General features: G+C 67.9%; 56 protein-coding genes and 1 tRNA gene (1 of these 57 only partly in view). 30 read left to right on the top strand and 27 right to left on the bottom strand.

All coding sequences use genetic code 11. The features are described 5' to 3' along the window. The 3 genes from boxC to boxA all read left to right on the top strand — a co-directional run. Window positions 1–972: the 3' portion of a 2,3-epoxybenzoyl-CoA dihydrolase gene (gene boxC, locus ACTIGJ_RS13080; RefSeq protein WP_439640767.1), read on the top strand. Its footprint begins 702 nt before the window's first position; only the last 972 of its 1,674 coding nucleotides appear in the window; its start codon lies off the left edge, out of view; the stop codon is at window positions 970–972. Window positions 973–1,016: 44 nt separating this feature from the next. Further along, window positions 1,017–2,444, top strand: a complete 1,428-nt coding sequence (gene boxB, locus ACTIGJ_RS13075) for a benzoyl-CoA 2,3-epoxidase subunit BoxB (protein ID WP_439640766.1) — start codon at window positions 1,017–1,019, stop codon at window positions 2,442–2,444. 294 nt (window positions 2,445–2,738) lie between these two features. Then, a complete protein-coding gene (gene boxA, locus ACTIGJ_RS13070) occupies window positions 2,739–3,950 on the top strand; it encodes a benzoyl-CoA 2,3-epoxidase subunit BoxA (RefSeq protein ID WP_439640765.1) in 1,212 nt (403 codons plus the stop codon). Window positions 3,951–3,986: 36 nt separating this feature from the next. On the opposite strand, the gene ACTIGJ_RS13065 is transcribed toward boxA, so the two are convergent. Beyond that, window positions 3,987–4,928 (bottom strand): helix-turn-helix domain-containing protein, encoded by a 942-nt coding sequence (locus ACTIGJ_RS13065; protein WP_439640764.1) that lies wholly within the window; start codon window positions 4,926–4,928, stop codon window positions 3,987–3,989. 125 nt (window positions 4,929–5,053) lie between these two features. Between ACTIGJ_RS13065 and ACTIGJ_RS13060 the strand changes: the two genes are divergently transcribed. Together ACTIGJ_RS13060 and ACTIGJ_RS13055 are read left to right on the top strand one after the other, a co-directional pair. After that, a complete protein-coding gene (locus ACTIGJ_RS13060; protein WP_439640763.1) occupies window positions 5,054–6,106 on the top strand; it encodes a carbon-nitrogen hydrolase family protein in 1,053 nt (350 codons plus the stop codon). 2 nt (window positions 6,107–6,108) lie between these two features. After that, window positions 6,109–6,642: a group I truncated hemoglobin gene (locus ACTIGJ_RS13055; RefSeq protein ID WP_439640762.1), complete on the top strand. Its 534-nt coding sequence runs from the start codon at window positions 6,109–6,111 to the stop codon at window positions 6,640–6,642. A 1-nt stretch (window position 6,643) separates the two neighbouring features. Here the strand turns inward: ACTIGJ_RS13055 and ACTIGJ_RS13050 are convergent, their stop codons facing one another. Further along, window positions 6,644–7,048 (bottom strand): nuclear transport factor 2 family protein, encoded by a 405-nt coding sequence (locus ACTIGJ_RS13050; protein ID WP_439640761.1) that lies wholly within the window; start codon window positions 7,046–7,048, stop codon window positions 6,644–6,646. A 107-nt stretch (window positions 7,049–7,155) separates the two neighbouring features. On the opposite strand from ACTIGJ_RS13050, the gene ACTIGJ_RS13045 reads away from it, so the two are divergent. Both ACTIGJ_RS13045 and ACTIGJ_RS13040 read left to right on the top strand, forming a co-directional pair. Then, window positions 7,156–8,217: an AraC family transcriptional regulator ligand-binding domain-containing protein gene (locus ACTIGJ_RS13045; RefSeq protein ID WP_439640760.1), complete on the top strand. Its 1,062-nt coding sequence runs from the start codon at window positions 7,156–7,158 to the stop codon at window positions 8,215–8,217. Window positions 8,218–8,329: 112 nt separating this feature from the next. Beyond that, complete coding sequence (locus tag ACTIGJ_RS13040; RefSeq protein WP_439640759.1) at window positions 8,330–9,214, top strand: metal-dependent hydrolase; 885 nt, start codon at window positions 8,330–8,332, stop codon at window positions 9,212–9,214. Between the two features lie 24 nt (window positions 9,215–9,238). On the opposite strand, the gene ACTIGJ_RS13035 is transcribed toward ACTIGJ_RS13040, so the two are convergent. Further along, window positions 9,239–9,622: a hypothetical protein gene (locus ACTIGJ_RS13035; protein WP_439640758.1), complete on the bottom strand. Its 384-nt coding sequence runs from the start codon at window positions 9,620–9,622 to the stop codon at window positions 9,239–9,241. Beyond that, complete coding sequence (locus tag ACTIGJ_RS13030) at window positions 9,615–10,007, bottom strand: hypothetical protein (RefSeq protein ID WP_439640757.1); 393 nt, start codon at window positions 10,005–10,007, stop codon at window positions 9,615–9,617. The genes ACTIGJ_RS13035 and ACTIGJ_RS13030 overlap by 8 nt, the downstream gene beginning before the upstream one ends. Here ACTIGJ_RS13030 and ACTIGJ_RS13025 point away from each other — a divergent pair. Both ACTIGJ_RS13025 and ACTIGJ_RS13020 read left to right on the top strand, forming a co-directional pair. Continuing rightward, window positions 9,997–10,338 (top strand): thioredoxin family protein, encoded by a 342-nt coding sequence (locus ACTIGJ_RS13025; RefSeq protein ID WP_439640756.1) that lies wholly within the window; start codon window positions 9,997–9,999, stop codon window positions 10,336–10,338. The two genes, ACTIGJ_RS13030 and ACTIGJ_RS13025, sit on opposite strands and share 11 nt — an antisense overlap. 26 nt (window positions 10,339–10,364) lie before the next feature. Further along, window positions 10,365–10,559: a hypothetical protein gene (locus ACTIGJ_RS13020; protein ID WP_439640755.1), complete on the top strand. Its 195-nt coding sequence runs from the start codon at window positions 10,365–10,367 to the stop codon at window positions 10,557–10,559. A gap of 43 nt (window positions 10,560–10,602) precedes the next feature. Here ACTIGJ_RS13020 and ACTIGJ_RS13015 read toward each other — a convergent pair whose 3' ends face one another. The 5 genes from ACTIGJ_RS13015 to ACTIGJ_RS12995 all read right to left on the bottom strand — a co-directional run bounded on the left by ACTIGJ_RS13015 (window position 10,603) and on the right by ACTIGJ_RS12995 (window position 14,810). After that, window positions 10,603–11,784, bottom strand: a complete 1,182-nt coding sequence (locus ACTIGJ_RS13015) for a hypothetical protein (protein WP_439640754.1) — start codon at window positions 11,782–11,784, stop codon at window positions 10,603–10,605. A 127-nt stretch (window positions 11,785–11,911) separates the two neighbouring features. After that, window positions 11,912–12,265 (bottom strand): hypothetical protein, encoded by a 354-nt coding sequence (locus ACTIGJ_RS13010; RefSeq protein ID WP_439640753.1) that lies wholly within the window; start codon window positions 12,263–12,265, stop codon window positions 11,912–11,914. Window positions 12,266–12,561: 296 nt separating this feature from the next. Next, window positions 12,562–13,701, bottom strand: coding sequence for a zinc-dependent alcohol dehydrogenase family protein (locus ACTIGJ_RS13005; protein WP_439640752.1), 1,140 nt, complete (start codon window positions 13,699–13,701; stop codon window positions 12,562–12,564). Continuing rightward, the gene (locus ACTIGJ_RS13000; protein WP_439640751.1) at window positions 13,698–14,132 is read right to left on the bottom strand and encodes an acyl-CoA thioesterase; all 435 of its coding nucleotides are present in this window, start codon (window positions 14,130–14,132) and stop codon (window positions 13,698–13,700) included. Before ACTIGJ_RS13000 ends, ACTIGJ_RS13005 begins: the two co-directional genes overlap by 4 nt. Before the next feature lie 324 nt (window positions 14,133–14,456). Then, the gene (locus tag ACTIGJ_RS12995) at window positions 14,457–14,810 is read right to left on the bottom strand and encodes a histidine triad nucleotide-binding protein (RefSeq protein ID WP_439640750.1); all 354 of its coding nucleotides are present in this window, start codon (window positions 14,808–14,810) and stop codon (window positions 14,457–14,459) included. Between the two features lie 88 nt (window positions 14,811–14,898). Between ACTIGJ_RS12995 and msbA the strand changes: the two genes are divergently transcribed. From msbA to ACTIGJ_RS12970, 5 genes are all read left to right on the top strand, one after another. Next, window positions 14,899–16,659, top strand: coding sequence for a lipid A export permease/ATP-binding protein MsbA (gene msbA / locus ACTIGJ_RS12990; protein ID WP_439640749.1), 1,761 nt, complete (start codon window positions 14,899–14,901; stop codon window positions 16,657–16,659). Between the two features lie 154 nt (window positions 16,660–16,813). Next, window positions 16,814–17,815, top strand: a complete 1,002-nt coding sequence (lpxK, locus tag ACTIGJ_RS12985) for a tetraacyldisaccharide 4'-kinase (RefSeq protein WP_439640748.1) — start codon at window positions 16,814–16,816, stop codon at window positions 17,813–17,815. 4 nt (window positions 17,816–17,819) lie between these two features. Continuing rightward, window positions 17,820–17,999, top strand: coding sequence for a Trm112 family protein (locus ACTIGJ_RS12980; RefSeq protein ID WP_439640747.1), 180 nt, complete (start codon window positions 17,820–17,822; stop codon window positions 17,997–17,999). Then, entirely contained in the window at window positions 17,996–18,766 is a 771-nt protein-coding gene (gene kdsB, locus ACTIGJ_RS12975) for a 3-deoxy-manno-octulosonate cytidylyltransferase (protein ID WP_439640746.1), read from the top strand. The genes ACTIGJ_RS12980 and kdsB overlap by 4 nt, the downstream gene beginning before the upstream one ends. Continuing rightward, entirely contained in the window at window positions 18,763–19,455 is a 693-nt protein-coding gene (locus ACTIGJ_RS12970) for a phosphatase domain-containing putative toxin (protein ID WP_439640745.1), read from the top strand. The genes kdsB and ACTIGJ_RS12970 overlap by 4 nt, the downstream gene beginning before the upstream one ends. A gap of 113 nt (window positions 19,456–19,568) precedes the next feature. Here ACTIGJ_RS12970 and ACTIGJ_RS12965 read toward each other — a convergent pair whose 3' ends face one another. Continuing rightward, window positions 19,569–22,841 carry an Rne/Rng family ribonuclease gene (locus ACTIGJ_RS12965; protein WP_439640744.1) on the bottom strand — a complete coding sequence of 1,091 codons (3,273 nt, stop codon included), beginning with the start codon at window positions 22,839–22,841 and terminating at the stop codon, window positions 19,569–19,571. Window positions 22,842–23,332: 491 nt separating this feature from the next. Between ACTIGJ_RS12965 and ACTIGJ_RS12960 the strand changes: the two genes are divergently transcribed. From ACTIGJ_RS12960 to ACTIGJ_RS12945, 4 genes are all read left to right on the top strand, one after another. Further along, window positions 23,333–24,766 carry an RluA family pseudouridine synthase gene (locus ACTIGJ_RS12960; protein ID WP_439640743.1) on the top strand — a complete coding sequence of 478 codons (1,434 nt, stop codon included), beginning with the start codon at window positions 23,333–23,335 and terminating at the stop codon, window positions 24,764–24,766. Window positions 24,767–24,770: 4 nt separating this feature from the next. Beyond that, the gene (locus ACTIGJ_RS12955; RefSeq protein ID WP_439640742.1) at window positions 24,771–25,424 is read left to right on the top strand and encodes an HAD-IA family hydrolase; all 654 of its coding nucleotides are present in this window, start codon (window positions 24,771–24,773) and stop codon (window positions 25,422–25,424) included. A gap of 20 nt (window positions 25,425–25,444) precedes the next feature. Then, the gene (locus ACTIGJ_RS12950) at window positions 25,445–25,870 is read left to right on the top strand and encodes a hypothetical protein (RefSeq protein WP_439640741.1); all 426 of its coding nucleotides are present in this window, start codon (window positions 25,445–25,447) and stop codon (window positions 25,868–25,870) included. A gap of 84 nt (window positions 25,871–25,954) precedes the next feature. Then, a complete protein-coding gene (locus ACTIGJ_RS12945) occupies window positions 25,955–26,218 on the top strand; it encodes a hypothetical protein (protein WP_439640740.1) in 264 nt (87 codons plus the stop codon). A gap of 252 nt (window positions 26,219–26,470) precedes the next feature. Here ACTIGJ_RS12945 and ACTIGJ_RS12940 read toward each other — a convergent pair whose 3' ends face one another. Then, window positions 26,471–27,067 carry a Maf family protein gene (locus ACTIGJ_RS12940; RefSeq protein WP_439640739.1) on the bottom strand — a complete coding sequence of 199 codons (597 nt, stop codon included), beginning with the start codon at window positions 27,065–27,067 and terminating at the stop codon, window positions 26,471–26,473. A gap of 135 nt (window positions 27,068–27,202) precedes the next feature. On the opposite strand from ACTIGJ_RS12940, the gene ACTIGJ_RS12935 reads away from it, so the two are divergent. Further along, on the top strand, window positions 27,203–28,594 hold the full coding sequence (locus ACTIGJ_RS12935) for a thrombospondin type 3 repeat-containing protein (protein ID WP_439640738.1): 1,392 nt from the start codon (window positions 27,203–27,205) through the stop codon (window positions 28,592–28,594). Here the strand turns inward: ACTIGJ_RS12935 and hemH are convergent. Further along, window positions 28,579–29,706 (bottom strand): ferrochelatase, encoded by a 1,128-nt coding sequence (gene hemH / locus ACTIGJ_RS12930; RefSeq protein WP_439640737.1) that lies wholly within the window; start codon window positions 29,704–29,706, stop codon window positions 28,579–28,581. The two genes, ACTIGJ_RS12935 and hemH, sit on opposite strands and share 16 nt — an antisense overlap. Before the next feature lie 189 nt (window positions 29,707–29,895). Here hemH and ACTIGJ_RS12925 point away from each other — a divergent pair, with 189 nt between their 5' ends. Further along, on the top strand, window positions 29,896–31,188 hold the full coding sequence (locus tag ACTIGJ_RS12925; protein ID WP_439640736.1) for an O-acetylhomoserine aminocarboxypropyltransferase/cysteine synthase family protein: 1,293 nt from the start codon (window positions 29,896–29,898) through the stop codon (window positions 31,186–31,188). A 35-nt stretch (window positions 31,189–31,223) separates the two neighbouring features. Here the strand turns inward: ACTIGJ_RS12925 and ACTIGJ_RS12920 are convergent, their stop codons facing one another. The 6 genes from ACTIGJ_RS12920 to ACTIGJ_RS12895 form a co-directional block, all read right to left on the bottom strand. Next, a complete protein-coding gene (locus ACTIGJ_RS12920; protein WP_439640735.1) occupies window positions 31,224–32,888 on the bottom strand; it encodes an alanine/glycine:cation symporter family protein in 1,665 nt (554 codons plus the stop codon). 9 nt (window positions 32,889–32,897) lie between these two features. Then, complete coding sequence (locus tag ACTIGJ_RS12915) at window positions 32,898–34,316, bottom strand: APC family permease (RefSeq protein ID WP_439640734.1); 1,419 nt, start codon at window positions 34,314–34,316, stop codon at window positions 32,898–32,900. A gap of 125 nt (window positions 34,317–34,441) precedes the next feature. Next, window positions 34,442–35,722 (bottom strand): acetyl-CoA C-acetyltransferase, encoded by a 1,281-nt coding sequence (locus ACTIGJ_RS12910; RefSeq protein ID WP_439640733.1) that lies wholly within the window; start codon window positions 35,720–35,722, stop codon window positions 34,442–34,444. A 172-nt stretch (window positions 35,723–35,894) separates the two neighbouring features. Continuing rightward, the gene (locus tag ACTIGJ_RS12905; RefSeq protein ID WP_439640732.1) at window positions 35,895–36,149 is read right to left on the bottom strand and encodes a hypothetical protein; all 255 of its coding nucleotides are present in this window, start codon (window positions 36,147–36,149) and stop codon (window positions 35,895–35,897) included. Window positions 36,150–36,252: 103 nt separating this feature from the next. Continuing rightward, entirely contained in the window at window positions 36,253–36,576 is a 324-nt protein-coding gene (locus tag ACTIGJ_RS12900) for a 2Fe-2S iron-sulfur cluster-binding protein (protein ID WP_439640731.1), read from the bottom strand. A 27-nt stretch (window positions 36,577–36,603) separates the two neighbouring features. Continuing rightward, window positions 36,604–37,872, bottom strand: a complete 1,269-nt coding sequence (locus tag ACTIGJ_RS12895) for a cytochrome P450 (protein WP_439640730.1) — start codon at window positions 37,870–37,872, stop codon at window positions 36,604–36,606. 113 nt (window positions 37,873–37,985) lie between these two features. Here ACTIGJ_RS12895 and ACTIGJ_RS12890 point away from each other — a divergent pair, with 113 nt between their 5' ends. From ACTIGJ_RS12890 to groL, 3 genes are all read left to right on the top strand, one after another. Continuing rightward, window positions 37,986–40,772 carry a LuxR C-terminal-related transcriptional regulator gene (locus ACTIGJ_RS12890; protein ID WP_439640729.1) on the top strand — a complete coding sequence of 929 codons (2,787 nt, stop codon included), beginning with the start codon at window positions 37,986–37,988 and terminating at the stop codon, window positions 40,770–40,772. 245 nt (window positions 40,773–41,017) lie between these two features. Continuing rightward, the gene (groES, locus tag ACTIGJ_RS12885) at window positions 41,018–41,308 is read left to right on the top strand and encodes a co-chaperone GroES (RefSeq protein WP_439640728.1); all 291 of its coding nucleotides are present in this window, start codon (window positions 41,018–41,020) and stop codon (window positions 41,306–41,308) included. 39 nt (window positions 41,309–41,347) lie between these two features. Then, entirely contained in the window at window positions 41,348–42,994 is a 1,647-nt protein-coding gene (gene groL, locus ACTIGJ_RS12880) for a chaperonin GroEL (protein ID WP_439640727.1), read from the top strand. Between the two features lie 64 nt (window positions 42,995–43,058). Here the strand turns inward: groL and ACTIGJ_RS12875 are convergent, their stop codons facing one another. The 3 genes from ACTIGJ_RS12875 to ACTIGJ_RS12865 form a co-directional block, all read right to left on the bottom strand. Next, the gene (locus tag ACTIGJ_RS12875) at window positions 43,059–43,454 is read right to left on the bottom strand and encodes a type II toxin-antitoxin system VapC family toxin (RefSeq protein ID WP_439640726.1); all 396 of its coding nucleotides are present in this window, start codon (window positions 43,452–43,454) and stop codon (window positions 43,059–43,061) included. Window positions 43,455–43,464: 10 nt separating this feature from the next. Further along, a complete protein-coding gene (locus tag ACTIGJ_RS12870; RefSeq protein WP_439640725.1) occupies window positions 43,465–43,746 on the bottom strand; it encodes an antitoxin in 282 nt (93 codons plus the stop codon). Window positions 43,747–43,833: 87 nt separating this feature from the next. Then, window positions 43,834–44,094, bottom strand: coding sequence for a TIGR02450 family Trp-rich protein (locus ACTIGJ_RS12865; RefSeq protein WP_439640724.1), 261 nt, complete (start codon window positions 44,092–44,094; stop codon window positions 43,834–43,836). A 142-nt stretch (window positions 44,095–44,236) separates the two neighbouring features. Between ACTIGJ_RS12865 and ACTIGJ_RS12860 the strand changes: the two genes are divergently transcribed. After that, on the top strand, window positions 44,237–45,490 hold the full coding sequence (locus tag ACTIGJ_RS12860) for an Hsp70 family protein (protein ID WP_439640723.1): 1,254 nt from the start codon (window positions 44,237–44,239) through the stop codon (window positions 45,488–45,490). 19 nt (window positions 45,491–45,509) lie between these two features. On the opposite strand, the gene ACTIGJ_RS12855 is transcribed toward ACTIGJ_RS12860, so the two are convergent. Further along, window positions 45,510–46,424, bottom strand: a complete 915-nt coding sequence (locus ACTIGJ_RS12855; RefSeq protein ID WP_439640722.1) for a hypothetical protein — start codon at window positions 46,422–46,424, stop codon at window positions 45,510–45,512. Between the two features lie 152 nt (window positions 46,425–46,576). Between ACTIGJ_RS12855 and ACTIGJ_RS12850 the strand changes: the two genes are divergently transcribed. Genes ACTIGJ_RS12850 through ACTIGJ_RS12840 form a run of 3 tightly spaced genes read left to right on the top strand, consistent with a single transcriptional unit; the run spans window position 46,577 to window position 49,869 of the window. Further along, a complete protein-coding gene (locus ACTIGJ_RS12850) occupies window positions 46,577–47,935 on the top strand; it encodes a spinster family MFS transporter (protein ID WP_439640721.1) in 1,359 nt (452 codons plus the stop codon). Further along, window positions 47,932–48,966: a 2-dehydropantoate 2-reductase gene (locus ACTIGJ_RS12845; RefSeq protein WP_439640720.1), complete on the top strand. Its 1,035-nt coding sequence runs from the start codon at window positions 47,932–47,934 to the stop codon at window positions 48,964–48,966. The genes ACTIGJ_RS12850 and ACTIGJ_RS12845 overlap by 4 nt, the downstream gene beginning before the upstream one ends. Before the next feature lie 48 nt (window positions 48,967–49,014). Further along, window positions 49,015–49,869 carry a hypothetical protein gene (locus ACTIGJ_RS12840; RefSeq protein WP_439640719.1) on the top strand — a complete coding sequence of 285 codons (855 nt, stop codon included), beginning with the start codon at window positions 49,015–49,017 and terminating at the stop codon, window positions 49,867–49,869. Window positions 49,870–49,933: 64 nt separating this feature from the next. Here ACTIGJ_RS12840 and ACTIGJ_RS12835 read toward each other — a convergent pair. Next, window positions 49,934–50,007: transfer RNA gene (locus ACTIGJ_RS12835), tRNA-Gly, on the bottom strand. Between the two features lie 120 nt (window positions 50,008–50,127). Here ACTIGJ_RS12835 and thiS point away from each other — a divergent pair. The 3 genes from thiS (at window position 50,128) to trmB (ending at window position 52,029) form a co-directional block, all read left to right on the top strand. After that, window positions 50,128–50,328 carry a sulfur carrier protein ThiS gene (gene thiS / locus ACTIGJ_RS12830; RefSeq protein ID WP_439640718.1) on the top strand — a complete coding sequence of 67 codons (201 nt, stop codon included), beginning with the start codon at window positions 50,128–50,130 and terminating at the stop codon, window positions 50,326–50,328. Between the two features lie 123 nt (window positions 50,329–50,451). Continuing rightward, window positions 50,452–51,261, top strand: coding sequence for a thiazole synthase (locus tag ACTIGJ_RS12825; RefSeq protein WP_439640717.1), 810 nt, complete (start codon window positions 50,452–50,454; stop codon window positions 51,259–51,261). Window positions 51,262–51,300: 39 nt separating this feature from the next. Further along, window positions 51,301–52,029, top strand: coding sequence for a tRNA (guanosine(46)-N7)-methyltransferase TrmB (gene trmB / locus ACTIGJ_RS12820; RefSeq protein WP_439640716.1), 729 nt, complete (start codon window positions 51,301–51,303; stop codon window positions 52,027–52,029). Window positions 52,030–52,230: 201 nt separating this feature from the next. Here trmB and ACTIGJ_RS12815 read toward each other — a convergent pair whose 3' ends face one another. From ACTIGJ_RS12815 to ACTIGJ_RS12800, 4 genes are all read right to left on the bottom strand, one after another. Further along, window positions 52,231–52,893: a hypothetical protein gene (locus ACTIGJ_RS12815; RefSeq protein ID WP_439640715.1), complete on the bottom strand. Its 663-nt coding sequence runs from the start codon at window positions 52,891–52,893 to the stop codon at window positions 52,231–52,233. Window positions 52,894–52,962: 69 nt separating this feature from the next. Continuing rightward, entirely contained in the window at window positions 52,963–53,523 is a 561-nt protein-coding gene (locus ACTIGJ_RS12810; protein WP_439640714.1) for a PH domain-containing protein, read from the bottom strand. A gap of 232 nt (window positions 53,524–53,755) precedes the next feature. Continuing rightward, a complete protein-coding gene (locus ACTIGJ_RS12805; protein WP_439640713.1) occupies window positions 53,756–54,049 on the bottom strand; it encodes a hypothetical protein in 294 nt (97 codons plus the stop codon). A gap of 102 nt (window positions 54,050–54,151) precedes the next feature. Beyond that, on the bottom strand, window positions 54,152–54,444 hold a 293-nt coding region (locus ACTIGJ_RS12800), incomplete at its 5' end, for a transposase (protein ID WP_439640712.1).

The following is a 54,444-nucleotide window of genomic DNA, read 5'->3' as shown; positions in this document are numbered from 1 at the left end:
GCCGAAGTCGCGGCGTTGTCGGCCAGCAGCACGCGGCCAGCCGAGGCGGCGGGCGTGGCGCTGACGCCGATCGAGCGCCGTTTCAGTGCCGATGCGGTCGACTACGCAAACGTCTCGATCCGCATCGACCGCAGCAAGCGGCTGGCGCATCTCACCGTGCGGGCGCCCACCGGCCCGCAGCCGGCCGATATCGACGGCATCGTCGCTGCCGGTGCCCAGTGGTGGCCGCTGCAGATGGGCCGCGAACTGGACGACGCGATCCTGCACCTGCGCAGCAACGAGCCGGACATCGGCCTGTGGCTGCTGCGCACCGAAGGCGAGGCCGCCGCCGTGCTGGCCTGCGATGTCGCGCTGATCGCCCACGCCGATCACTGGTTCGTGCAGGCCACGCGCGGCCTGCTGCGTCGCTGCCTGGCACGGCTGGACGTGTCGTCGCGCAGCCTGTTCGCACTGATCGAAGCGGGTTCCTGCTTCGCCGGCACCCTGGCCGAACTGGCCTTCGCGGCCGATCGCAGCTATCTGCAGCAACTGCCCGAGCATGGGCCGACCGTGCAGCTGAGCCCGCTCAACTTCGGCGCCTGGCCGATGGCCAGCCGGCAGACCCGGCTGGCGCGCCGCTTCCATGACGAGGCCGAAGCGCTGTCGGCGGCGCAAGCCGCCATCGGCCAGCCGCTCGACGCCGACGCCGCGCTGGCCCTCGGCCTGATCACTGCCGCGCCCGACGATCTCGACTGGGCCGACGAGATCCGCACCGCCTGCGAGGAGCGCGCGGCGCTGTCGCCGGACGCGCTGACCGGGCTGGAAGCGAACCTGCGCTTCGGCCCCGTCGAATCCATGGAAACCCGCGTGTTCGGCCGCCTGAGCGCCTGGCAGAACTGGATCTTCATCCGCCCGAATGCCATCGGCGAACGCGGCGCGCTGAAGGTCTACGGCCGTGGCGAAAAGGCCGCCTTCGATCGCAACCGCGTCTGATCCCGAATTCCTTTCACTTCCCTTGCCCTTGCCGGAGCGCGCCGATGTCCACGATCGACTACAGCCAGAAGATTCCCAACAACGTCAATCTCGGCAGTGACCGCACGCTGCAGCGGGCGCTGGAAAGCTGGCAGCCGAACTTCCTGAACTGGTGGGGCGACATGGGCCCGGCCGGCTCGCATCAGCACGAGGTCTACCTGCGCACGGCGGTGTCGGCCGAGCCGAGCGGCTGGGCGCATTTCGAGCACGTGAAGATGCCGGACTACCGCTGGGGCATCTTCCTGAGCCCGCAGGTGGCCGACCGCAAGATCCACTTCGGCGAGCACAAGGGCGAGGACGTCTGGCAGGAGGTGCCGGGCGAGCATCGCGCGAACCTGCGCCGGATCATCGTCACCCAGGGTGATACGGAACCGGCGTCGGTCGAACAGCAGCGCCATCTCGGCGCCACCGCGCCGAGCCTCTACGACCTGCGCAACCTGTTCCAGATCAATGTCGAGGAAGGCCGCCACCTGTGGGCGATGGTCTACCTGCTGCACCGCTATTTCGGCCGCGATGGTCGCGAGGAAGCCGATGCGCTGCTCGAACGCCGCTCCGGCCAGGACGACAACCCGCGCATCCTCGGCGCCTTCAACGAGCAGACGCCGGACTGGTTGAGCTTCTTCATGTTCACCTACTTCACCGACCGCGACGGCAAGTTCCAGCTGTGCGCGCTGGCCGAATCGAGCTTCGATCCTCTGGCCCGCACCACCAAGTTCATGCTGACCGAGGAAGCGCATCACATGTTCGTCGGCGAAAGCGGCGTGTCGCGCATCATCGCCCGCACCTGCGAGCTGATGAAGCAGCACAACGTCGAAGCGCCGGACCAGGTGCGGGCACTCGGCGCGATTGATCTGCCGACCCTGCAGCGCTACCTGAACTTTCACTACAGCGTGACCTTGGACCTGTTCGGCGCTGATCAATCTTCGAATGCTGCAACCTTCTACTCGTCCGGCATCAAGGGCCGTTTCGAGGAAGGCAAGCGCGCCGACGACCATGTGCTCAAGGATCAGAGCTACACGATTCTCGACGTCGTCGACGGCCGTCTGGTCGAGCGCGAAGTGCCGATGCTGAACGCGCTCAACGAAGTGCTCCGCGACGATTTCATCCGTGATTCCGAAGCCGGCATCGGCCGCTGGAACAAGGTCATCGAAAAGGCCGGTCTGCCGTTCCGGCTGACCGTGCCGCACAAGGCCTTCAACCGGCAGATCGGCACGCTGTCGGGCGCCCGGATCGCGCCGGACGGCACGCCGGTCACGCAGGCGCAGTGGCAGGCCCATGTCGACCAGTGGCTGCCGACGGCGGCCGATCGCGCCTACGTCACCAGCCTGATGGGCCGGGTGGCCACGCCGGGCCAGTACGCGAACTGGATCTCGGCGCCGCTGGTCGGCATCAACAAGCAGCCGATGGACATGGCCTACGTCCGGTTCAATTGACCTCTCCACTCGCCACCGCGAGTGGAGAGGTCACCCCGGCGCAAGCCGGGGTCCATGTCTCCGCTTGTGGCGAGGTCAACCCGGCGAAAGCCGTGGTCGAAGTTCCAGTTCGCGGCGAGGTCAACGCGGAGCAGGCCGGCGCCTCTGCCTCGACCCGCGCCGATAACGTCGCGATGGATCCCGGCTTTCGCCGGGATGACAGCGCTTGTTGGGGTCTCTCGGCTTTCGCCGCGATGACGCCACCCGATGAAAACCCGCACCCCGTATCCCGCATCCCGCTCAAGGAAGTCCCTCATGACCGCCCTGCTCAAGCAGCACCTGATCGATCCGGTCATCTGCATCCGTTGCAACACCTGCGAGGAAACCTGCCCGGTCAAGGCGATCACCCACGACAGCCGCAACTACGTCGTCGATGCCGAGATCTGCAATGGCTGCGGCGCCTGCCTGAGTCCGTGCCCGACCGGCTCGATCGACAACTGGCGCACCGTGCGGAAGGCCGAGGCCTGGTCGTTGGCCGATCAGCTGGGCTGGGATGAACTGCCGCCGGAACGGGAACTGAGCCGCGACGCTGCCGGCGATGACGCCGGCAATGAAGCCCCAGGCTTCACGCCGCCGCCACTCGACAGCGCCCGCGGTTCGACGATCGCACCAGCCTCGGCCGCGACACCGGCCGTCAACCTGTACACGGTCAAGCAGCCGGCGACGGCGACGGTGGCCGGCAACGTGCGGGTCACCGCCACGGCGTCCGACAGCGACACCCACCACATCGTGCTCGACTTCGGTTCGCTGCCGTTTCCGGTGCTCGAAGGTCAGTCGATCGGCATCATTCCGCCCGGCGTCGACGCTCACGGCCGGCCGCACCACGCGCGCCAGTATTCGATCGCGAGCCCCAGAGACGGCGAGCGGCCCGGCTACAACAACCTGTCGATCACCGTGAAGCGGGTGCTGACCGATCACGAGGGGCGGCCGGTGCGCGGCGTCGCCTCGAACTACGTCTGCGACCTGCAGCGCGGCGACAGCGTGCAGGTGATTGGCCCGTTCGGCAGCAGCTTCCTGATGCCGGACGATCCCCGGGCCGACCTGCTGATGATCTGCACCGGTACCGGTTCGGCGCCGATGCGCGGCATGACCGAGCGCCGCCGCCGCCGGCGTCAGCCCGGCGATGGCCGGCTGATGCTGTTCTTCGGTGCCCGCTCGCAGGCGGAGCTGCCGTACTTCGGGCCGCTGTCGAAGCTGCCGGCCGATTTCATCGACATCCACCTCGCGTTCTCGCGCACGCCGGGGCAGCCGCGCACCTATGTGCAGGACCTGCTGCGCGCGCGGGCTGCGGAGATTGCCGAACTGCTGCGCTCGGACCACGCCCACATCTACGTCTGCGGGCTGAAGGGCATGGAAGACGGCGTGATCGACGCGCTGCGCGTGGCCGCCGACCAGCACGGGCTGGACTGGAAGCCGCTGCACGCCCGGCTCAAGGCCGAGGGCCGGCTGCATCTGGAAACCTACTGAGCGCGGCTCGCCGGCGGCGGCCGGCAGCGGCGGGTTTCAGTCCGCCGGACCCTGCCGGTAGTCGCGCGGCGCACGGCCGTAGGCGGCGCGGAACGCCCGGCTGAAATGGGCGCTGTCGCTGTAGCCGCAGGCCAGCGCGATCGCCGTGATGCTGCTGCCGCGCTGTGCCGGATCGCGCAGCCCGCGTGCGGCGCGCGCTAGCCGCCGCTGCCACAGGTAGGCGGCCGGTGATTGGCCCGAGGCCGCGAACAGCTGGCGCAGGTAGCGCTCGGAAATCGACAGCGCCTGCGCCCAGGCCGCCACCGTGAACGCCGGATCGTCGAGCCGCTGTTCGGCCAGCGCCTGGGCTTGCGCCAGCTTCGGCAGGCCGGACAGCGGGCTGGCTGGCGCCAGCGCACCGAGGCCGTCGACGACCAGATCCATCAGCGTCGCGGCGATCGCGGCGCGGCTCGGTGCCGAGGGCCAGGGATCGAGCGCGGCCAGCTGCAGCGTCCAGTCGCGGACCAGCTTTGCCGCCGGCGACGGACCGGACAGCACGACGCCGACCCGGGCTTCCAGCCCCGGCCCGCGCTGCAGCATCGCTGCGCGCGGCAGCCGCAGCACCAGCTGCCGCTGCGCCGCCGCGAAGTGCAGCGCGTACGGCTGCGCGGTGTCGTAGAGCGCCATGTCGCCCGGCCGCAGGTAGGCGCTGCGGCCCTGCTGGTCCAGCCGACCGCAGCCGTCGACCTGCAGGCTCAGCAGGAAGAACTGACCCGGCGATTCGTGGACATGGCGGCCGGTGCGCAGCACGTCGGTGCCGTGGCTCTGGACATCGCAGACCGTCACCGCATCAAGGGTCCGGGCACGGATGCGCGCGGCGAAGCCTTGCCCGCGATCCGGCTGGCAACGGACCGGCACGAACTGCTGCGACACCATTTCTTCCCAGTAGTCGGCCCGTCGCTGCGGGGCCACGCTGGCGGTTGTCAGTATCGAATCCATCGCTGCCTCCTGCCGCGCTACCGCGTCGGTCAAGTCGGGTTCCGCTACAGGCAGGATCGCCGCCGCCCGCGCTTCCACCATAGCAAAGCCCGCGCCGTTCGCCGCGCGCCACAGGAGACGCCCACATGCCCGCAGCAACCCATCCCCGGCTCCGCGTTGCCGCAGTGCAGGCGGCACCGGTGTTCGCCGATATCGACGCCACCATCGACAAGACCATCGCCCTGATGGAGCAGGCGGCCGCCGACGGCGTGCAGCTGATCGCCTTCCCGGAAACCTGGATTCCCGGCTATCCGTGGTGGATCTGGCTGACGCCGCCGGCGCTCGGCATGGCCTGGGTGCAGCGCTATTTCGACAATTCGCTGGTCATCGGCGGTGCCGAGTTCCAGCGCCTGCGTGACGCGGCCCGCCGGCTGAAGCTGTGGCTGGCGCTCGGCTTCAGCGAGCGCGCCGCCGGCAGCCTGTACATCGCCCAGGCGTTGATCGACGACCAGGGCGTGCTGCGCCGCAGCCGCCGCAAGCTCAAGCCGACGCATGTCGAGCGCACCGTGTTCGGCGACGGCGACGGCAGCGACCTGACAGTGACCGCCACCGCGCTCGGCAACATCGGCATGCTGAACTGCTGGGAGCATCTGCAGCCGCTGTCCAAGTACGCGCTGTACGCGCAGGACGAGCAGATCCACATCGGCGCCTGGCCGAGCTTTTCGATCTACCCCGGCGCCGCCCATGCGCTGGGGCCGGAGGTGAACACCGCCGCCAGTCGCGTCTACGCCGCCGAAGGCCAGTGCTTCGTGATCGCGCCCTGCGCGGTGGTGTCGCCGGCGATGCATGCGGCGCTGTGCACCGAACCGCTGCAGCAGCAGCTGTTGCAGCCCGGCGGCGGCCACGCGCGTATCTACGGCCCGGACGGCGCGGAGCTGGCGACGCCGCTGGCGCCGGATGCCGAAGGGCTGCTGATCGCCGATATCGATCTCGGCGTGATCGCGCTGGCCAAGCACGCGGCCGATCCGGTGGGCCATTACGCGCGGCCGGATGTCACGCGGCTGCTGCTGAACCGCAGTCCGGGCCACCGGGTGATGAACGCCGTGGAAACCGGCAGCCCGTTCGAAGTGATCAGCGGGCGCGGCGCCGAATGCCCGCCGTCGCCCGCCGGCGATGACGCCGACCGCCCGGGGGCCTGACGATGAGCGAATCTCCCAATCCGCCGCCGGCAGCGGCTTCGCTGTATGCGCGGCTCGGCGGCTACGACGCCATCTACGTGTTCGCCGCGCGGGCGCTGCAGAAGGCGATGGCGCATCCGGACATCGGCCACATCTGGGCGCACATGTCGGAATCGACGTTCCAGAAGGAGCACATCAACTTCGTCGATTTCCTGTCCCGGCAATGGGGTGGCAACGCCCGCTACCGGGGGCGCGACATGGTCACCGCCCATCGCGGCATGGGCCTGACCGAGGTGCACTGGCGCGCGATGTTCGACTGCCTGCACGCCTGCTACGTCGAGTTCGGCCTGCCCGCCGAGCTGCAGGCTGAGATCAACGCCACCTTCGAGCGCTACAAGCCGGCGGTGGTCGGTAGCCCGTCGTATCGCGACGTGGTGCTGGCCCACCCGGAGATGGACGTCACCCGCGGCATGGGCAGCGTCGGCGTGGTCTGGCCGGCGCGGGGCACGCCGCCGATCGCCGGCGAGCCGCCCGGCAGCGGCCCCGCAGCCGACTGACTCAGGCCGCCGGCGGCTTCATCCGCGCCAGCATCTCGCCCATGCGCTGGTGCACCGCCTGGATGCCCTTCAGCGGCCGCACCATCACCTTGAAATCGATGATCTGGCCGGCGTCGTTCCAGCGGATCAGGTCGACGCCGTTGACCGCGACGCCGTCCATCGTGGTCTCGAACTCCAGCAGTGCGTCATGGCTGCCGATGATCTCGCGCACGTAGCGGAATTCGCCGACGAAGAACACCTCGAAGGCGGCACGCAGGTACAGCCCGGTGATCGCCTTTCCGCGCTGCGGCGTGTGCACCACCGGCGAGTGGAACACCGCGTCATCGGCCAGCAAGGTGTCGAGGCCGCGCGGATCGCGGGCGGTGACCATCTGGTGCCAGCGGTGGATCGGATGGTGGTCGTGCATCGGGCAGGGCTCCGTATCGGGTGGAACGAAGGCGGCGCTGTCGCGGCCGCCGGGATCAGGTGCCGATCATCGCCGAAGCGGCTGGGACGCTGCGGCATACTGCGGCGATGAGCACACCGCTGCATCTGGAACCGATTCCGTTCATCACCCTGCCGAACTGGGTCAAGGCGGCGGCGCAGTGCGGCTTCAACATCGAGCCGGTGTTCCGCGAAGTCGGCATCGAGACCGATCTGATCCACCTGGAAAGCGCCACCGTCAGCGCGCCGCTGCTGCAGAAGGTGATGGAAGCCTGCGTCGAGCGCACGCGCGGTTCCGCGCAGCACTTTCCGTTCGTGCTCGGCGAAACCTTCGCCTTCGACTACCTGCCGGACATCGACACCTTCCTGGCCACCAGCCCGACCTTGCGCGATGGCCTGCGGGTGTTCGACTGGGTGCGCGAGCTGATCAACCCGCTGATCCAGGTGCGGCTCGCCGAAGCCGGCAACGAGGCGCATCTGGTGCTGGCGCTGGCGCCGTCCGGCGAAGCGCCGCCGTACCCGTATTTCAGCGAAACCACGTTCGCGTCGATCGTGAAATTCGGCCGCCGTCTGCTGGGGTCGGACGTGCCGTTCCAGCGGCTGTGCTTCTGTCATCCGCAGCCGCCGCATGCCGCGGCCTACGAGGCGTATTTCCGCGTGCCGGTGCTGTTCGACCAGCCGCAGCAGCTGCTGGCCTTCGATCGCGCGCTGCTCGACCAGCCGCTGGAAGGCGCGTTCCCTGCGCTGCACCGGCAGGCGCGCTACCGGGTCGAGCAGCGGCTGGCGCAGCAGCCGGCGAAGGCGGGTCCGGATGCCACGCCGGCCGCCGCGCTGGTGGCCGCCATCGAGCAGGCCTTCGCCGAGCAGCCGGCGCTGCTCGGGCAGGGCATCGAGCGGATGGCGGCGGTGCTCAAGCTGCATCCGCGCACCGTGCAGCGCCGGCTGCAGGACGCCGACCAGCGCTATGCCGAGCTGCAGGATCGCGCCCGTTTCCGGCTGGCCGTGCGCTGGCTGGAAGACGGCCGGCAAGACATCGAAACGATCAGCGAGCGGCTCGGCTTTTCCGATCGCCGCAGCTTCACGCGGGCGTTCACGCGCTGGTCCGGCACCTCGCCGAGCGCTTTCCGCGGACGAGAGCGCAGCGACGGCTGAAGCGGGCTGGCGGCTGTCGCGAAATGTTCCCTGGTGGTCGCGGCCGGTCATAGCCGACCCCTCGGGCGCGGCCTAGAGTCAGGCTCACGCTGTGACTTCCGAGACGCCCGCCATGAAGCAGACCACCATCACCTCCGGCTACCCGATCGTGCCGCGCACCGAGGTCGATTTCGACCTCGATGGCGACATCCCGCGCCACTGGTTCGGCGGCGATCCGTTCAAGACGCGCTTCTTCGACGCCATGTCGACGCTGTTCCCGGAAGGCGAAAAGTTCTTCATCAGCTGCGTGCGCGACTACCGCGACCAGATCCGCGATCCGGAGCTGCAGCAGCAGGTCAAGGACTTCATGCGCCAGGAAGCGCAGCACGGCCGCATCCACAAGCAGTTCAACGACCGCCTGCAGGCGCAGGGCATCCGCGTCGACCGCATCGAGGCCAAGACCCGCAGCCTGCTGGAGCGCATCCGCAAGCTGATGCCGGCCTCGTTCACGCTGGCGCAGACGGCGGCCGCCGAGCACATGACCTCAATCATGGCGCACAGCTTCTTCGAGCGGCAGGAAGTATTCGCCGATGCCGATCCGCGCATCCGCGCGATGTACATCTGGCACGGCGTCGAGGAGATCGAGCACAAGGCGGTGGCCTACGACGTGCTGAAGAACGTCGCCAAGGCCGGTTACTTCCTGCGCGTCGGGGTGATGGTCTACACCTCGGTGATGTTCCCGCTGCACGTGTTCCTGATCCTGCGCCGCATGCTCAAGGCCGACGGCTTCAGCTTCGGCCAGCGCCTTGGCCTGTGGGCGCGTGGCCTGCGCTGGCTGTACGGCTGGAACGGCCTGTTCCGGCCGCTGATGGGCCACTACTTCGCTTACTACCGGCCCGGCTTCCATCCCTGGCAGGACGGCGAGATGCTCACCTACCAGCGCTGGGCGAGCGCCTACGCCCAGAACGGCGGCGACGCCGTGGCCGCCGGCAACGCGGCGCACGCCGGCGCAGCCTGAGTGCGCGGGCGGCGCGCGACGCGGTCAGGCAGTGCGCGTCATCCGGCGCGCCAGCCACGGGAACTGCAGCCAGAACGACAGGTAGAAGAAGCTCAGGTACCAGTAACGGAACACGAAGCTCAGGTCATCGCCGCCGATCACCACGATGTAGACGTAGTCGTAGATGAACAGCGGCACGGTCAGGTACAGCGCCAGCCACCCGGCATTGCGCCGGTGGTCCTGCGTCGGAAAGCGGCGTAGCAGCCAGGGCGCCAGCGGCACGTACAGCGCGGTGACGGCTGGCAGGATCGCGAGCTTCGCCAGCAGCGGCCACTGCTGGTAGTAGTCCGGCAGACCCAGGATCACGAACAGGCCCCAGGTCGCAAAGCTCATCGCCAGCAGCGCCAGATGGGTGCGAAGGTCAAGCATCGTCGTGCCACTCCGGTTCGGGTTCGTCACCGACGGTGCCGGCCGCCGCTGCGGCTGTCGATTCCCTGCGGGCACGCCCTTGGTGGACGGCAGACTGCGCGGCCGAGCGATCGGACGGCTCAGGCTGGGATTTCGCATCAACTGCCGCCACGCCGGTGTAGCCCTGAACGATCCCATGGCTGGTCTTCATGGTCGCCGAGTCGTTGTCGGTGAGATTTGATTTCAGCGGCTCGCCACGACGGTTGGTCTTCTCCTTTGAGGTCGCCAGCCACTCGCGAATCTTCCGGCTGTTGCGCCCCAGGGTTTCGATCTGCTGCTGTTCGTGCTGTGTCAGGTATCGATTTGGCGTCGCGATCTGCGCTCGCTGCAAGGGCGTGCTGTTCACCGCCAAGCCACTGGCGCTGACGGCCGCGAAATTCGAGGCCCAGCTGACGCGCGGCGATCTGCCGCTGGTGATCGATTTCTGGGCACCGTGGTGCGGGCGGTGCCTGTCGATGGCGCCGAGCTACGAGCGGGCCGCCGCCGAGATCGAACCGGATGCCCGGCTCGCCAAGCTCGACACCGAAGCCGAAGGCGCGCTCGCCGCGCGCTTCAACATCCGCAGCATCCCGACGCTGATCGCGTTCGGCGGCGGCCGGGAAATCGCCCGCCAGTCCGGCGCGATGCCGTACCCGGCGCTGCTGCAGTGGCTTCGCAGCGCGATCACCATCGCCTGACGAGCATCTTCCTTCCCCCAACTGCCATGCCGCGCCGCAATTCACCCAGCGACATCACGACCCTCGACGACCTCAGCCAGCTGTCGGACATCGTCGTCGACAAGCGCCAGGACAAGCGCGCCAACGCCAAGCGCAGCCGCCGCAATCGGCACTACGAGCGGCAGTTCCTGCGCAATGCCGCCGGCTTGCCGGTGGCCGCTGATGACGATGACGCAGCCTAGCCAGGCAGGGCCAAGCGATGCGCGCGGCGGTCTTGCCCGCTGGCTACGATGCTGAGGTGCCGGTCGCGACCCGCCCTATGCGTTTCTTTTTCTCTTCGAAGGCCTTGATTGGGCCGGGCTCGATCGCTACCAGTTCATGAAAGCCCGTATGCAGATTGCGCGCCATCTTTACGAGTGTGCCTAGAAGCGCATGCACACCCTCCCGAGTCTCCCGAATCACCTGTTTCAACCGTACTGACGTATCACCGCTCTTCTCAAGGTACTTCTCGTCTACCTCGCCTCCGTTGTGCTCGTACAGATGTCTTCTGTAGAACATCAGCCTCGCTTGCGAAACCTCCGTCTCCTTAAGGCCGGAGCACAGGTCGATGTCAAACCAATCTCGAAAGATCGTCCGGATCTCTTCGAGCTCGTGAAAGCTGTACTTGGTTAATCGGGTCACTCGGCGAGAAGTCAGCGGCACTTGTTCGGCAAGTTGCTTCCCATATTGGGCGACGAGAGTATCAAAAGCAGCTACAGCGTCTCGAATGCAGTCTTGTGGTGGCGCTCCACTGTTGATTCGTTCGCGTATCGCAACGACCGTGTTGCCTTCGAATTCTTGCAGGTCATTGCGCGTGCCGCAGAGCGAGCAGTACCCAAATCTGCCGAGGATGTCGTTGAACTCTTCGCATGCGAGGCACCTGTACTTGTGCTGTTGACTTTCTTCTGCGATGTAGAAGGTTGGACGTTCTGACGAACTCTTGTCGACAGCATCGGCTACCTCGTCCATGTCAATGACGACTTTGCCGTCCTCGTTGGTCTTCAGTCCATCAAGTAGTACGCGGCAATAGTGTCGCGTGAAGTGAAGCTGGGCCTTCGAAAGGAACTGATAGCCTTCCGCCCGGAGGTTGCAGTACGGGCAGAAGTTGGGCCAAGGCCCGCTGCGCCAGTAGCCGTCACATCGAGGACAGTGGTGGCCGAACTGGCCCTGACTGTCTGACTGAATCATGACGGGATAGCAGCCCTCAAACGGAGGAGGGTTCCAGGGTGTGCCAATGCCGCCAAGTTGGATGCTGCTGACTGGCACGCCTTGGGGAAGTGCGTACACCGCAATCATTACAACCGGGACTGGGCTAGAGCTACTAACGTTAATCTGATACCGGTGGCGATCGTCGACGCCTGTTGTGAAGGTGAACGTGATCTTTCCGCCGGAATGGGCGATTTCTCGGAAGTCGTCGGTCGTCGTCAAAGCGAGTGTCCTCTAGAGTCCTTCGGCGGTTCGAGCGCCGACGAGACTGCTTCTGATGCCTAAAGCCTAGTTAAGTAGCGGGCGAAGCCCATCCGCTTAGATGTCTGGTTGGGCGCTTGCCGTTGATTCATGAGAACAGCGACGTAACGAAAAGAAGTGTCAAACCAACGAGGCCCGTTTTTCTTATCTTTTCGACTGTAACGTCGATGACGTTTGCTGGAGTTTGAAAGACAGATGGAAATGATGCTGCCGCCCATGCGATGACTGGCGGACATATAAACAGACGACCGTGCCAGCGGGGTAGTCGGTAGCCGTTGATCTCTGGGATGACAAAGGCAAAGAGCACTATAAGTGCCAAAACAAACGAAGCCAGCATTGACTCAAGTTCTGCAAATTCTTCGGCGATGATTTCGCCTTCTTGATAGCGCGCGAAGAAGTAGATACCGCACGCGGCTACCAAGACGAGGATCGCAGGGAACATTCCTAGCAAGCCCAACGCCAAGCGGGGGGCCAATCCCGGATTTGAGTACTGCTCTGCAAGTCCCCTAATCCGAATCCCGGGTGGCATCGCGTTCGTATCGTCACAGGGAACGCCTCGTTGATCTCGTGATTTCAGCAATCGGGGGTAACGGGACGGGAAACGGTACTCCCACGCTGTCGCTATGCGCGCTGCGTATCAGCAAGCTGCGCGTCAAGAGCACTGCATACGGAGCTTTCATGCGGGTGGCAATCCACATGGCGGTTGGGGGCCGGCTTCACGGTGCTGGAGCCGGCGGCTCAGAACAACACCACCTGCCGCACCGCTTCGCCGCGCGCCAGCACGTCGAAGCCTTCGTTGATGTCGTCCAGCTTCAGCCGGTGGGTCAGCAGCCGCTCGACCGGCAGCAGGCCGGCGTCGTGCATCGCGACGAAGCGCGGCAGGTCGCGGCTGGGCACGCAGGAGCCCATGTAGCTGCCTTTCACGGTGCGTTCTTCGACAGTCAGGCTGACGGCCGAGATCGAGAACTGCTTCGACGGGTGCGGCAGGCCCATGGTCACCGTCATGCCGCCGCGCGAGGTTGCGGCGTACGCCTGCTGCAGCACGCGTTCGTTGCCGACGCTCTCGAAGCAGTATTCGGCGCCGCCGCGCGTGGCTTCGCGGATTTCGGCGACGACATCGGCGGAAGTTCCGGCGTTGATGATGTGCGTGGCGCCGAGCGATTTCGCCAGTTCGAGCTTGGCCGGCTGCAGATCGACCGCGACGATGGTTGCCGCACCGGCGGCCCGCGCGCCGAGCAGTGCGGCCAGACCGACACCGCCCAGGCCGAACACGGCGACCGAGGCGCCCGGCGGCACCTTGGCGGTGTTGACCACGGCGCCGACGCCGGTCAGTACCGCGCAGCCGAACACGGCGGCGATCTCCGGCGCCAGGCCCGGCCGCACCTTGACCGCCGAGGCCGCCGACACCACCGCGTACTCGGCGAAGCCGGACACGCCGAGGTGGTGGTTGATCGCATCGCCGCCATCCGGGAACTGCAGCCGCCGGCTGCCGGCCAGCAGGGTGCCGGCAACGTTCGCCTTGGCGCCCGGTTCGCACAGAGCGGCGCGGCCGGTGGCGCAGGGCTGGCAGTGGCCGCAGGCGGGCACGAACGAGAACACCACGTCGTCGCCCGGCTTGAAGGCCGTGACGTCGGCGCCGCATTCGATCACCGTGGCGGCTGCTTCGTGGCCGAGCGCCATCGGCATCACGCGCGGCCGGGTGCCGTCGATCACGCTCAAGTCCGAGTGGCAGAGGCCGGCGGCGGTCATCTTGACCAGCAGTTCGCCGGGGCCGGGCGGGGCGAGGTCGATGGTTTCGATCGACAGCGGCTTCGATTGCGCGTACGGGGCCGGCAGGCCCATTTCGCGAAGGACGGCGGCGCGGGTCTTGAGCGTCATGGCGGGGTGGTCGGGCTCTGGATGCGGGCGAGGGCGGCGCGGATGCCGTCCGGAATCGGATGCGGGCGGTTGCTGGCCCGGTCGACGAACACGTGGACGATCCAGGCTTCGGCCAGCGGCGCGTCCTCGCCGCGCTTGAACAGCGCCAGTTCGTAGCGCACCGAGGAGTTGCCGAGCTTGCCGACCCGCAGGCCGACTTCCAGCACATCCGGATACGCGGCCGAGCGCAGGAACTTGCAGTTCGATTCGGCGATATAGCCGATCACCGTGCCGTGGTGGATGTCGAGCCCGCCTTCGTCGATCAGGTAGCAGTTCAACACCGTGTCGAAGTACGAGTAGTACTCGACGTTGTTGACGTGGCCGTAGCGGTCGTTGTCCTTCCAGCGCGTCGGCATGGTCTGGAAGTAGCGGTAGGTGGCGCGGATGCTCATCGGGGCTGCGGCGGTGGGGGATGGGGGGCGAGTGACGAGGCGTCTGGCGGCGCTGCTAAAGCTTCATCGAGTCTTGCAGTGACGTCCGTTCCGGCCACCTCGTTCCTCGGTGGCGTTCGAAGCAACGCGGAGCAGTGCTCCGCAAGCGTGTTGCTTCTCACCCAGGCGGCGCAGTGCGCCGCAAGCGTCCGGCTTCTGGCTGCGCCCTGGCCCGCTCGTTCCTCGCGGGCGTTCGAAGCAACGTTCGGGGGCTCGACCCGGCCACCTCGTTCCTCGGTGGCGTTCGAAGCAACGCGGAGCAATGCTCCGCAAGCGTGTTGCTTCTCACCCCGGTGGCCACTTCAGGGGGCGGCCGGCGACGATGTGCAGGTGCAGGTGGAACACGCTCTGGCCGGCGGCGGCGCCGTTGTTGACCACCAGCCGGTAGGCGTCGCCATAGCCTTCGGCCTCGGCGATCGCGGTGGCCTTCAGCATCAGGTGGCCGAGCAGGGCCTGGTCTTCCGGCACCGCGTCGCAGAGGCGCGGCATCGGCTTCTTGGGGATCAGCAGGATGTGGGTCGGGGCGACCGGGTTGATGTCGCGGATGGCGATGCAGAGCTCGTCCTCGAAGACGATCGTCGCGGGAATCTCGCGGGCGATGATCTTCTCGAACAGCGTTTTGGCGGGCGCGCTGGACATGGCGGGGCGGGGATTTCCTGAAGTGGAACAGGCGGTTTTCGCGGGTGCCCGATCTTAGACGACGCGACCCGGCTGCTACCATTTCGGCATGAGTGTCCCCGATCCGTATCGCCCCGCCGCCGTCTGGCGTCGCCTGCTTGCTTACGGTGCGCCGCACTGGCGGCTGTTCCTGCTGGCGATGCTCGGCATGGTCACCTTTGCCGGCACCGATCTGGCCTTCGTGCGGCTGATCCAGCCGCTGATCGATTCGATCTTCGTCGAGCGCGATCCCCAGGTCATCGCGGTGATGCCGTTCGCGATCCTCGGCATCTTCCTGCTGCGCGGCATCGCCGGTTTCGCGGCCGCCTACGGCATTGCGGCGGTCGGCCAGCGGGTGGTGTCGCGGCTGCGCTGCGAGGTGTTCGAGCATCTGCTGCACGTGCCGGTGGCGCATCACGACAAGTCCCGCAATGCCGATCTGCAAACCAAGCTGACCTACCACGCCAACCAGGTGGCCGACAGCGCCACCGGTGTCTTGACCGCGATCGTCAAGGACGGCCTGTCGGCGATCGGCCTGCTCGGGCTGCTGTTCTGGACCAGCTGGAAGCTGGCGCTGTTCACCTTGGCCATCGCGCCGCTGGTGAGCCTGTCGATCACCTGGGTCAACCGCCGGTTCCGCAAGCTGTCGCAGCGCGTACAGGGCTCGGTGGCCGGCATCACCCATTCCGCCGATGAGGCGATCACCGGCCGCCGCATCCTCAAGCTGTACGGCGGAGAAAGCTATGTGCTGGACGCGTTCCGGCGCATGGACGATTACCTGCGCCGGCAGAGCCTGAAGATGACGGCCAGCGGTGCGGCATCGAACAGCGCGCTGGAAATGATCGCCGCCGTTGGTGTCGCGATGCTGGTGTTCGTCGCCACCGCGCCCGGCATGATCGAAACCGTCAGCGCCGGCACCTTCGCCTCGTTCATCGCCGCGATGCTGAGCCTGCGCGCGCCGATGGCGGCAATGACTGCGATCAGCGAACGCCTGCAGCGCGGGCTGGTGGCCGGCGCCGATCTGTTCCGCTTTCTCGACACGCCGGTCGAAGCCGATGCCGGCAGCCGGCCGCTGGCGCGCAGCCAGGGCAGCCTGCGCTTCGACGATGTGCGCTTCGCCTACGAGGCCGACGGCCGCGCCGCGCTGGATGGCGTCAGCCTGGAGGTCGCGCCGGGTGCGACGGTGGCCTTCGTTGGCCGCTCCGGCAGCGGCAAGTCGACCTTGCTGTCGCTGATCCCGCGCTTCTACGACCCGACGTCCGGGCGGCTGCTGCTCGATGGTTTCGATGCCCGCGACTACCGGCTGTCGGACCTGCGCCGGCAGGTGGCGCTGGTCGATCAGAACATCGTGCTGTTCAACGCCAGCATCGCCGACAACATTGCTTACGGCTCCACCGGCGCCACCCGCGACAAGATCGAGGAAGCGGCGCGCCGCGCCCACGCCTGGGAGTTCATCGAACGGCTGCCGCAGGGGCTGGACACGATGCTCGGCCAGGACGGTGCGAATCTGTCCGGCGGCCAGAAGCAGCGCCTGACCATCGCCCGCGCGCTGTACAAGGATGCGCCGATCCTGATCCTCGACGAGGCCACCAGCGCGCTCGACACTGAATCCGAACGGGCGATCCAGCAGGCGCTGACCGAGCTGATGAAAGGCCGCACGACGCTGGTGATCGCCCATCGCCTGTCGACCATCCAGAGCGCCGACCTGATCGTGGTGATGGACCAGGGCCGGATCGTCGAGCAGGGCACCCACGAGGCGCTGATCGCCCGCGATGGCGCCTACGCCGCGCTGCACCGCATGCAGTTCCGCGACGAGCCGGTCGCGGCCTGATGGGCACGGCCCCGCGCGTACCTCGAGCCCGTCATCCCGGCGAAGGCCGGGATCCAGTACGCCTCCTTCAAACAGGGCGCGTCGGACGGCACTGGATTCCAGCCTTCGCCGGAATGACGGCTGCTGAAGGTCGCTGCCCGGATCGGGCCGCGCATTGAAGCGCTGGCTCGAACGGCGCTGGTACTCGGCGGAATCCCCGCCGCTGGTGCTGCGGCCGCTGGCTGCGCTGTACGGTCGGGTCGCGGATCGCATCGGGGCGTCGAAACGCGCGCAGGCGGTGCGCCTGCCGGTGCCGGTGGTGGTGGTCGGCAACATCAGCGTCGGCGGCACCGGCAAGACGCCGGTGACGCTCTGGCTGGTCGAACAGGCGAGGGCACTTGGCTTCCGGCCCGGCGTGATCAGCCGCGGCTATGGCGGCCGTGCTGCGGCCTATCCGCTGCGGGTCTCGGCGAGTACCGATCCGGCCGAATGCGGCGACGAGCCGGCGCTGATCGCAAGACGCAGCGGCGTGCCGGTGGCGGTGGCGCCGGATCGCGTCGCCGCTGCGCGGCTGCTGATCGAGCAGGATCGTGTCGATCTGCTGATCGCCGACGACGGCCTGCAGCACTACCGGCTGGCCCGCGATCTCGAGTTCTGCGTGATCGACGGCGCGCGCGGTCTCGGCAATGGCGCGTGGCTGCCGGCGGGGCCGCTGCGCGAACCGGCGGCGCGGCTGGCCGGTGTCGATGCGGTGATCGTCAACGGCCCGCAGCATGCAGCGCTGCCAGCGCATGGCCGGCCGCAGCTGGCGATGCAGCTCGGCATCGACCGGGCGCAGGCGCTGGACAGCGGCGAGCTGCGGCCGCTGTCGGCGTTCAGCGGCCAGACGCTGCACGCGGTTGCAGGCATCGGCCATCCGCAGCGTTTCTTCGATGTGCTGACGGCGGCCGGTCTTGTCGTGATTCCGCAACCGTTCCCGGATCATCATCGTTTCGTGGCTGCCGATCTCGCCTTCGGCGATGCGGCGCCGGTGCTGATGACCGAGAAGGACGCCGTGAAGTGCGCCGCGTTCGCCAGGCCCGGCCTGTGGTACGTGCCGGCCGAGGCGCGCATCGGTGAGGCCGACACGGCGCTTGTGCGAAAATTGCTGTCCGGTCTTCCCCGAAAATCCTTCTGAATCCATGGACAAGCGCCTGCTCGACATCCTCGTCTGCCCGGTCACCAAGGGGCCGCTGACCTGGCATCCGGACGTCCAGGAACTCTGGTGCAAGGCCTCGCGCCTTGCCTATCCGGTGCGTGACGGCATTCCGGTGATGCTCGAAGAGGAAGCGCGACCGCTGCGCGACGACGAACTGCAGTGAGCGAACGCCGCTTCCGCATCGTCATTCCGGCGCGGCTCGGCTCCACGCGCCTGCCGCGCAAGGTGCTGCGCGAACTGGCCGGCAAGCCGATGGTGCAGTGGACCTGGCAGGCCGCCTGCGCAGTCGCCGGGCCGGCCGCCGTGACCATCGCCACCGACGATGCCGAAGTCCAGGCGCTGTGTGCGGACTTCGGCGCCGACGTGCGGATGACCGATCCGGCCCATCTGTCCGGCACCGATCGGGTCAACGAGATCGCCACCGTTGCCGGCTGGGCGGATGAGGAGATCGTCGTCAACCTGCAGGGCGACGAGCCGCTGATGCCGGCGGCGATGGTGATCGAGGCGGCGCGCCTGCTGGCCGACGATCCTTCGGCCGACATCGCCACCTTGTGCCATCCGCTGCATCAGCTTGAGGACTGGCTGAACCCGAACTTCGTCAAGGTGGTGCGTGCCGCCAACGGCCACGCGCTGTACTTCTCGCGGGCGCCGATTCCGTGGAAGCGCGAAGGCACGTCGCCGACCTCGCCGCTGCCGGCGGGCCTCGCGTTCCGCCACATCGGCCTGTACGCCTACCGGGTCGGCGCGCTGCGCCGGTTCAGCCAGCTGCCAGCATCACAGCTCGAATCCTGCGAAGCGCTGGAGCAGCTGCGGGCGCTGGAAGCCGGGCTGCGGATCGCCGTCGGCGTGTCCGACGTGCCGGCGCCGCGCGGTGTCGACGCCGAGGCCGATCTGCAGGCGGTCGCCGCATTGCTGGCGGCGCGGGCATGAGCCGCCGCACCGCCGTGCTGCCGCCGGATGTGCCGCTGCTCAAGCCCTGGGCGCGCGTCCGCGCCTGGCTGAACATGCTGTTCGTCGATCACTCGATCTTCCGCTTCATCTACAACACGCGGCTCAAGATCACGCCCGAGCTGCACCGCTGCGGCCACCCGATGCCGTACCAGCTCCGAGGCGCGCAACGGGCCGGCATCCAGACCGTGCTGAGCCTGCGCGGCAACGAAACCCATCTCGGCTCCAACCAGCTTGAATGGGACACCTGCAAGCGCATCGGCCTGCGGCTGGTGCATTTCCCGATCGGCTCGCGCAGCGCGCCGCAGCGCGACGAGCTGCTGGAAATCATCAGCCTGCTCGACCGCCTGCCGAAGCCGCTGCTGATCCACTGCAAGTCCGGTGCGGACCGCGCCGGCATGGTGTCGACGATCTTCCTGCTGCTGCGCGGCGCGCCCTTCGATACCGCGATGCGCCAGCTGGACTTCTGGCGCCACGGCCACATCAAGGCGGCCAAGACCGGCGTGCTCGACCAGGTGTTCTACAGCTACCGGGATCACCTGGCCGCCCATCCCGGCACCCCGTTTCCGGACTGGGTGGCGCAGCACTACGACCCGGTCGCGGTGACCGCCTCGTTCAAGTCGAATTTCTGGGCCAACCAGCTGGTCGACCGCATCCTGCGCCGCGAGTAGCCAAGCGCTCGGGCAACAAAAAAGCCGCGTCGATCGACGCGGCTTTTTTTGTCCGGGCTGGCTTGCGGCCTGGCCCCTGTGCGGGGCCAAGCCGGCCAGCGCCGTTGCCGGGCTCAGGCGACCGTGTCGGACTTCTTCACGGCGCTGTCGTCGGTGCTGCCATCGGTGGCGGCAGCCGGCGCAGCCTCGTCGGCCGTCGCTGCCGGGACCGCCGCCACAACCGCTGCCGGTTCGGCCGCCGTTGCCGGCGTCACGGCCGGTTCGATGGCCGCAGCGGCTGCTTCGACCGCCACCGGCGGTTCCGCGATCGGCGCCGGCTCGGCGGCTGCCACGGCCTCGACGGCGACGGGCGGGGCGACTTCCACCACCACCGGCGCTTCGGCCACCACCAGCGGTGCGGCCGGCACCGGTTCGGCGACCTGTACGGGGGCTGCGACCGGCGTCTCGACGGCCGCGACCTCGGCCCCCGGCTTGGCTACTGGCTCGGCCGGCGTTTCGACTGCGGCCACCGGCGGCGGCGTTTCGACGGCCGCGATCACCACGGCCGCTTCGGCAACCGGCGCCGCGTCTTGCACCGGTGCAGCCGGCGCGGCGGCCTGGGTTTCTTCGGCGGCCGCCACGACAACTGCGGCTGCTGCGGTCTCGACGCGCGCCGGACGCTGGTCTCGGCGCGGCGCGTAGCCGGGTTCGTCGCTCGACGGCAGCACTTCGAGAGCCGCCGGATCGAACATCGGCGGAATCTCGTCGGCACCGTTCAGGCCGCCGGCGGCGAGTTCGTTGTCATCGCCATCTGCGGCATCGTCCGCCGCCTCGCCTTCGCTGCCGGGTACGGCGTTCGGGTTGCGTTCGCCGGCTTCGCCGTTGCGGCCACGGCCACGGCCGCGCCGTCCACGCCGACCGCGCCGGCTGCCGCCTTCGCGCGCTTCGCCATTGGCGGCGGTGGCGGCCGGATCGGCTGCCGCGGCCTCGCCTTCAGCGGGGTTGTCGACGGCCGTCGACGCCAGCAGCGCGCTCATCGATTCCACCGGCGCGGCGGCTGTGGTGGCATCGGCCAGCAGCGGCGCGCCGACCACGGCGGCTGCGACGGCGGCGGCTGGCAACTCGCCATCCGCAGCAGCTGCTGCCGCTGCCGGACGCGGTGCCGGATTCTGCGGCTGGCGCGGTGCCTGCGGCTGGCGCGGCGGCTGCTGGCCGCGCTCGCCACGTCCTTCGCCACGGCCGTCCTGGCGCGCGTCCTGGCGGCCCTGGCCGCCGTTCGGGTTCTGAGGCCGGTTGTTGTTGCCGTTGCCGTTGCTGGCGCCGTCGGCACGCGGTTCGTTGCCGTTGCGGCCGTCGCGGCGCGGCTGCTGCTGGCCGTCGCGGCGCGCATCGCGGTTGCCATCGCGATTGCCGTCGCGGCCGCCGTCCTGGCGACCGTCGCGGCGCTGCTGGCTGTCCTGCGGCCGGCCGCCGTCGCGGCGTCCGTCTCGGTTGCCGTCACGTCCGCCATCACGGCCCTGGCGCTGCTGGCCGCCCTGCTGCTGGCCGCCGTTGCGCGCGCCCTGCGGCGGGCGCTGGCCGTTGCTGTTGCCGTCGGCCTTGCGGGCTGGCGCGGCGGTGTCGCTGGCGCGCTTGCCGATGCCGAACAGGCGCAGCACCCAGGCGAAGAAGCCGCCCGGGGCCACCGGCTTCAGCACGGCCGCCGGTGCCGGCGGCTGCGCCTTGGTGGCAGCGGGTGCCGCAACAGTCGGGTCCGGCGCATCCAGCGGCAGCGGGGCTGGTGCATTCGGCAGCAGCGCCTTGACGGCCGCTTCGCCGGAGGCGCCGCGCGGCCCCTGCGGGGTGCCGCTGCCGACCAGCGCGGCGCGCGCCTCGGCCTTGAAGTCCTGCGGCAGGCGGTAGCTCATACCGGCGTTTTCACCCTGCGACAGGTGGTCGGTGCGGATGCGCAGGATTTCGTACTTCGGCGTTTCCAGTGTCTCGTTCGGCACCAGGGTGACGACCACCATGTAGCGCGATTCCAGCTCGCCGATCACGCCGCGCTTCTCGTTCAGCAGGAAGGTGGCGACATCGACCGGCAGCTGCGCGATCACGCGCCCGGTGCGGTCCTTCATGCACTCCTCCTCGATCAGGCGGAGTGCGGCCAGCGCCAGCGATTCGACCGAACGGATCTGGCCGCGGCCTTCGCAGCGCGGGCAGGCGATCTGGGTGTGTTCGGACAGGCTGGGACGCAGCCGCTGGCGGCTCATTTCCAGCAGGCCGAAGCGGCTCAGGCGGCCGACCTGCACGCGGGCGCGGTCGATCTCGCAGGCTTCCTGCACCGCCTTCTCGACCTCGCGCTGGTTCTTGGTTGAGTTCATGTCGATGAAATCGATCACGATCAGGCCACCGAGATCGCGCAGACGCAGCTGGCGGGCGATTTCCTCGGCTGCTTCCAGATTGGTCTGCAGCGCGGTTTCCTCGATGCCGCCACCGCCGGTCGCCTTCGCCGAGTTGATGTCGATCGCGGTCAGCGCTTCAGTGTGGTCGATGACGATCGAGCCGCCGGACGGCAGGCGGACCATGCGCTCATGCGCCGATTCGATCTGGCTTTCGACCTGGTAACGCGAGAACAGCGGGATATCGTCGCGGTACAGCTTCAGCTTGTGCTTCTCGGCCGGCATCGAGCGCTCCATCTGCGCCCGGGCTTCCTCGTAGATCTCGGCGTTGTCGACGATCACCTCGCCGATGTCCGGGCGCAGGTAGTCGCGCAGCGCCCGCAGGACGACGTTGTTTTCCTTGTACAGCGGGAACGGCGCCGGCAGCTCGCTGGCGGCCTGGGTGATGCGGCCCCAGGTGTCGGCCAGCTGGTCGAGGTCGGTCTGCAGCTCGGGGGCCGAGCGACCGATGCCGTTGGTGCGGACGATAATGCCCATGCCGTCCGGGATGGTCAGTGCCGCCAGCGCTTCGCGCGCTTCCTCGCGTTCCTCGCCCTCGACGCGCCGGGAAATGCCGCCGGCCTTCGGGTTGTTCGGCATCAGCACCAGGTAGCGGCCGGCTAGGCTGACGTAGGTGGTCAGCGCCGCACCCTTGTTGCCGCGCTCTTCCTTTTCGACCTGGACGATGATCTCCGAGCCTTCGGCGATCAGTTCCCGCATGTTGTTCTTGCCGCCGCCGGCCGGGGCATTCGGCCGGTAGTAGTCGCGGTGGATTTCCTTCAGCGGCAGGAAGCCGTGACGTTCCGCGCCGTAGTCGACGAAGCAGGCCTCGAGGCTCGGCTCGACGCGGGTGATCTTGCCCTTGTAGACGTTGGACTTGCGCTGTTCGCGCGAGGCCAGTTCGATGTCAAGGTCGTAAAGCTTTTGCCCGTCGACGATGCCCACGCGCAATTCCTCGCGCTGTGTGGCGTTGATCAGGATTCTTTTCATGGTGGCGGTCTCGAATGCTGTCTGTTGACACGCTCGACCGCGCGACACGGGATGCGGCGCGTCTGTGGCGCGCCTCGATCGTTACGAAATTGTGAGGGTTCGATCGTCGATTCATCCCCGCCTCGTGCGGGAACGCTGTATGTGCGGAACGCCGACCCTTCAGGGGGCAGCGTGCTGATGGCTAGCGGAATTGGCGCTGGCAAGGCGGACGGTTTTGTTACCATGCGCACCCGCTGAGTCCTGCCAGGGCCCCGGCGACAACCCGTGGGTCGATCGCTGAGTTTTTCGTCTGGCACCTGCGCGACAGACGTACCGAAGTGTGCCACGAACTTCCTGCCTGCGGTAGTTTTGCGTTGCCGCTCAAGGGCATGGCTCGAACCGGCCAGCCCCGACCTGCAACGGCGGTGTCACCGACCCATCGGTTGGCCGCCGGATCCCGGCGTCACGGTCCTGACGCACTGCCGTAACCACGTTGTCCCGCCGAGATCGCCGTGAATCGCAAGCCTGCTGCCAAGTCCGCCGCTTCCCGTCCGGGCGCCCGGCCACCCGCCCGCAAGGCTGCGCCGGCGGCCGGCCGCGCCGCCGGCAAGCCGGCCGCCCGCAGCGGAGGCGGTGGCGGTCATCCGCCGCGTGCGGCGCGGCCGGCGGGAGGCAAGCCTGGCTATGCGCCGCGCCAGAAGGGTGACTGGAACAATGTGCTGAACCCGCCACCGGCGCGGTCAGACAAGCCGGCCGGCCGGCCGGCGGCAGCGGCCCCGGCAGATCGCGCCGCCGCGCGTAGCAAGGATGCCGGACGTCCGAAAGTGGCACGGCCGGCTGCGGCCGGCCCGGCACGGCCGGCGTCGAAACCGGCTGCGAAGGCCGCGTCCGGCAAACCGTTCTCCGGCCGGCCGGCCGCGCCGGCGCGGAAGAAGGTCCACGCGCCGAAGTTCAACCCGGTGTCGCGCGCGGCCGTGAAAGCCAAGGTCGCCGAGCCGGCCAACCTGCCGAGCGTGGTCGTGCACATGACGATCGGCCCGAACGAGGACGGCCAGCGCATCGACAACTACCTGATGAAGTGCCTGCCGGGCGTGCCGAAATCGCACATCTACCTGATCCTGCGTTCCGGGCAGGTGCGGGTGGACGGCGGCCGGGCGAAGCCGGACCGCAAGCTGGCGCTGGGCGAGGAGGTGCGCATTCCGCCGGTGCGGATCGCCGAGAAAACCGAGCAGGTGCGGGCGCCGGATGCGGTGCTGAACCGTCTTCGCGAAGCCATCGTCCACGAGGACGAGCATTACCTGGCGATCTGCAAGCCGGCCGGGCTCGCCTCGCACGGCGGCACCGGCATCGCCTACGGCGTCATCGAGGCGGCGCGCAGCTGGGGCAAGTACGACTTCCTGGAACTGGCCCACCGTCTCGATCGCGACACCAGCGGCGTGCTGCTGCTGGCGAAATCCCGCCCGGGCCTGCTGCGCGCCCAGCGCGCGTTCCGCGAAGGTCTGGCCGACAAGCGCTATTTCGCGCTGCTGGTCGGCCGACTGCAGGGCGGCGCACGCGATGTCGACGCCGCGCTGGTCAAGCGGGCCATTCCCGGCGGCGAGCGGTTCGTCGATATCGACGAGGAGGACGGCAAGCCGTCGAAGTCGCGCTTCGTGCCGCAGGCGCACTACAAGGACGCCACGCTCTGCGAGGTGCACATCTTTTCTGGCCGCACCCACCAGATTCGCGTGCACGCACTGGCGCTCGGCCATCCAGTGGCCGGCGACCGCAAGTACGGCCTCCGCGACGACCAGAAGCCGATCCGCGACAAGGGTCTGCGGCGGATGTTCCTGCATTCCCATTTCCTGCAGCTGCCGGCCGACGGCGAGTTCGGCAAGCTGATCCTGAACGCGCCGATGACCGGGGAGCTGCGCGAGTTCCTCGACGTGCTCGGGCCGGGACGCTGAGCACATGGCGGCGTTCGAGCTGCTGATCTTCGACTGGGATGGAACCCTCGCCGATTCGGCCGGGCTGATCGTCAGCACCACGCAGGCCGCGATCCGCGATCTCGGCCTGCCGCCGCGCGAGAACCACCAGATCGCAGAGCTGATCGGCCTCGGGCTGGAAGACGGCATGCGCCGCCTGTATCCGGAGTTCGACCCGCAGTGGGTGATGCGCCAGCTGATGCTGCATCGCCGGGAATCCGGGCTGAAGATCCATTCGACGCCGCTGTTCGACGGCGCCGCCGACGCGCTGGCCGAACTGCGCGGCCTCGGCTTCCGGCTGGCGGTGGCCACCGGCAAGCCGCGCGCCGGGCTGGAAGGCGCCTTCGACGATCACGGCCACGTCCGGCCGCTGTTCGAGACCAGCCGCTGCGCCGACGAAACCGCCGACAAGCCGCATCCGCTGATGCTCGAGGAAATCCTGCGCGAGACCGGCGTCCCCCCTGAGCGGGCGCTGATGATCGGCGACACCGAATACGACGTGGCGATGGCCCGGGCGATCGGCATGCCGGCGCTCGGCGTGGCCTGCGGCGTTCATGAACCTGGCCGCCTGTACAAGGCTGGCGCGCGGGCGGTGGTCGACGGGGTCCATGCGCTGCCGGCGTGGTTGGCTGGCGGCTAACCTACGTTGGACCTAAAAGAGTGAACGAACGACCGAACTTGCTTCAGCTCCGCCCCAGCATTGAGCGAGAGCTTCAAGACATTGGCGCTGTTATCACCCAGTGCACCGAGAGTCAGTTGCAGTTCAAGGGTGGCGTAATCACGTATCGGCCTCTAATCAATCTGGTAGGCGGCTCCATTTACGTCACTACGAGTAACAGCATTGCGTCCTCCGCTCGTATCTCGTTCACCACCGTTATGCTGCTTCTCATGGCCGGATTCATTGCTCTTCCGTTCTCTCTTGCTGCAATTTTCTTTCTTCCAGTTTCCCTGGTGCTTCTGTTCGCGGCTGCTATCGTCATGGCTTTGGCTTGGGGGCACGCCGAGCAATGGCTTGTTCAGTTGGTGGAGCGAGCCGTGGTCCAACAAAGGGCTCCACGCGACGGCTTCGCCCCGCGTGAGCTTTAGTGCTGGGCAGCGTTTCGGGCCTGTGACCGTGCATCGGCGGGCGACGGCTAGACTTTAGCGAGAGTAGGTATCAGTGAGTAGCTCATGTTCAGCCCCTTCGTCGGCAGCACGCTGTTGCTCGCCACGTTCCACGCTTCGGCGCAATCCTCTGGATCAGTAACACCAGCCGCTTCTTGTGGCGGAACGAAGAGCGTCGGCATGATGCTTTTTAACTTCCAGGCTCCGTTCGTTTCAGAGACCTTTGCGAGGCGGATCGCGCAGATCGTGATCGAGGAGAAATATCCTCAATCCAGTTCGTTGCCGCAGGTCCAAGCGTCGCTTTGGACGCTGGGAGCGTCTGGAAGATAACGCTGAAAAATGCGCTGGTTTCCCCCGGCGACAAGGGCGATACCCCGACGATCAACGACCTGCCGTCACCGCGAGATCTCACGGTCGAGATTTGTAAGTTCAACGCGGCGGTACTCAGCATCAACTGAACTACGAGGTCAGACGCCACATTTGACTCGTGCCGCCCAGCAAGCCGCTGTGCGTGACTCCGCGCGGGGCATTTGCTTGGCCGGATGGAACTGTGTGGGCGTGGCCGCGCGTGAGCTACGGCGTTCAAGGCAGCGGCTGGCCGATCGTCGCCAGCAGCCGCCGCACCGCGATCAGCGGCAGGCCGACGAGGCCGGTCGCATCGTCGGACTCGATCGCTTCGACCAGCGCGATGCCGAGCCCTTCGCTCTTGAAGCTGCCGGCGCAGTCGAAAGCCGGTTCGGCATCGACATAGCGTTCGATTTCCCCGGCCGTCAGCGGGCGGAAACGCACGCGGGTCAGATCGACGTGGCGATGTACCGCACCGCTGGCCGCCTGGACCAGCGCGACAGCGGTGATGAAATCGACCTGCTGGCCGGATTGCGCGCGCAACTGGGCAATCGCGGCGTCCCGGCTGCCGGGCTTGCCCAGCACGCGATCGCCCAGCGCGGCGACCTGGTCAGAGCCCAGCACCCAGCGTTCCGGGAATCGCGCTGCCAGCCGCTGCGCCTTGACCTCCGCCAGCCGTTCGGCGAGCGCCTGTGGCGATTCGCCCGGAAGGCGGCTTTCGTCCGCATCCGAGGCAATTGCCTCGAATGGCACACCCAGCCGGGCCAGGAGGCTGGCGCGGTAGCGGGAGCCTGACGCGAGAACCAGCGGAAGACGCGGCGTGATGGGCGACATGGACAAAACAGGTCAGTGCGGAGCGTAGGAATGTTAATCCGGCGAAAATCCCCCCCGGATCGGGTACATTCGGTGCATTAGATTCGCAAATAACGCAGGTTAACTGCGATTCATTCTTAACGGGGACTCAATCTGATGAATTCCACCGCACGCTCCCGAGCCTCGGCGCTGCTTGCCGTGCTGTTGCTCGGGCCGATGCAGCTGGCTGCGGCGCCCACGCTGGTGGTTGACGGCGATGGCGATGGCGTGTCCGACGAACTCGACGATTGCCCGTATACCCCCGCTGGCACCAAGGTGAATGCCGACGGTTGCAGCGTCGATGGCGATGCCGACGGCGACGGCGTGCCCGACACGGCGGACCAGTGCCCGTACTCGGTCGCCGGCACGCCAGTCGGCCCCGATGGCTGTGCGCTCGATGATGATTTCGACGGCGTCGCCAATGGCCGCGACCAGTGCCCGGCGACGCCGGCCGGCGAGCGCGTTGACGCCAATGGCTGCAGCCTTGATAGCGCCAGCGCTGCGGCGCCGGCTGATACGGCTCCGGCTCCGGCCGCAGCGCCGATTGCCGCCAGCACCCCGGCACCGGCAGCGACGCCGGCAGCCGCTGCTGCAGTCGACGGCAAGGCTGACGGCGATGCCGATGGCGTGCCCGATGTCATCGACCAGTGCCCTTATTCGGTGCGCGGCGCACGCGTCGACGCCGAGGGCTGTTCGCTGGATGACGATTTCGACGGCGTCGCCAATGGCCGCGATCGCTGCCCCGGCACGGCGCTCGGCGAGCGGGTCGACGAAAACGGCTGCACGGCGACCGCCTCGACAGCTGCACCGGCGGCCGTGGTCGCCACCACGCCGCCGACGGCCGCCACCGACAGCCCGCCGCAGCCGCTGGTGACTGCGCCTCCGGCCGCGCCGGCCGCTGCTCCGGCGCCGGCAACGCCGGCGCCCGCCAAGCCGGCCGCACCGCTGGCCCGGGGAGCGGAGCCGCCGCCGCCGGAGCCGACCATCGTGCCGGGCGATACGCCGGCGCCGGTTGAGCCGCCCGCCACGGCGGCCACCGCCCTGCCGCTGCCGCCACCGGCTGCGACTCCGCCGGTCGTCGAGACGCCGGCCGTGGCCTTGCCGCCTGCCGCTGCGGCTGCTTCGGCACCGGTCGAGAACCCGCCGCAGGTGCGCCGCCAGCCGAATGTTCCGGTGATTACCCTGACGCCCGGCGACGTGCTGAAGCTGCAGCGCGATCCGCGCGTCAATGCATCGGAATTCGCGCCGCAGCCGGCGCCGGTGCCGTCGTCGTCACCGTCATCGGCGCCGGCCGTGGAAAAGGTGCCGTCGGTGAACCTGTCGCCGTCGGGCGGGTCGCCCGGGCAGCCGGTGCCGGCCGTGAGCCAGCCGGCACCGCAGCCAGCGGTTCGCCGTCAGCCGAGCGTGCCGCAGGTGCAGTTGAAGCCGGATGCGCTGCCGTCACCGGATGCGCGCACCGGCACGGTCCGCCTGCCGGCGTCGCCGCCGCCGGCTCAGCCGGTGCCCTGAAGCGCCGGCAGTACCTGGCCCCGGAACGCCGGCTCCAGCGCGGCGGCCCGGGCCAGGCGGGTGTCGACTTCGCCGGGTTGCGGCAGCGGCATCAGCCAGCCGGCGAGGGCATCTTCGAGCAGGCCGGCGATCATCTCGATGTGCTCGTCGTGGTCGTTGAGCGCCGGGATGTAGCGGAACGCGCGACCGCCGTGCGCAACGAAATCCTCGGCGACGCCGATCGAGATTTCCTCCAGGGTTTCCAGACAGTCGGCTGCGAAGCCGGGGCAGATGACATCCAGCGTCTTCACGCCGCGCGTGGCCAGCGCGCGCACCGTGGCATCGGTGTACGGCTGCACCCAGGGCGCCTTGCCGAAGCGGCTCTGGAAGCTGATCGAATAAGCATCCTTCGGCAGTTCCAGCGCTTCGGCCAGCAGGCGGCCGGTCTTCTGGCACTGGCAGTAGTAGGGATCACCAGCGGTCACGTAGTGCTGCGGCACGCCGTGGAACGACATCAGCAGGTGATCGCCCCGGCCCTGGGTGTCCCAGTGCCGGCGCACGCTGTTGGCCAGCGCGGCGATGTGGCTGGGATGGTCGTGGTAGCTGCTCATCGTCCGCAGTTCCGGCATCCAGCGGCGCTTCTGCGTTTCGGCGAACACGGTGTCGAAGCAGGCGGCGGTCGTCGAGCCGGAATACTGCGGGTACAGCGGCAGTACGACGATCCGCCGCACGCCCTGCTGTTCGAGCGCGGCGATCGCCGATTCCACGCTCGGGTTGCCATAGGTCATCGCCAGTTCCACCGGTACGTCGCGGCCGTGCTGGGCGGCCAGCAGGGCCTTCAGCTTGGTCGCCTGGCGCCGGGAATGGACCAGCAGCGGCGAGCCCTCGTCCATCCAGATCGAGCCGTAGGCATGGGCCAGGCGCTTCGGCCGGAACGGCACGATGAACAGGTAGAGGATCGGCAGCCACAGCGCGCGCGGCAGTTCGACCACGCGCGGGTCGCCGAGGAACTGGGCGAGGTAGCGGCGGATCGCCGGGCCGGTGGGCGCGTCGGGCGAGCCGAGATTCATCAGCAGCACGCCGGTGCGGCCGGTGGCGCGATGGGCGATGTCGGTGAGGTTGGGCGGGTTCATGCGGATCGGGAATTCAGGGCACACAGTGTATCGGTGGCGGCGTCGCCGGGCCGGGCCAATGCCACGCGACGCGTTTGGACTTTCCTTGGAACCGTACGGCCGGTGTAGCGTCTGCATCCGCGAACCGTCCAGCGTTGACGGCGCGTGCATGACCCCTGTCCGACACTACAACCCCGCCGAGAACGACACATGTCCGATACCCCGCTGCGCTTCGAGACCCTGGCCATCCACGCCGGCTACCAGCCGGACCCGACGACCCGCGCGGTCGCGGTGCCGATCTACCAGACCGTGGCGTTCGCCTTCGACGACACCCAGCACGGTGCCGACCTGTTCGACCTGAAGGTGGCCGGCAACATCTATTCGCGGATCATGAATCCGACCAACGATGTGCTGGAGCAGCGGCTGGCGGCGCTCGAAGGCGGCATCGGCGCGCTGGCGCTGGCTTCCGGCCAGGCGGCGGTGACCTATGCGATCCAGACCATCGCTGGCGTCGGCGACAACATCGTGTCGGCCAGCACGCTGTACGGCGGCACCTACAACCTGTTCGCCCACACCTTGCCGCAGTTCGGCATCGAGACGCGCTTCGCCGATCCGCGCAATCCGGCCAGTTTCGCGCCGCTGATCGACGCCAGGACCAAGGCGGTGTTCATCGAATCGATCGGCAACCCGCTCGGCAATGTCACCGACATCGCCGCGATCGCCACGATCGCCCACGCCGCCGGCGTGCCGCTGATCGTCGACAACACGGTGGCCACACCGTACCTGTTGCGGCCAATCGAGCACGGCGCCGACATCGTCGTGCACTCGCTGACCAAGTACCTCGGCGGCCACGGCACGACGCTCGGCGGCGCCATCGTCGATTCCGGCAAGTTTCCGTGGTCCGAGCACAAGGCGCGCTTCCCGCGCCTCAACGAGCCGGACCCGAGCTATCACGGCGTCGTCTACACCGAAGCGCTCGGGCCGGCGGCCTACATCGGCCGCGCCCGCGTGGTGCCGCTGCGCAACACCGGCGCGGCGCTGTCGCCGTTCAACGCCTTCCAGATCCTGACCGGCATCGAGACCTTGGCGCTGCGCATGGACCGGATCACCGACAACGCGATCAAGGTCGCCCGTTTCCTGAAGGCGCAGCCGCAGGTGAAGTGGGTCGGCTACGCCGGCCTGGAAGACCATCCGCAGCATGCACTGGCCCAGACCTACTTCGGCGGCCGGGCGTCGGGGATCATCACCTTCGGGCTCAGCGGTGGCCGGGCGGCCGGCGCCCGCTTCCAGGATGCGCTGAAGCTGTTCACGCGGCTGGTCAACATCGGCGATGCCAAGTCGCTGGCCACCCATCCGGCGTCGACGACGCACCGCCAGCTGTCACCGGCGGAGCTGGAAAAGGCCGGCGTCAGCGAGGACACCGTGCGGCTGTCGATCGGCATCGAGCACATCGACGACCTGATCGCCGATCTCAGCCAGGCGATCGCTGCCGCCAGCGCCTGAGCCCAAGGGTTGAGACGATCCGCCGGTGCGTCGATTCAGGACGGCCGGCGGATCTCGCCGGCCGCAAGGCGACGGAAGTAGCCGTGGTAGGCGGCCATCGCCTTGTGGCCGAGCACCAGCATCAGCGGCAGGTTGACCAGGTACATGAAGCCCAAGCCGACGGTGGAGATCGCATCGAGCTGGCCCGAGGTCTCGATGAAGCCGAAACAGGCCACAGCCGCTGCCACGCACCACGTGATCCGGTACGGCGTGATCGCCTGCGGTCCGATCAGGTAGATCACGCCCTGCTCGCCGTAGTAGCCGTAGCTGATGATGCAGGACAGGCCGAACACCCAGACGGCGATGGTAATCAGCCAGCGGCCGAGCCCCGGATGCACCTTGTCGAAGCCCTTGGCGACCAGGGTGGAGCCGCGGTAGTCGGCGTAGACGCCGGCATCCAGCAGGGTCGGCGCGCGAGCCGCTTCCAGTGGCATCCAGCGCAGTGACTGCGCGTCGTCACCGAGCACGCCGTAGAGCCGCGTGCGGCTGCCGCCGTTGTCGACCATCACGAATACCGGCGCGCCGGGCTTCCATTCTTCGCGCATCGCGCCGGACTGCTCGGGAATGCGGGCGAGATCCGGCTGCCAGTGGCCGGGTGCGGCTTCGACGATCGCCGGTGGCGTGCTCCACAGCGCGGCCGGCGCCCGGTTCCAGATGCCGGTGGCCAGCACGACGAGGCCGGTCACGGTGCAGACGAAGATCGTGTCGATGAACGGCTCCAGTCCGGCCACCACGCCTTCGGTGACCGGCTCCGGCGTCTTCACCGCAGCATGCGCGATCGGCGCGGTGCCGAGGCCCGCCTCGCTGGAGAACAGCGCCCGCTTCATGCCCCACATGAACGCACCGCCCATGCTGCCGCCAGCGAAGGCGCCAACGCCCTCGGTCGGCGAGAACGCGCTGCTGACGATCAGGGAGAACAGCGCCGGCAGGCTGTCGGCCTCGTGCAGGATCACGTAGACGCCGACGATCACGTAGACGCCGCACTTGAAAGGCACCAGCGTCTTGGTGACGTTGCCGATGCGCCGGATGCCGCCGAGGATCACGGCGGCGGCGGCGCTGGCCAGGATCACGCCGGTCAGCCAGGTCGGCACGCCGAAGTACTCGCGGGTGGTGTCGGCCACGCTCCAGGTCTGGAACATGTTGCCGCCGGTGAACGCGAACAGCAGCAGCGCGAAACAGAAAAACACACCGACGACGCGGCCGAACGGCTTCAGCTTCGGATTCAGCTGCGCCAGGCCATCACGGGCGACATACATCGCACCGCCATGCGGATTGCCGGGCTCGGAGGTGTCGCGGTAGAGCAGCGACAAGGTCACTTCGGTGGTCTTCAGCGCCATGCCGATCAGGCCGACCACCCACATCCAGAACACCGCACCCGGGCCGCCGAAATCGACCGCGATCGCCATGCCGGCGATGGCACCCAGGCCGACCGTGCCGCTCATCGCCGCGGTCAGCGCCTGGAAGTGGGTCAGCGCCCCTTCACCGTGGGCGGTGTCGATGCCGCGGCCGGCGACCAGCGCCATGCCGTGGGTCAGCGAGCGGTACTGGCAGAACTTGCTCCAGGCCGAGAACAGCAGGCCGATGCCGAGCAGCGCCAGCAGCATGGGCACTGACAGCAGCGTGTTGTTGACGGCGTCGATCGCTGCCCAGAAGACTTCCATGGCCGCGCCTCAGGCCTTGGCGAGCTTGGAGTGGCTGCGCGAATAGCCGAAGTAGATCGCCTGGCCGATGGCCAGCCAGATCGCGAACGCCGTCCAGGTGGTCTGGCCGAGACGGGTCATCAGATAGCCGCAGGACAGCACGCCGAGCACCGGCAGCAGCGGCCCGAACGGTGCCTTGAACGGCCGCTTCAGATCGGGCCGGGTACGGCGCAGCACCAGTACGCCGACGCAGGCGATGACGAACGCGCCGAGCGTGCCGATGTTGGCGGTGTCGGCCAGTTCGCCGAGCGGCACGAAGCCGCCGAGCAGCAGCATGATCAGGCCGGCGGCGACGATCGAGCCGACCGGCGTGCGGGTTTCCGGATGCAGCGTGGCGAAGAACGGCGGCAGCTGGCCATCGCGGGAAATCGCGAACAGCACGCGGGTCAGGCCGTAGAACATCACCAGCATCACCGTGGTCAGGCCGGCGATGGCGCCGATCGAGATCAGCCCGGCGGCGGTCTTCTGGCCGATCTGCAGCAGCGAGTAGGCGACCGGCGAGCCGACATTGAGCGAGGTGTACGGCACGATGCCGGTCAGCAGGCCGGACACCACGATGTAGAGGATCGTGCAGGCACCGAGCGAGCCGAGGATGCCGATCGGCAGGTCGCGCGACGGCTTCTTGGTTTCCTCGGCGGCGGTCGACACTGCATCGAAGCCGAGATAGGCGAAGAAGATCTTCGAGGCGCCGTCGAACACGCCGCCCCAGCCGAAGTGCGAGGTGCCGTCGGCATCGACCACGGCGTCCGGAATGAACGGATGCCACAAGGTTGGGTCGACGTGGAACACCGCCACCCCGATGAACAGGAAGATGGTCGCCAGCTTCACGGCGACGATGATGGCGTTGAAGATCGCACCGATCTTGGCGCCGACCACCAGCAGGATGCCGAGCGCGAAGATGATCAGCATCGCCGGCAGGTTCATCACGCTGCCGGCGTGCTGGGTGTCGAGAAAGCTGTGGGTGATGGCGGCTGGCAGCTGCACGTCCTGCGACAGCAGCAGCGTGTTCAGGTACTCCGACCAGCCAGCCGACACCGCCGGCACCGCCACTGCGTATTCGAGCACCAGCATCCAGCCGATGATCCAGGCCGGCCATTCGCCCAAGCCCGCATAGCCATAGCCGTAGGCGCTGCCGGCGCCGCCGATCGACGAGGCCAGTTCGGCGTACGAGAGTGCCGCGAAGGTGCAGGCCAGACCGGCCACGATGAACGACAGCACCACCGCCGGCCCGGCATTGACTGCCGCCGCCTTGCCGGTCAGCACGAAGATGCCGGTTCCGATGATCGCGCCGATGCCAAGCATCACCAGATCGAAGGCGTTGAGGCTGCGCTTCAGGCCGGTGTTCTTTTCGAGATCGGTCTCGATCGCTTTGGTGCGGAACAGGCTCATCAACTTCTCCCCGGCAGCTGGCTATGGAAACGGCCCGCCGGTCGATGGACTGGCGGGCCGTCTGTTGTGCAGGGAGTATGCCGAGCGCGTTCCGTTTCGGTAAGGGAAACGCCGGCGCGCCGCGATCAGCCCTCGATGATTGCCGTCACGCCCATGCCGCCGGCGGTGCAGATCGAGATCAGGCCGCGGCCGCCACCGTTCTCGCTGATGATCTTGGCCAGCGTGGCGACGATGCGCGCGCCGGTCGCCGCGAACGGATGACCGAGGCCCAAGCTCGATCCACGAATGTTCATCCGCGAGCGGTCGATGCTGCCCAGCGGCTTGTCGAGGCCGAGGCGTTCCTTGCAGAACGTCGGGCTTTCCCAGGCCTTCAGCGTGCACAGCACCTGGGCGGCGAAGGCTTCGTGGATCTCGTAGAAGTCGAAGTCCTGCAGCTTGAGCCCCATCCGCGCCAGCATCCGCGGCACCGCGAAGGCCGGGGCGATCAGCAGGCCGTCCTTGCGGCCGGACGCGAAATCCACCGCTGCCGTTTCATAGGCGGTCAGATAGGCCAGCGGCTTGTGGCCGTGCGCCTTGGCCCAGTCGTCGGAGGCCAGCAGCACGGCGGCAGCGCCATCGGTCAGCGGCGTGGAATTGCCGGCGGTCAGCGTGCCGGCGGTCTTGTCGAACGCCGGCTTCAGCGAAGCCAGCTTGGCCAGCGTGGTGTCGCCGCGCAGGTTGTTGTCGCGGTTCAGGCCGGCGTACGGCACCACCAGATCGCCGAAGAAGCCGGAGTCGTAGGCCAGCGCGGCCTTCTGGTGCGATTCCAGTGCCAGCTGATCCTGCTCGGCGCGCGGAATGCCCCACTGCTTGGCCATCAGCTCGCAGTGCGCGCCCATGCTGAGACGGGTGCGCGGCTCGTTGTTGCCGGGGATCAGTGGCACCAGATGCTTCGGCCGGAACTTGGCGAACGCGGCCAGCCGCTGGCCGGCAGTCTTGGCGCGATTGGCTTCGAGCAGGATCTTGCGCAGGCCTTCGCCAACGCCGATCGGCGCATCCGACGCGGTATCGACACCGGCACCGATGCCGCTTTCGATCTGGCCGAGGGCGATCTTGCTGCCGACCGTCATCACCGTTTCCAGGCTGGTGCCGCAGGCCTGCTGCAGGTCATAGGCCGGCGTCTCGGCCGACAGGCCCGACGACAGCACGCATTCGCGGGTCAGGTTGAAATCGCGGGAGTGCTTGAGCACCGCACCGGCCGCGACTTCGCCAAGGCGCTCGCCGTGCAGCTGGTACTTGTCGACCACGCCCTTCAGCGTGGCGGTCAGCATGTCCGAGTTGCTGCGCGTGGCGTAGGCGCCGTTGGAACGGGCGAACGGAATGCGGCTGCCGCCAAGGATGGCGACCTTGCGGCCGTAGGGTTTCATCGACGAATTCTCCGAGCGAGGCGGGGCGGTGGGCGGCAACCTTCGGACATCGGGTTGCGGCCGGAGACCGCATATTGCGGCGCAGCATTCTAGCGCCAGAGCCGTCGAAGTTTACAAGTGTTTACTTTGTGGCTTCCCGGCCCGGTGCGCCGTCAGGCGCCGATGCCGCCTGTCAGAGCAGTTCGGTGCTGGCCACGACAGGCCGGTTCTCGCGGCTGCCGCGCATCGTCTTGCCGGGCTGGGTCGGATCGTTCGGCGAAATCAGCACGTGGTCGTCATGGACGGCGACCAGCATGCCGACGAACGGAAAGTCGTCGAAGCGATCCGGAATTCGGTAGCTCACCACGTCGCCCGGCTTGAACTGCGTGGCGTCGAGACTGAAACGGAACGGGCAGGCGCCGCCGCCCTCGGGGTCCAGGTGCTGCATGGCGGTGATCCTCGGGATGTCGGTCGGGTTCGGCTGACGCGAGCGCGTCAGCCGGAAAAGGCCTGGTACGGCGCAGCCCTCACGGTGTGCTGCACGCGCTGCACTAGTGCTGGTCGGTCGGCATCCGCAGCAGCAGGCCGTCGTGGGCATCGCCCAGTTCGATCTGGCAGGCCAGCCGGCTGTACGGCGTCGCGCCATCGGTCAGGGCCAGCATCTCGGATTCGATGCCGGGCCGCGCCGGGCCGATGCGGTCCAGCCAGTTCTGGTCGACCCAGACATGGCAGGTGCCGCAGGCCGCGACGCCGCCGCAGTCGCCATCGATGCCCGGTACGCGGTGGCTGACGGCGGCCTGCATCGCCGATTCGCCGCAGCTGGCGTTGACGACGTGCTCGACACCGGCAGCGGTGATGTAGGTGATCTTCGGCATGGTTTTCTCGGGAGTCGGGGCGGGTGGTCAGGCGTGCAGCCGGGTCTGGATGTCGAGGTAGCCGTGGATCAGGTTCGATGGCACCCGCAGCGGTTCGCCGATCACTTCGACCTGCGTGTAGCGCTTCAGCATCTCTTCCCACAGCACCCGGATCTGCATCTCGGCCAGGCGGTTGCCGAGGCAGCGGTGAATGCCGAAGCCGAACGACAGATGGCGGCGGGCGTTCGGCCGGTCGACGATGAAATCGTGCGGACGCTCGATCACGTCCTCGTCGCGGTTGCCGGACAGGTACCACATCACCACCTTGTCGCCCTTCTTGATCGGCTGGCCGCGGAATTCGACGTCCTCGATCGCGGTGCGCCGCATGTGCGCGATCGGCGTCTGCCAGCGGATCACTTCCGGCACCAGGCTGGCGAGCAGCGACGGGTCGGCCTTGGCCTTGGCGAACTCGGCCGGGTACAGATGGGCGGCCATCGCGCTGCCGGACATCGAGCTGCGCGTGGTGTCGTTGCCGCCGACGATCAATAGCACCAGCATGCCGATGAAGTCGGTCGGGGTCAGGCCCTGCATGGCGGGCGAATGGGCCAGCATCGAGATCAGGTCGGACTTCGGCGGCTGCGCCTTGCGCTCGTCCCAGAGGTTCTGGAAGTAGGCGAGGCAGTCCATCAGCTCGGCCGTGCGCTGTTCCCAGCTGTCGACCAGCCCGTAGCCCGGCCGCGTGGTGACGATGTCGCTCCAGCGGGTCAGCTTGGCGCGGTCGGCGAACGGGAAGTCGAGCAGCGTCGCCAGCATCATCGTGGTCAGCGGGATCGACACCTGCTCGACCCAGTTGAAGGTCTGGCCGAGCGGCAGGCTGTCGAACAGGTCCTTGGTCCGGCTGCGGATCAGGCTTTCGAAGCGCAGCAGGTTGGCCGGGGCCACGATCGGGCTGACCGCCATCCGGTGGATGTCATGGGTCGGCGGGTCCATGCCCAGGAAGTTCGGCAGCGAGATGCCGCCTTCCACCGCGTTCAGCGTGGTGTCGTCGAGCACGAAGCTGCCGTTGGTGTGATCCGACGAGAACTGCTTGTGGTTGGTGTCGATCGCGACGATGTCGTGGAACTTGGTGATCGACCAGTAGCCGCCGTACGGGCTGTCCTTGCACCAGTGCACCGGCGCTTCGCGGCGCAGGCGCTCGAAGTACGGTGCCAGGGCTTCCTGCTGGTAGAGCGAGACGTCGCTGACGTCGATGTCGGCGAGCGGCATCGTGCGGGCGCGCTCGACATGGTGCTGCGGGGGCTTCACGGCTGCGTTCATCGGACGGCTCCGGCTCGGGGATCAGGCTGGAGCGGCAGTGTCGGAAGCCCGGGCTGTCCCGGACCCGTACTTTCGAGCAGGCTGGCGCCGAAGCGCCTCGGAGAAGCTGGGCCATGCCACGCAAATTGCCGGTTCCGTCGATTGAAACTGCTGGTGCCGCGCAGGCGGATGCGGACGCGGCCGTCACGCCGGTCGGCCGCGGCGAGCCGCCGGCCTTCATGTTCCGCAGCCTGCCGACGCGGGCGCTGGCGCGCCTGCGGACGGCGGCCGGGCAGGCGGCGAAGCTGGTCGCCATCGTGGCGCCGGTCGGTTACGGCAAGACGGTGCTGATGTCGATGTGGCTGGCCGAGCAGCGCCGCGCCGGCCGGCACTGCCTGTGGCTGTCGATCGACGACCGCGAAACGACCCTCGACGGCCTGATCGACGCGCTCGAGGCGCGGCTCGCCGGCCGGGCCGCCCGCCTGCATCCGACCCATGCGCTGTTTCGCGGCCAGACGCCGGCCGAGGCGCGGATCGACCGCCTGATCGACGCGCTCGCCCATGCGCCGGCGCCGCTGAGCCTGTTCATCGACAACCTGCCGGGTGGCCCCGACGCCGACCTCGGCCGGCTGATCGACCGCCTCTGCTTCGATACCCGCAGCGACCTGCAGCTGGTCCTGAGCAGCACGCGCGAACTGCCGTTCGATCTCGGCCGCGCCCAGCTCGAAGGGCGGCTCTGGCCGATCGGCGCCGCCGACCTCGGCTTCGATGCCGGCGAGGTCGCTGAACTGCTCGGCCCGGTGCTGGTCGCCGCGATCGGCGCCGGTGGCGTCGCCGAGGTCACGGCCCGCACCGAAGGCTGGCCGGCGGCGGTGCGGATGGCGCAGATCATCCTGAGCCACGCCGATGATCCGCAGCAGACGGTGCGGGAGTTCTCCGGCTCCGATCAGGCGCTGGCGCAGCTGCTGAACCGCCAGGTGCTGTCCGGCTTTTCCGATGCGCTGCGCGAGTTCCTCTACTGCCTCGCGCTGCTGCGCACCTTCAGCGCCGAGCTGTGCGCGCAGGCCATCGGTGGCGCCGATGTCGGCCGGCACCTGGCCTATCTGATCGAGCGCAACGTGTTCGTGATTCCGCTGGATCGCAGCCGCAGCCAGTACCGGCTGCACGGGCTGTTCCGCGATCACCTGCGCCACGAGGCCGACCGGCTGCTGCCGCCGAAGCGCCGGCAGACGCTGCTGATCCGCGCCGCCCGTGCCTGCGAGCGCGGCGGCCAGTGGCGCGACGCCGTCGACTACGCGCTGGCATCGCGCTCGGCGGCGGTGGCGCGGCAGATCCTTGAACAGATCGCGCCGCGTTTCGTCCGCGACCGCGGTGACGTGCAGCAGTACCTGCGCTGGCTCGACGCCCTGCATGCGCGCGGACAGCAGGCCGGGCCCGAGGCCGAATACTGGTTCGTCTGGGCGCTGGCCTTCCATCGCCGTTACGACGACGCCCGCCGTCACAGCGCCGTGCTGGCCAGCCGCGTGCAGCGCGCCGAGGAGCGGCGGGGCACGGCCGATCGCGACCTGCGGCGGCGGATCGCCATCCTGCGCACCTCGATCGACAGCCTGACCGACCACCTGGAAGACGCCCAGCTCGGCGCCGGTCGCTGGCTGGCCGAGCCCGATGCGGAAGCCGGCGATGATGCTTTCAACCGCACGGCGGCGAACTGCATCGTCGGCGGCTATCACGTCAACCATCTCGCCTTCGCCGAGGCCCGTCGCGCGCTCGCGGCCGCCCGCGAAACCGCATTCCAGGCCGCCAGCGTCTATGTCGATGGCTGGGTTTCGGCCTACGCTGCCTTGCCGGCCGTCCACGAAGGCAGCCTGGCGGCGGCGCAGGCCGAACTGGGGCCGGTGCTGGCGACGCTGCGCGGCGCGCTCGGTGACGACAGCGGCATCGTCGGCACGCTGGCGCTGCTCGCCGCGCGGATCGCTGTCGGGACGGGGAACGACGGAGAAGCGCGGGCGCTGCTCGATATCGGACTGGCCGGCGCGCGCAGCCACGGCTTTCTGGAAGCCGCCGCCTGCGGGCTGGAAGCTGCCGTGCTGCTCTGGGATGGCCAGTTGCCGCTGCAGCGCCTGCGCGAGATTGCCGGCGCCTATCCGCCGCGCCTGGCGCTGATGCTGTCCTGCTTCGTGGCGCGCCGGCTGATCCGCCTCGGCCGCCTGGAGGACGCGAAAGCCGAAGCGGCTCGGATCGGCCTGCGCATCGATGCCGCCGGACGGCGTTCGCGCCAGCGGCGACCGAACGGCCCGCCGCTGACCGAAGCGCTGCGGGCGGCGTTGCATATCGAGCTTCTGATCGCCGCCGATCGCCACCCGCAGGCGCTGCCGCTGATCGCCGAGGAACTGCAGCGCGCCCGGCGCCACGACTGCACGGCCCGGCAGGTGGAACTGCTGCTCGACAGCGCCGCCGTCGCGGTGCGCGGCCACCAGATCGTGCTGGCGATTCGCCACGTCACCCGGGCGATCACCTTGGCTGCCAGCCGCCGTATCGTGCGCCCGTTTGACGACCACGCCGAGACGCTGGCGCAGGTCGTGGACGGCAGCCGGCCGTCGGCCTGGGGATTCGCCAGCGACGAGGAGCGCCGGTTCTTTGCCGAGCGCTGCCGGCCCCGGTCAGCCCAGGAGCGCGACGCGGCAGCCGGGCCGGCGGATGCCCAGGGACGCCTGCCGCTGCTCGGCACGCCGACGCCGCGCGAACTGGAACTGCTGCGTTATGTCGACGCCGGGCTGTCCAACCAGCAGATCGCCGATCGTGCCGAGGTCAGCCTGACGACCGTCAAATGGCATCTGCAGAACCTCTACGCGAAGCTCGGCGTCTCCAGTCGTGCCGCTGCACTGGCCCGGGCGCGGGCGATGAACCTGCTGCCACTCTGAGCTTTCCGGCTCTTGAAAGCCGGACCGGGATTCCCCAGACAGATCACCACGGGCGGCAGCCAGCGCGGCGCACTGGGATGGTGCGGCGAAATTTAAGTCCTGCACCCCCTTGTAACGCCGGGGATGCCCCCTAGAATTAGCAGCCTCCGGGGGAGAGTGCTAACAACAAGACCGGTGCGCAGCCGCGCGAAGGTCGCCGCCCCTCCGGAACTGTCGGCACTACCAAACAACCAGGAGTTGAGAACATGAGTCTGCGTCCCCTGCACGACCGCGTCATCGTCAAGCGCCTCGAGGAAGAGAAGAAGTCCCTGGGCGGCATCATCATTCCGGACTCGGCCGCCGAAAAGCCGCTGAAGGCGGAAGTGATCGCGGTCGGCGCCGGCAAGCGCACCGATGACGGCAAGGTCCACGCCCTCGACGTGAAGGCCGGCGACACCATCCTGATCGGCAAGTACTCGGGCACCGAAGTGAAGGTCGACGGCCAGGATCTGGTGATCCTGCGCGAAGACGACATCCTCGCGGTGTTCTCGAAGTAATCCGCTTCAACCCCTATTCCGCAACACGAGGAAATCGAAATGGCAGCCAAAGAAGTCAAGTTTTCCGATGATGCCCGCAGCCGCATGGCCAATGGCGTCAACATTCTCGCCAACGCCGTCAAGGTGACCCTGGGCCCGAAGGGCCGCAACGTCATCCTCGACAAGTCGTTCGGCGCGCCGACCGTGACCAAGGACGGCGTCTCCGTCGCCAAGGAAATCGAACTCAAGGACAAGTTCGAGAACATGGGCGCCCAGCTGGTGAAGGAAGTCGCCTCGAAGACCTCCGACGCCGCCGGCGACGGCACCACCACCGCCACCGTGCTCGCCCAGGCGATCCTCGCCGAAGGCCTGAAGGCCGTGGCCGCTGGCACCGATCCGATGGACATCAAGCGCGGCATCGACAAGGCCGTCGAGACCGTGACCGGCGAAATCAAGAAGCAGGCCGTGCCATGCAAGGACCGCAAGGCCATTGCCCAGGTCGGCACCGTGTCGGCGAACTCCGATGAAGCGATCGGCGAAATCATCGCCACCGCGATGGACAAGGTCGGCAAGGAAGGCGTGATCACCGTCGAAGACGGCTCGGGCCTCGAGAACGAGCTGGATGTCGTCGAAGGCATGCAGTTCGACCGCGGCTACCTCAGCCCGTACTTCATCAACAACCAGCAGAGCCAGCAGGTCGAGCTGGAAAACCCGCTGATCCTGATCAACGAGAAGAAGGTCTCGAACATTCGCGAGCTGCTGCCGGTGCTCGAAGGCGTGGCCAAGGCTGGCCGTCCGCTGCTGATCATCTCTGAAGACGTCGAAGGCGAAGCGCTGGCCACCCTCGTGGTCAACAACCTGCGCGGCATTCTGAAGGTCGCCGCCGTCAAGGCGCCGGGCTTCGGTGACCGCCGCAAGGAAATGCTGAAGGACATCGCCATCCTCACCGGCGGCACGGTGATCATGGAAGAGATCGGCCTGTCGCTGGAGAAGGCGACCATCGCCGACCTCGGCACCGCCAAGAAGGTCCAGATCTCGAAGGAAAACACCACGATCATCGACGGCGCCGGCAAGCCGAGCGACATCGAGGCGCGCGTGTCGGAAATCCGCACCCAGATCGAAGCCGCGACCAGCGACTACGACAAGGAAAAGCTGCACGAGCGTCTGGCCAAGCTGGCCGGCGGCGTTGCGGTGATCAAGGTCGGCGCCGCCACCGAAATCGAGATGAAGGAAAAGAAGGCCCGCGTCGAAGATGCCCTGCACGCCACCCGTGCGGCCGTTGAAGAAGGCATCGTCGCCGGCGGCGGCGTGGCGCTGGTCCGCGCTGCCAAGGCGCTGGAAAAGCTGAAGGGCAACAACGACGACCAGACGGTCGGCATCCGCATCCTGCATCGCGCGATCCAGGAACCGCTGCGCCAGATCGTCAAGAACGCCGGCGGCGAGCCGTCGGTCGTGCTGAACAAGGTCTCGGGCGGCAAGGATTCGTACGGCTACAACGCCGCCAACGACACCTACGGCGACATGATCGAAGCCGGCATCATCGATCCGGCCAAGGTCACCCGCCTGGCCCTGCAGAACGCCGCCTCGGTTGCAGCCCTGCTGCTGACCACCGAAGCGATGATTGCCGAACTCCCGGCCAAGAACGAAGGTCCGGCAATGCCGGCCGGCGGCGGCATGGGTGGCATGGGCGGCATGGGCGACTTCTAAGTCACCCGGCTTCCAGCCTCACGCTTCAGGAAAGGGCCCCGGAAACGGGGCCTTTTTCGTGGCGCTAGATCCAGTTCTCGACGCGCAGGCCGGGATAGCCTTCGAAGTCCGCCTCGTTGTTGGTCACCAGCACGGCATCGACGGCCAGCGCATGTGCTGCGATCAGGCGGTCGAAGGCGTTGCGGCGCCGGTCGGGCACGGCAGCGCGCAGGCGGCCATAGGCTTCGGCCACCGCCTTGTCGAGCGGCAGCACCGGAATCAGGCCGATCAGCTCGGCGAGGACCCGTTCGTCCTGATCGCGCTGGCGCGACTGCATCTCGATGCCAGCCCGCAGTTCGGCGTAGGTGACCAGCGACATCGCCGCCTCGCCCTGATGCAGCGCTTCGAGGCGTTCGATGACCTGCGCCGGCTGGCGGCGGATCAGATAGATGCAGATGTTGGTGTCGAGCAGATGCCGCACGGTGCGCCGCTCAGGGCTTGCGCTCGTATGGCGGCGGTGCAGGCTCCTGCACCGAAGTCGGCCAGTCGCGCGCCGGTTCGTCGTGGACCTCGCGACCTTCGGCCATGAAATCGGCGCTGAATCCGGCCAGCACGCGGCCGAGTCCGGCCAGCTTCTTCCGCTTGATCGGGCGGATCACCAGGCTGTCGCCGATGCGCTCGATCTCGACATCCTCGGATGCCGAGACGATTGCCAGTTCCTTCGGGATCCGCACGGCGAGGGAATTGCCGCTTTGAAAGACGCGCGTCTGCATGGGGCGCTCCGATGTATATACACAATATACTGTATATACACAATATACGTCGCGACTTCGCGGGCGTGCAAGAAATCTGGGGCGGCCTCAGACCCAGCCGCGCTTCCAGACGGCGGTGTCGCCCAGCGCCCGCCACGGCAGCACCTGCACGCGGCCGGAGTGGACCGCTTGCAGCTCGACCTCGGTGACTGGTGCGGTCGGCGGCTCCGGCTCGATCAGCCGGGTGACGATGAAGTGCTTTTCGCGGTTCACCGGCGTCACCGCCGTCCATTTGCTGAGCGGCAGCTGCTTCGGGTTCAGCGGCGTTGGTGGCCGCGCGGTCGGCGGCATTTCCGGGAGCGTGTTCATGGCCGGCAGTGTACGAACGCGGCGCCCGCCGTGGTGTCCGCGTGGTGGCATGACCGTCGCCGCCGTCTGGGCGGGTACACTGCGCGCCCCGTAAACCACCCCCAGGGCCCGCGCCGTGCGCTGGTCCTGCGTCGACCCCGCCATGACTGCCTACGCCGCCATCGATTTCGGCACCTCGAATTCCGCTGCCTGCGTCGGTGCCAGCGGCCATCCCGCCCGGCTGGTGGCGCTCGAGGGCGATCGCGAAACCCTGCCGACGGCGGTGTTCTTCAATGCCGACGAACACAGCGTGGCCTACGGCCGCCAGGCGATCGCCGAATACCAGGCCGGCTATGGCGGCCGGCTGCTGCGCTCGCTGAAAAGCCTGCTCGGCAGCGAGCTGATCAACGAGACGACGATCATCGAAGGCCAGCCGGTGGCCTATCGCGACATCATCAGCCGCTTCCTGGCGCACCTGAAGCGCACGGCCGAAGCCACTTCCGGCGAGCCGCTGAGCCGCGTGGTGCTGGGCCGTCCGGTGCATTTCGTCGATGACAACCCGGAGCGCGACCAGCTGGCCGAGCGCACGCTGATGGAAGTGGCGGAAGCGGTCGGCTTCCGCGACGTGCGCTTCCAGTACGAGCCGATCGCCGCCGCGCTCGACTACGAACGGACGCTGGCGCGCGACACCGTGGTGCTGGTCGCCGACATCGGCGGCGGTACTTCGGACTTCTCGGTGGTGCGGCTCGGGCCGGACCGCGCCGGGGCGCTGGACCGCAGCGGCGACGTGCTGGCCAACGGCGGCGTGCACATCGCCGGCACCGATTTCGACCAGTACCTGTCGATGCGCTCGGCGATGACCTGCCTGGGCCTCGGCGCGCCCGGCCGGAACGGCAAGCAGGTGCCGTCGCAGATCTATTTCGAACTGTCGACCTGGCACCAGATCAATTTCCTGTACACGCGCAAGGCGCTGGCCAGCGCCCAGACGCTGGACATCTTCTACGACCAGCCGGTCCACCATCAGCGGCTGATGAAGGTGCTGCGCGAGCGTGAAGGGCACCGCATCGCCGGCCTCGTCGAAGACGCCAAGGTGGCGGTTGCCGATGGCGGCACGACGCGGCTGGCGCTGGATTTCGTCGAGAACGATCTCGGCGTCGACATCGACGGCGAACTGCTGTCGCGGGCGATCAGCGCCGGCATCGCCCGGATCGTGCAGACCGCTCAGGAGACCGTCGCGGCAGCGGGCCTGCAGGCCGATCAGGTCGACGCGATCTACTTCACGGGTGGTTCGACCGGCATCCGCGCGCTGCGCGACGCGCTGGCCGAAGCCTTCGGCCGCGCCGAATCGGTCAACGGCGATCCGTTCGCCAGCGTCGCCCGCGGCCTCGGCGTCTACGCCGGTCGGCTGTTCGCCTGAGCGCGGCCGGCGTCGCGGCTCAGGGCAGCCGCCGCAGGTAGCGGTCGCTCATGTTCCAGGTGCCGTTGCGGGTCCAGGTCCAGGTGCCGGTCATGTCGTAGCCGAGCTGGCGCGAGGTGAAGCGCAGCTCGCTGACCTCCGGCACCAGCGCCACGCCGCTGGCGGTGACGGTGGTGCCGAGCGACGCGGCCTGCGTCGACTTCGGCAGCCGCACGTTCCAGCTGCCGATTTCCGCCGGGCCGTCGAGCCAGTCGAGATTGCCGTCGCCCGGACCACGGGCGATGAAGCTGCTGCGCGGAATGCCGAGCCGGCGAATCCAGTCCATCAGCTCGGCGCGGCCGCTGCCGGAGGCGACGATGGTATCGCCCTGGCTGCTGATCACTGCGCTGCCAGCGGCCGGCGCTTCGGCCACCGAAGCTGTCGCAGCAGCAGCGGCCGGGTTCGGCGCGGCCTCGGCCGTCACGGTGCCGGCTGCCGGCGGCTGCGCCGCTGGCGCGGCGGCTGTCAGGGCTGACGGCAAAGGCGCGGCGGCGACCGTGCGATCGAATTTCACCGCCGTGCCTCGGGCCGCCAGGCTGTCCCAGCAGCGCGAATCCCAGCGGTTGCCCTTGTCGGCTTCGAAGCGCAGGTCGACGATGCCGTCGGCGCCTTGCGCCAGCGCCGCCAGCTGCAGGCGTTTCAGCGCGTCGTCCTGGGTCGGAACATCGCTGAATTCCCAGAACTGGCAGGAATGCGCCTCGATCGGCGCGATGACGGTGACGGCCGCTGGCGGTGTGGTATCGCCGCCGGTTTCGAACACCGGAATCCGGAAGGCGGCCTCGCGTTTGAGCACGGGTACCCGGTCGACGCTGGACTGCGGCACCAGCGGTGCGCAGCCGGCAGCGAGCGCGGCGATCAGCAGGACGAGGGTGGGGCGGGCGTAACGGTCAGGCATGGTGGAGGCTTCCGTGTGGACGGGGATCGGCCTCGTTGCCGATGACGGCTTCGGTCAAGCACAGCTCATGCCATTTGTGTTTTCGCGGCCGTGCAGCCGGAATCGCGCTTGATCCGTAACGGCAGGCAGCCCCGCCCGCGCAGGACCGCCTGATGACCCGCACGCCCGATCGCAGCCCCGAAGCCGCCTATCCGTCGTCCCGACGGGCGTGGCTGACGGTGGCGATCCTGATGGGCGCCTACGTGATCTCGTTCATCGACCGCCAGGTACTGAACCTGCTGGTGGCGCCGGTGCGCCGCGACCTGGCGATCAGCGACACCCAGATGAGCCTGCTGCTGGGCCTGAGCTTCGCGCTGTTCTACACGGTCTGCGGCATTCCGATCGGCCGGCTGGCCGATGTCCGCTCGCGGCGCGGGATCATCGCCACCGGCATGGTGTTCTGGAGCCTGATGACCGCCGGCTGCGGCCTGGCGCGCAGCTATCTCGGCTTCCTGCTGTTCCGCGCCGGCGTCGGTGTCGGCGAGGCGAGCCTGAGCCCCAGCGCCTATTCGCTGATCGCCGACAGCTTCCCGAAATCGCTGCGGGCAACGGCGATCAGCGTCTACTCGATGGGCATCTACCTTGGCTCCGGGCTGGCGTTCCTGGTCGGCGGCCTCGTCATCGGCTTCGCGGCCGCGCAGGGCGACGTGCAGCTGCCGTGGCTCGGCCGCGTGCGGCCGTGGCAGCTGGTGTTCCTGGTGCTGGGCGCCGCCGGAGTGCTGTTCAGCCTGCTGGTGCTGGCGATCCGCGAGCCGCAGCGCCACGGCGCCGGTGCGGGGATCGAGGTGCCGCTGCCGGCTGCCGCCGGCTGGCTGGCCGCCAACCGCCGCACCGTGCTGCATCACCATCTCGGCATCGGCCTGGTGAGCTTGGCGGCGTACGGCAGTGCGGCCTGGGTGCCCAGCTTCTTCATCCGCAACCACGGCTGGGAGGCGCCGGCCGTCGGCATCGTCTACGGCGGCATCACCGCGCTGTTCGGCTCGGCCGGCATCGTCACCGGCGGACGCTGGGCCGACCGGCTGCTGAAGACCGGTGTCGTCGATGCCGGCCTGCGCGTCTGCGCCGCCGGCGCGCTGCTGGCGCTGCCCTGCTGCATCGCCTTCCCGCTGGTGGCCAGCAGCACCGCCGCCGCGCTGTGGCTGATGCCGGCGGTGTTCGGCATGGCGATGCCGTTCGGCGTGGCGCCGGCGGCGATCCAGGACATCATGCCGAACGCGCTGCGCAGCCAGGCCTCGGCGCTGTACCTGTTCGCCGTCAACCTGATCGGCCTCGGCTGCGGCCCGACGGCGGTGGCGCTGTGCACCGACCAGCTGTTCGGCGACGACCGCGCGGTTCGCTACAGTCTGGCCCTGGTGCTGCCGGTGGCGTTGGCTGTCGCCAGCCTGCTGCTGCTGGCCGGCCTGCCGCATTACCGGGCCAGTCTCGAACGCCTGAAAAGCTGGGCCCCACCGCCGCCACGGGAGCGCGCATGAACACGCCGGAACCGGAGATCTGCATCTATGGCGCCGGCAGCGTCGGCTGCTATCTCGGCGGCCGGCTGCAGGCGACCGGCAGCCGCGTGCGCTTCATCGGCCGCAGCCGCCAGCGCGTCGTCGTGGCCGAACACGGCCTGTGCTGCACCGATCTCGACGGCGCGCTGCACCGCGTCGATCCGGCGGCGCTGCGCTTTTCGCTCGATCCAGCCGACGCGGCCAGCGCCGATGTCGTGCTGGTTACCGTCAAGTCGGCCGCCACCGACACGGCGGGTCGGGAACTGGCCGCCACGCTCAAGCCGGGCACGGTGGTGATCAGCCTGCAGAACGGCCTGCGCAACGCCGAACGGCTGCGCCGCCACCTGCCGGCGCAGACGGTGCTGGGCGGCATGGTGCCGTTCAACGTGCTGGCACGCGGCGAGGGCCGCTTCCATCACGGCTCCGGCGGCCAGCTGGCGATCGAGGCGCATCCGGCGGCCGTGCGGCTCGCCCCGCTGTTCGCGCGGGCCGGCCTGCCGCTGGCGCTGCACGACGACATCCGCGCCGTGCAGTGGTCGAAGCTGCTGCTGAACCTGAACAACGCGATCAACGCGCTCAGCGGCCTGACCCTGCGGGAAGAACTGGCGCAGCGCGATTTCCGTCGCTGTCTCGCCGCCGCCCAGGCGGAAGCGCTGGCGCTGCTGGCGGCCGCCGACATTCCGCTGGCGCAGCTGACCCGCGTCCGGCCGCAGTTCCTGCCGGCCCTGCTGCGGCTGCCGGACTGGCTGTTCCGGCGGCTGGCCCGGCAGATGGTGGCGATCGATCCGTTGGCGCGGTCGTCGACCTGGGAAGACCTCGAAGCCGGGCGGCCGACCGAGGTCGACGACATCAACGGCGAAGTGATCGCGCTGGCCGCCCGTCTGGGCCGGCCGGCGCCGGTCAACGCCCGGCTGGTGCAGCTGATCCGGCAGGCGGAAGCCGGTGGCTGTCGCGACTGGACCGGCCCTGCGCTGTATCGGGCGCTGCGCGCCGGAGACTTGACCAGCCGCTGACATCGCCCGGTCTAGGCTGGCGCATTCCCGAACCCTGGAGTGCCCCGGATGACCGTTTCCCCCGCCCGTGCCGCCGATCCTGCGTGCCGCGTGCTGCAAGCCCTGATCGCGGCGGCGGCGCTGCTGACCCTGCCGGCAGCGCTGGCCACCGGACATCTGCCGGCGACGGCAGCCGCCGACGACAGCGCCAGCCGCCCCGGCCCGAACATCCCCGAGCCGATGGTGTTCGACCTGATCCGCCCGCTCGGCGTGCGGCAGGGCGAGCTGGAGGTCAACGTACTGGGCCTCAAGCCCCTGTCGCGGCTGTCGACCGGCGATCGGCAGTTCGATTTCATCAGCGGTTCGGACGATGTCACCCGCCGCCGCAGCGGCCTGGAACTGGCGCCGGAAGTGGAGTTCGGCGTGTTCGACAATGTCGCCGTCGAACTGGAACTGCCGATCGCCCATGGCGAGCTGAGCGCCGTGAAGGGCGCTGCGCAGTACACCTTCAGCGCCGGCACCAGCCGGCAGTTCAGCCACGGCGTGCAGAGCATCCTGTTCCACGATCTGAGCAGCCATTCGGTGGCCAGTTCGCTGCTGTACCTGGCCGGCTACCGCTTCTCGCCGCGCTGGAGCACGCTGGCGATGCTCGGCGCCAACCGCGAATTCGGCGGCGACAACCCGGGCAGCCGCACGCTCGGCATCGTCAACGCCACGCTGTTCGCCGAGATGGACCCGCGCTGGACGCTGGGCCTGGAAACCAACTACGCCAACACGGCGCGCGGCAATGCTTCGCTGCTGGTGATGCCACAGGTGCATGCCCGTCTGAGCCAGCGCTTTTCCAGCCAGTTCGGCATCGGCACCCAGAAGCGTGAAGGCAGCGTGGCGGCGGAACTGGTGTTCCGGCTGGTGGCCGAACTGTGAGCGCCTGGCGGCCGTGAACGGCGGCGGCGAGACAAGGGCGCGAAGCGGGGAGAGCGGCCGGAAGTGGAGCGGGTGATGGGAATCGAACCCACGCTAGCAGCTTGGGAAGCTGCAGTTCTACCATTGAACTACACCCGCTCGGGCGCTTTGCAGGGCGCAAGGATGCACGCGCCCGGTCAGCCTGACAAGCCGCGCCGGAGAATCGCGCCGGGCCTCGTCGGGTAAACTCCGCGCCGTTCCGAAACCACCTCCGCAGCCATGCAGATCGTTGTCAACGGCGCGCCTTACGAGCTACCCGAAGCCTGTTCCGTCACCGATCTGCTGCGCGCGATGGGGCTGGAAAACCAGCGCTGCGCGGTGGAGCTGAACGGCGACATCGTCAGCCGTGCCGGCTGGGCGCAGCGCCTGCTCGCAGCCGGCGATCGCGTCGAGGTGGTTCGCGCCATCGGCGGCGGCTGAACGGCGCCGCGACCGTCCCTTCTTCCTTCGGTGCGGACGATGGCGGTGATCGCGGGGCGGCAAGCTTGTCCACGTGCCGCTGCCGGAACCCGTCCTTCGCACCCGCCACACACGAGATTCCCGATGAGCCAGGCTGAACCGCTGTTGTCCACCGCCGACGATGCCCTGGTGATCGCCGGGCACCGCTATGCCTCGCGCCTGCTGGTCGGCAGCGGCAAGTACAAGAGCCTGGAGGAAACGCGGCTGGCGACCGAGGCCAGCGGCGCGGAGATCATCACCGTGGCGATCCGCCGCGTGAACATCGGCCAGAACCCGAACGAGCCCAGCCTGCTCGATGTCGTGCCGCCCAGCCGCTACACGATCCTGCCGAACACCGCCGGCTGCTACACCGCCGAGGACGCCGTGCGCACCTGTCGCCTGGCCCGCGAACTGCTGGATGGCCGCAAACTGGTGAAGCTCGAAGTGCTGGCCGACCCGAAGACCCTGTACCCGGACGTGCTCGGCACGCTGGCCGCCGCCGAAACCCTGGTCAAGGACGGCTTCGACGTGATGGTCTATTGCTCGGATGACCCGGTGCTGGCCAAGCGGCTGGAAGAAATCGGCTGCGTCGCCGTAATGCCGCTGGCTGCCCCGATCGGTTCGGGCCTCGGCATCCAGAACCGCTACAACATCCTCGCCATCGTCGAGAACGCCAAGGTGCCGATCATCGTCGACGCCGGCGTCGGCACCGCCAGCGATGCAGCCATCGCAATGGAACTGGGCTGCGACGGTGTGCTGATGAACACCGCGATCGCCGAAGCGCAGAACCCGGTGCTGATGGCGAGTGCCATGAAGCATGCCATCATCGCCGGCCGCCAGGCCAAGCTCGCCGGCCGCATGCCGATGCGCCGCTATGCCTCGGCCTCATCGCCAATCGCCGGCGTGATCGGCTGATCCGTCTGCCGCGCTTGGTGCAAGTCCAGGGTTGATCTCATGTCCGACCTGCCAGAACTCGACAACGATCGCCGCGCCCGCGCGATCCGCAGCTTCGTGCGCCGCGAAGGCCGCATCACGGACGCGCAGGCCGATGCGCTGGCGCGGCTGTGGCCGCACTACGGGCTGGGCCCGATGCCGGACGGCGAGCACGTGCATCCGCTGCCGGAGATCGACTTCGCGGTTGCCTTCGGCCGCGCCGCGCCGCTGTCGCTGGAAGTCGGTTTTGGCAACGGCGAACGTTTGGCGCAGGCCGCCGAACGCCATCCGGAGATCAACCACATCGGCGCCGAAGTGCACCGCCCCGGCGTCGGCCGCGTGCTGCAGGACGTCGAGAAACGCGGCCTGACCAATGTCCGCGTGATGTGCTCGGATGCCGCCGAGTTTCTGCGCACGACCGCCCCTCGCGGTGCGTTCTGCGAAGTCGTCGTGCAGTTCCCGGACCCCTGGCACAAGACCCGCCACCACAAGCGGCGGATCATCCAGCCGGCTTTTGTCGCCACGGTAGCCGATGCGCTGATGATCGGCGGCCGTTTCAAGCTCGCCACCGACTGGGCGCCGTACGCCGAACACATGCTGGACGCCATCGCCAGCGAGCCGAGGCTCAAGAACCTGAGCCCGGACGGCCGCTTCGTGCCACGCCCGGAAGACCGCCCGCTGACCCGCTTCGAGAACCGCGGCCTGCGGCTAGGGCACGAGGTTGCTGATCTGGAGTTCGTGCGCGTCTAACCAGTCGCCGGTAGGGCGGGTCGCGACCCGCCATTGACGCAGCGGCGCGGCCCACTCGGCGCTAAATGCGGTGCACCGGCTTTGTGGTAGCGGTCAATTCACGGAAAGCGGCGGGTCGAGACCCGTACTGCTGCAATGCGGTCCTGCCGTAATGCGCAGAGACATCACCGTTGGTTCGAACCGCAGTTTGGATCGGGCCGTTCATAGGGCGCCAATTCTGTCGAGGTCACGAGAATAGAAGATGCAGGTGAGTCGACCTCCAATGTCACTGCGACTCACCACTTGAGCGCCTCCTGTGCGGGTCCCAACCGTCACCTGGTTATCAGAAACCTCGATGATCTGACGCAGAAGAGCCTTGTTTGAACCAGGGTTCGTAATAAGCACGATGTCCCCAGCAGCGGGCGCACGCCGCGAAAAGGCCCTTGTATCGACAGCGACGAAATCCCCTTCCAGGACGGCGGGGGCCATTGCACTGGATTGCATCCGCAAGATATCAAGGCCGAGAAGCGGTCTTCTAGCTGCCTGCAACCCTGCGCCAGCCGTGATCACGATGACGGGCCACGCCGCGTAAACATACCAACGCTTGTATCGCCTGGATTCGGAGGGCCTCGTCGTACCCGCGATCCAAATCGGATCAATGATCAGGAAGAGCCAGAAGACAGCGATTGAAACGAGCAACGTCCACATGCCGCCAGGAGTTGAGGTGATGCCGACCACGCTTAGGATTCCGGCGACCAATAGCAGCGCCAAAAATGCCATGAGAAGGCGACGGAGTCTGCCCACGTAGATGTGCCCCCACCCGAACACCAACAGGCTGAGCACAGCCGCTAGCAGTACTGAATGCTGCTCGCTGTGTTCTTTCATTGGGGGGCCAACGCCTGCCTTAAACTGTCTGACCGGCTTTTCGGCCGCCGGGGCGGCCGCGACAGCTTGTTACGCCGCTTGCTGCGCATTGCGGATCATTTCATAAACACTACGCGCCCCTTGGATTTGGTCGAAGTGCGGGCCAAGCTGACTGCCCATGCCGGGCCAGCTCGAGAAGCCTCGAAACATGAACGAGAAGGGCGAGCCACCGCCAAAGAAGATGGAACCGTAGTTGGAACCGTTCTCAGTCAGCGAAAGGTCTGAAAGCGTGCGCAGGTTGAGTGACTTGACACCCTGAGAAAAGAGCCCCGACACGATGATGATTCTTTGGCTTGTAACTGCGTAATGAGTGTTGGCTCGCTGCCTTGCCTCGATGAAAAAACGACCCACGATCAGGTAGAGGCCGACGGCGACAAAGGGAATGCCGAAAAGAGCCATGAACAGCGGGGCGCTGGGTAACGTAACAACCGAATACTCCCAGAAGATTGCGAATCCGCCCCACAGAACACTAAAAGGCACGAACATAATGTCTGCACTACGCAGGTAAACACCCTGCCGGGGCTGACCCGACCACAGAACACGCTCTCCGGGGCCAAGCGCTTTCTTAATTGATTCTGAAGGTAGGTTCATGGGTGTTTAAGGCGCCTCGTGTCCAGCGTTAATTCGCGGCCGTGCCAGAGCGAACCGGAGGAACCGCCACGTCGGCTGGAACAGCTGGTTGGGTCAGCGCATGGCAGAGATTGTGGGTACAGCTCAATAGCGCGCCTATAGAGATGCGTAACCTCACAGACGACTAGCCGCTCCGGGTACCCCGTAGTTTCTGGCTCGCCGGCTTGCTCCTCGCACTGAAGGCGCGAGCTTGCTAGCCAAGCTTCCTGCTCTGTTCGTAGCTTCGTAGCTCGGTTGATTGAATGTCCGGCACCAAAGTTTTTTCATCTTCCATGTCTTCACGCTTAGCTACGAGCAAAGCACGCAGAAAGTACCGTTGCATTTCCGCTTTCGCCGCGTTGTGCTCTTGCTCCCTACAGAAACGTCCTCCGGACGTACTCAAAACGGCGGCTGATTCGACGTCCTGCCAGCAGTCGATGCCATCCTCGCTGAGGACGTGAAATGGCAGGAGCGCAAGAAAGAGCAACATCGCTTTACAGGGAGTCATCGATCGTTCCGCGCGGCTTGGGCTCAACGCTTAGCGTAACCCGCGTGCGTCAGCAGGTCGGCTTGAAGCACTCATTATTGATCCGGCGGACAAAAAGTAAAACTACGCTGCATATCGGACAGGCCGATGCTGAAAGTATTTTCGGACGCGAGCCGGTGACTTATGGAGTCTTCGCAAGTGACTGATAGCCGCCTTTCTGAGCGCACCTTTCGAGCGGGATGGTGCCTTCGAAGTGATAGCCTGCTTGAGGTCCGCGTTGAGCATCTCGTCGGGGTTCAGTTCGGGGCTGTAGCTCGGCAGGTAGAACACTTCGATCTGCGCCGCGTGCTCGGCCAGCCATGCCTTGACCAGCTTCGCGTGATGCACCCGCAGGTTGTCGAGGATCAGGAACACCT

This window comes from Nevskia sp., from assembly GCF_051860985.1.
Classification (GTDB): Bacteria; Pseudomonadota; Gammaproteobacteria; order Nevskiales; family Nevskiaceae; genus Nevskia.
Note: the sequence above shows the minus strand (reverse complement) of the source record. Positions and strands in the feature narration are given on the sequence as shown.

Excerpts from the sequence above, each read along its gene's own strand:
- boxB (WP_439640766.1), top strand. The coding sequence starts at position 1,017 with ATGTCCACGATCGACTACAGCCAGAAGATTCCCAACAACGTCAATCTC.
- boxA (WP_439640765.1), top strand. The coding sequence starts at position 2,739 with ATGACCGCCCTGCTCAAGCAGCACCTGATCGATCCGGTCATCTGCATC.
- ACTIGJ_RS13065 (WP_439640764.1), bottom strand. The coding sequence starts at position 4,928 with ATGGATTCGATACTGACAACCGCCAGCGTGGCCCCGCAGCGACGGGCC.
- ACTIGJ_RS13060 (WP_439640763.1), top strand. The coding sequence starts at position 5,054 with ATGCCCGCAGCAACCCATCCCCGGCTCCGCGTTGCCGCAGTGCAGGCG.
- ACTIGJ_RS13055 (WP_439640762.1), top strand. The coding sequence starts at position 6,109 with ATGAGCGAATCTCCCAATCCGCCGCCGGCAGCGGCTTCGCTGTATGCG.
- ACTIGJ_RS13050 (WP_439640761.1), bottom strand. The coding sequence starts at position 7,048 with ATGCACGACCACCATCCGATCCACCGCTGGCACCAGATGGTCACCGCC.
- ACTIGJ_RS13045 (WP_439640760.1), top strand. The coding sequence starts at position 7,156 with ATGAGCACACCGCTGCATCTGGAACCGATTCCGTTCATCACCCTGCCG.
- ACTIGJ_RS13040 (WP_439640759.1), top strand. The coding sequence starts at position 8,330 with ATGAAGCAGACCACCATCACCTCCGGCTACCCGATCGTGCCGCGCACC.
- ACTIGJ_RS13035 (WP_439640758.1), bottom strand. The coding sequence starts at position 9,622 with ATGCTTGACCTTCGCACCCATCTGGCGCTGCTGGCGATGAGCTTTGCG.
- ACTIGJ_RS13020 (WP_439640755.1), top strand. The coding sequence starts at position 10,365 with ATGCCGCGCCGCAATTCACCCAGCGACATCACGACCCTCGACGACCTC.
- ACTIGJ_RS13010 (WP_439640753.1), bottom strand. The coding sequence starts at position 12,265 with ATGTTCCCTGCGATCCTCGTCTTGGTAGCCGCGTGCGGTATCTACTTC.
- ACTIGJ_RS13005 (WP_439640752.1), bottom strand. The coding sequence starts at position 13,701 with ATGACGCTCAAGACCCGCGCCGCCGTCCTTCGCGAAATGGGCCTGCCG.
- ACTIGJ_RS13000 (WP_439640751.1), bottom strand. The coding sequence starts at position 14,132 with ATGAGCATCCGCGCCACCTACCGCTACTTCCAGACCATGCCGACGCGC.
- ACTIGJ_RS12995 (WP_439640750.1), bottom strand. The coding sequence starts at position 14,810 with ATGTCCAGCGCGCCCGCCAAAACGCTGTTCGAGAAGATCATCGCCCGC.
- msbA (WP_439640749.1), top strand. The coding sequence starts at position 14,899 with ATGAGTGTCCCCGATCCGTATCGCCCCGCCGCCGTCTGGCGTCGCCTG.
- ACTIGJ_RS12980 (WP_439640747.1), top strand. The coding sequence starts at position 17,820 with ATGGACAAGCGCCTGCTCGACATCCTCGTCTGCCCGGTCACCAAGGGG.
- ACTIGJ_RS12970 (WP_439640745.1), top strand. The coding sequence starts at position 18,763 with ATGAGCCGCCGCACCGCCGTGCTGCCGCCGGATGTGCCGCTGCTCAAG.
- ACTIGJ_RS12965 (WP_439640744.1), bottom strand. The coding sequence starts at position 22,841 with ATGAAAAGAATCCTGATCAACGCCACACAGCGCGAGGAATTGCGCGTG.
- ACTIGJ_RS12955 (WP_439640742.1), top strand. The coding sequence starts at position 24,771 with ATGGCGGCGTTCGAGCTGCTGATCTTCGACTGGGATGGAACCCTCGCC.
- ACTIGJ_RS12945 (WP_439640740.1), top strand. The coding sequence starts at position 25,955 with ATGTTCAGCCCCTTCGTCGGCAGCACGCTGTTGCTCGCCACGTTCCAC.
- ACTIGJ_RS12940 (WP_439640739.1), bottom strand. The coding sequence starts at position 27,067 with ATGTCGCCCATCACGCCGCGTCTTCCGCTGGTTCTCGCGTCAGGCTCC.
- ACTIGJ_RS12935 (WP_439640738.1), top strand. The coding sequence starts at position 27,203 with ATGAATTCCACCGCACGCTCCCGAGCCTCGGCGCTGCTTGCCGTGCTG.
- hemH (WP_439640737.1), bottom strand. The coding sequence starts at position 29,706 with ATGAACCCGCCCAACCTCACCGACATCGCCCATCGCGCCACCGGCCGC.
- ACTIGJ_RS12925 (WP_439640736.1), top strand. The coding sequence starts at position 29,896 with ATGTCCGATACCCCGCTGCGCTTCGAGACCCTGGCCATCCACGCCGGC.
- ACTIGJ_RS12920 (WP_439640735.1), bottom strand. The coding sequence starts at position 32,888 with ATGGAAGTCTTCTGGGCAGCGATCGACGCCGTCAACAACACGCTGCTG.
- ACTIGJ_RS12915 (WP_439640734.1), bottom strand. The coding sequence starts at position 34,316 with ATGAGCCTGTTCCGCACCAAAGCGATCGAGACCGATCTCGAAAAGAAC.
- ACTIGJ_RS12910 (WP_439640733.1), bottom strand. The coding sequence starts at position 35,722 with ATGAAACCCTACGGCCGCAAGGTCGCCATCCTTGGCGGCAGCCGCATT.
- ACTIGJ_RS12905 (WP_439640732.1), bottom strand. The coding sequence starts at position 36,149 with ATGCAGCACCTGGACCCCGAGGGCGGCGGCGCCTGCCCGTTCCGTTTC.
- ACTIGJ_RS12900 (WP_439640731.1), bottom strand. The coding sequence starts at position 36,576 with ATGCCGAAGATCACCTACATCACCGCTGCCGGTGTCGAGCACGTCGTC.
- ACTIGJ_RS12895 (WP_439640730.1), bottom strand. The coding sequence starts at position 37,872 with ATGAACGCAGCCGTGAAGCCCCCGCAGCACCATGTCGAGCGCGCCCGC.
- ACTIGJ_RS12890 (WP_439640729.1), top strand. The coding sequence starts at position 37,986 with ATGCCACGCAAATTGCCGGTTCCGTCGATTGAAACTGCTGGTGCCGCG.
- groES (WP_439640728.1), top strand. The coding sequence starts at position 41,018 with ATGAGTCTGCGTCCCCTGCACGACCGCGTCATCGTCAAGCGCCTCGAG.
- groL (WP_439640727.1), top strand. The coding sequence starts at position 41,348 with ATGGCAGCCAAAGAAGTCAAGTTTTCCGATGATGCCCGCAGCCGCATG.
- ACTIGJ_RS12870 (WP_439640725.1), bottom strand. The coding sequence starts at position 43,746 with ATGCAGACGCGCGTCTTTCAAAGCGGCAATTCCCTCGCCGTGCGGATC.
- ACTIGJ_RS12865 (WP_439640724.1), bottom strand. The coding sequence starts at position 44,094 with ATGAACACGCTCCCGGAAATGCCGCCGACCGCGCGGCCACCAACGCCG.
- ACTIGJ_RS12860 (WP_439640723.1), top strand. The coding sequence starts at position 44,237 with ATGACTGCCTACGCCGCCATCGATTTCGGCACCTCGAATTCCGCTGCC.
- ACTIGJ_RS12855 (WP_439640722.1), bottom strand. The coding sequence starts at position 46,424 with ATGCCTGACCGTTACGCCCGCCCCACCCTCGTCCTGCTGATCGCCGCG.
- ACTIGJ_RS12850 (WP_439640721.1), top strand. The coding sequence starts at position 46,577 with ATGACCCGCACGCCCGATCGCAGCCCCGAAGCCGCCTATCCGTCGTCC.
- ACTIGJ_RS12845 (WP_439640720.1), top strand. The coding sequence starts at position 47,932 with ATGAACACGCCGGAACCGGAGATCTGCATCTATGGCGCCGGCAGCGTC.
- ACTIGJ_RS12840 (WP_439640719.1), top strand. The coding sequence starts at position 49,015 with ATGACCGTTTCCCCCGCCCGTGCCGCCGATCCTGCGTGCCGCGTGCTG.
- thiS (WP_439640718.1), top strand. The coding sequence starts at position 50,128 with ATGCAGATCGTTGTCAACGGCGCGCCTTACGAGCTACCCGAAGCCTGT.
- ACTIGJ_RS12825 (WP_439640717.1), top strand. The coding sequence starts at position 50,452 with ATGAGCCAGGCTGAACCGCTGTTGTCCACCGCCGACGATGCCCTGGTG.
- trmB (WP_439640716.1), top strand. The coding sequence starts at position 51,301 with ATGTCCGACCTGCCAGAACTCGACAACGATCGCCGCGCCCGCGCGATC.
- ACTIGJ_RS12815 (WP_439640715.1), bottom strand. The coding sequence starts at position 52,893 with ATGAAAGAACACAGCGAGCAGCATTCAGTACTGCTAGCGGCTGTGCTC.
- ACTIGJ_RS12810 (WP_439640714.1), bottom strand. The coding sequence starts at position 53,523 with ATGAACCTACCTTCAGAATCAATTAAGAAAGCGCTTGGCCCCGGAGAG.
- ACTIGJ_RS12805 (WP_439640713.1), bottom strand. The coding sequence starts at position 54,049 with ATGACTCCCTGTAAAGCGATGTTGCTCTTTCTTGCGCTCCTGCCATTT.